General features: G+C 67.6%; 53 protein-coding genes and 1 other RNA gene (2 of these 54 running past the window's edge). 27 read left to right on the top strand and 27 right to left on the bottom strand.

Annotated elements, in window-relative coordinates; translation table 11 throughout:
* Both Cte04_RS16230 and folC read right to left on the bottom strand, forming a co-directional pair.
* Positions 1–859 carry the 5' portion of an SPOR domain-containing protein gene (locus Cte04_RS16230; protein WP_066480533.1) on the bottom strand. It extends 113 nt beyond the left edge of the window, so the window shows 859 of its 972 coding nt (coding positions 1–859); it begins with the start codon at positions 857–859; its stop codon lies beyond the left edge, outside the window.
* Positions 860–918: 59 nt separating this feature from the next.
* The gene (folC, locus tag Cte04_RS16225) at positions 919–2,244 is read right to left on the bottom strand and encodes a bifunctional tetrahydrofolate synthase/dihydrofolate synthase (protein WP_066480528.1); all 1,326 of its coding nucleotides are present in this window, start codon (positions 2,242–2,244) and stop codon (positions 919–921) included.
* 113 nt (positions 2,245–2,357) lie between these two features.
* On the opposite strand from folC, the gene Cte04_RS16220 reads away from it, so the two are divergent.
* The 9 genes from Cte04_RS16220 (at position 2,358) to Cte04_RS16180 (ending at position 9,475) form a co-directional block, all read left to right on the top strand.
* Positions 2,358–2,720, top strand: coding sequence for an ArsC family reductase (locus tag Cte04_RS16220; protein WP_066480523.1), 363 nt, complete (start codon positions 2,358–2,360; stop codon positions 2,718–2,720).
* Between the two features lie 136 nt (positions 2,721–2,856).
* Positions 2,857–3,579: a glycine zipper 2TM domain-containing protein gene (locus Cte04_RS16215; protein WP_066480573.1), complete on the top strand. Its 723-nt coding sequence runs from the start codon at positions 2,857–2,859 to the stop codon at positions 3,577–3,579.
* Between the two features lie 148 nt (positions 3,580–3,727).
* Positions 3,728–4,045, top strand: a complete 318-nt coding sequence (gene ppnP / locus Cte04_RS16210; protein WP_066480519.1) for a pyrimidine/purine nucleoside phosphorylase — start codon at positions 3,728–3,730, stop codon at positions 4,043–4,045.
* Between the two features lie 113 nt (positions 4,046–4,158).
* Entirely contained in the window at positions 4,159–5,496 is a 1,338-nt protein-coding gene (gene argG / locus Cte04_RS16205) for an argininosuccinate synthase (protein ID WP_066480514.1), read from the top strand.
* Between the two features lie 224 nt (positions 5,497–5,720).
* On the top strand, positions 5,721–6,191 hold the full coding sequence (locus tag Cte04_RS16200; RefSeq protein ID WP_066480510.1) for a hypothetical protein: 471 nt from the start codon (positions 5,721–5,723) through the stop codon (positions 6,189–6,191).
* 247 nt (positions 6,192–6,438) lie between these two features.
* Positions 6,439–7,200, top strand: a complete 762-nt coding sequence (locus Cte04_RS16195) for a lysine/arginine/ornithine ABC transporter substrate-binding protein (RefSeq protein WP_066480504.1) — start codon at positions 6,439–6,441, stop codon at positions 7,198–7,200.
* Between the two features lie 82 nt (positions 7,201–7,282).
* Positions 7,283–7,969: an ABC transporter permease gene (locus tag Cte04_RS16190; RefSeq protein ID WP_066480571.1), complete on the top strand. Its 687-nt coding sequence runs from the start codon at positions 7,283–7,285 to the stop codon at positions 7,967–7,969.
* Positions 7,966–8,679: an ABC transporter permease gene (locus tag Cte04_RS16185; protein ID WP_066480500.1), complete on the top strand. Its 714-nt coding sequence runs from the start codon at positions 7,966–7,968 to the stop codon at positions 8,677–8,679. Before Cte04_RS16190 ends, Cte04_RS16185 begins: the two co-directional genes overlap by 4 nt.
* Before the next feature lie 16 nt (positions 8,680–8,695).
* Positions 8,696–9,475, top strand: coding sequence for an ABC transporter ATP-binding protein (locus Cte04_RS16180; protein WP_066480495.1), 780 nt, complete (start codon positions 8,696–8,698; stop codon positions 9,473–9,475).
* 109 nt (positions 9,476–9,584) lie between these two features.
* On the opposite strand, the gene Cte04_RS16175 is transcribed toward Cte04_RS16180, so the two are convergent.
* A complete protein-coding gene (locus tag Cte04_RS16175) occupies positions 9,585–10,478 on the bottom strand; it encodes a LysR family transcriptional regulator (RefSeq protein ID WP_066480494.1) in 894 nt (297 codons plus the stop codon).
* 111 nt (positions 10,479–10,589) lie between these two features.
* Between Cte04_RS16175 and Cte04_RS16170 the strand changes: the two genes are divergently transcribed.
* Both Cte04_RS16170 and Cte04_RS16165 read left to right on the top strand, forming a co-directional pair.
* On the top strand, positions 10,590–11,456 hold the full coding sequence (locus Cte04_RS16170) for an MBL fold metallo-hydrolase (RefSeq protein ID WP_066480492.1): 867 nt from the start codon (positions 10,590–10,592) through the stop codon (positions 11,454–11,456).
* 97 nt (positions 11,457–11,553) lie between these two features.
* Positions 11,554–11,919 carry an SPW repeat protein gene (locus tag Cte04_RS16165; RefSeq protein ID WP_066480491.1) on the top strand — a complete coding sequence of 122 codons (366 nt, stop codon included), beginning with the start codon at positions 11,554–11,556 and terminating at the stop codon, positions 11,917–11,919.
* A 100-nt stretch (positions 11,920–12,019) separates the two neighbouring features.
* Here Cte04_RS16165 and murB read toward each other — a convergent pair whose 3' ends face one another.
* A complete protein-coding gene (gene murB, locus Cte04_RS16160; protein ID WP_066480488.1) occupies positions 12,020–13,111 on the bottom strand; it encodes a UDP-N-acetylmuramate dehydrogenase in 1,092 nt (363 codons plus the stop codon).
* A 102-nt stretch (positions 13,112–13,213) separates the two neighbouring features.
* On the opposite strand from murB, the gene Cte04_RS16155 reads away from it, so the two are divergent.
* Genes Cte04_RS16155 through Cte04_RS16145 form a run of 3 tightly spaced genes read left to right on the top strand, consistent with a single transcriptional unit; the run spans position 13,214 to position 15,397 of the window.
* A complete protein-coding gene (locus Cte04_RS16155; RefSeq protein ID WP_066480481.1) occupies positions 13,214–13,699 on the top strand; it encodes a YajQ family cyclic di-GMP-binding protein in 486 nt (161 codons plus the stop codon).
* Positions 13,700–13,748: 49 nt separating this feature from the next.
* Positions 13,749–14,375, top strand: a complete 627-nt coding sequence (locus tag Cte04_RS16150; protein ID WP_066480570.1) for a retropepsin-like aspartic protease family protein — start codon at positions 13,749–13,751, stop codon at positions 14,373–14,375.
* Positions 14,376–14,389: 14 nt separating this feature from the next.
* Positions 14,390–15,397 (top strand): HD-GYP domain-containing protein, encoded by a 1,008-nt coding sequence (locus Cte04_RS16145; protein ID WP_066480478.1) that lies wholly within the window; start codon positions 14,390–14,392, stop codon positions 15,395–15,397.
* Positions 15,398–15,520: 123 nt separating this feature from the next.
* Here Cte04_RS16145 and Cte04_RS16140 read toward each other — a convergent pair whose 3' ends face one another.
* From Cte04_RS16140 to Cte04_RS16110, 7 genes are all read right to left on the bottom strand, one after another.
* Positions 15,521–17,287: an NAD(P)-binding protein gene (locus tag Cte04_RS16140; protein ID WP_066480471.1), complete on the bottom strand. Its 1,767-nt coding sequence runs from the start codon at positions 17,285–17,287 to the stop codon at positions 15,521–15,523.
* On the bottom strand, positions 17,266–18,798 hold the full coding sequence (locus tag Cte04_RS16135; RefSeq protein WP_157082065.1) for a polyamine aminopropyltransferase: 1,533 nt from the start codon (positions 18,796–18,798) through the stop codon (positions 17,266–17,268). The genes Cte04_RS16140 and Cte04_RS16135 overlap by 22 nt, the downstream gene beginning before the upstream one ends.
* A 133-nt stretch (positions 18,799–18,931) precedes the next feature.
* Entirely contained in the window at positions 18,932–19,150 is a 219-nt protein-coding gene (locus Cte04_RS16130; protein ID WP_066480469.1) for a DUF350 domain-containing protein, read from the bottom strand.
* A 32-nt stretch (positions 19,151–19,182) separates the two neighbouring features.
* Positions 19,183–20,724 carry a DUF4178 domain-containing protein gene (locus Cte04_RS16125; protein ID WP_066480468.1) on the bottom strand — a complete coding sequence of 514 codons (1,542 nt, stop codon included), beginning with the start codon at positions 20,722–20,724 and terminating at the stop codon, positions 19,183–19,185.
* 127 nt (positions 20,725–20,851) lie between these two features.
* Positions 20,852–21,523: a glycerol-3-phosphate 1-O-acyltransferase PlsY gene (gene plsY, locus Cte04_RS16120; protein WP_066480467.1), complete on the bottom strand. Its 672-nt coding sequence runs from the start codon at positions 21,521–21,523 to the stop codon at positions 20,852–20,854.
* Positions 21,524–21,586: 63 nt separating this feature from the next.
* Complete coding sequence (ybaK, locus tag Cte04_RS16115; protein WP_066480465.1) at positions 21,587–22,087, bottom strand: Cys-tRNA(Pro) deacylase; 501 nt, start codon at positions 22,085–22,087, stop codon at positions 21,587–21,589.
* A 77-nt stretch (positions 22,088–22,164) separates the two neighbouring features.
* Complete coding sequence (locus tag Cte04_RS16110; protein WP_066480463.1) at positions 22,165–23,226, bottom strand: aldo/keto reductase; 1,062 nt, start codon at positions 23,224–23,226, stop codon at positions 22,165–22,167.
* A 152-nt stretch (positions 23,227–23,378) separates the two neighbouring features.
* On the opposite strand from Cte04_RS16110, the gene Cte04_RS16105 reads away from it, so the two are divergent.
* Entirely contained in the window at positions 23,379–24,329 is a 951-nt protein-coding gene (locus Cte04_RS16105) for an alpha/beta fold hydrolase (protein ID WP_066480460.1), read from the top strand.
* A gap of 22 nt (positions 24,330–24,351) precedes the next feature.
* On the opposite strand, the gene Cte04_RS16100 is transcribed toward Cte04_RS16105, so the two are convergent.
* Positions 24,352–26,895, bottom strand: a complete 2,544-nt coding sequence (locus Cte04_RS16100) for a penicillin acylase family protein (RefSeq protein ID WP_066480456.1) — start codon at positions 26,893–26,895, stop codon at positions 24,352–24,354.
* Positions 26,896–27,097: 202 nt separating this feature from the next.
* Here Cte04_RS16100 and Cte04_RS16095 point away from each other — a divergent pair, with 202 nt between their 5' ends.
* Entirely contained in the window at positions 27,098–27,490 is a 393-nt protein-coding gene (locus Cte04_RS16095) for a hypothetical protein (RefSeq protein WP_066480448.1), read from the top strand.
* A gap of 47 nt (positions 27,491–27,537) precedes the next feature.
* On the opposite strand, the gene Cte04_RS16090 is transcribed toward Cte04_RS16095, so the two are convergent.
* The 6 genes from Cte04_RS16090 to Cte04_RS16065 all read right to left on the bottom strand — a co-directional run bounded on the left by Cte04_RS16090 (position 27,538) and on the right by Cte04_RS16065 (position 34,208).
* Complete coding sequence (locus tag Cte04_RS16090; protein WP_245633407.1) at positions 27,538–27,783, bottom strand: hypothetical protein; 246 nt, start codon at positions 27,781–27,783, stop codon at positions 27,538–27,540.
* Positions 27,784–27,871: 88 nt separating this feature from the next.
* Positions 27,872–29,659 carry a hypothetical protein gene (locus Cte04_RS16085; protein WP_066480445.1) on the bottom strand — a complete coding sequence of 596 codons (1,788 nt, stop codon included), beginning with the start codon at positions 29,657–29,659 and terminating at the stop codon, positions 27,872–27,874.
* Positions 29,656–30,120 (bottom strand): hypothetical protein, encoded by a 465-nt coding sequence (locus tag Cte04_RS16080; RefSeq protein ID WP_066480440.1) that lies wholly within the window; start codon positions 30,118–30,120, stop codon positions 29,656–29,658. Before Cte04_RS16080 ends, Cte04_RS16085 begins: the two co-directional genes overlap by 4 nt.
* Before the next feature lie 132 nt (positions 30,121–30,252).
* Entirely contained in the window at positions 30,253–31,248 is a 996-nt protein-coding gene (locus tag Cte04_RS16075) for an LD-carboxypeptidase (RefSeq protein WP_066480568.1), read from the bottom strand.
* 260 nt (positions 31,249–31,508) lie between these two features.
* On the bottom strand, positions 31,509–32,900 hold the full coding sequence (gene tadA, locus Cte04_RS16070; protein ID WP_066480435.1) for a tRNA adenosine(34) deaminase TadA: 1,392 nt from the start codon (positions 32,898–32,900) through the stop codon (positions 31,509–31,511).
* 93 nt (positions 32,901–32,993) lie between these two features.
* Positions 32,994–34,208, bottom strand: coding sequence for a branched-chain amino acid ABC transporter substrate-binding protein (locus tag Cte04_RS16065; RefSeq protein WP_066480434.1), 1,215 nt, complete (start codon positions 34,206–34,208; stop codon positions 32,994–32,996).
* A 374-nt stretch (positions 34,209–34,582) separates the two neighbouring features.
* Here Cte04_RS16065 and Cte04_RS16060 point away from each other — a divergent pair, with 374 nt between their 5' ends.
* On the top strand, positions 34,583–36,589 hold the full coding sequence (locus Cte04_RS16060; protein ID WP_066480433.1) for a peptidase U32 family protein: 2,007 nt from the start codon (positions 34,583–34,585) through the stop codon (positions 36,587–36,589).
* A 77-nt stretch (positions 36,590–36,666) separates the two neighbouring features.
* On the opposite strand, the gene Cte04_RS16055 is transcribed toward Cte04_RS16060, so the two are convergent.
* The 4 genes from Cte04_RS16055 to Cte04_RS16040 all read right to left on the bottom strand — a co-directional run bounded on the left by Cte04_RS16055 (position 36,667) and on the right by Cte04_RS16040 (position 41,981).
* A complete protein-coding gene (locus tag Cte04_RS16055) occupies positions 36,667–38,442 on the bottom strand; it encodes a methyl-accepting chemotaxis protein (protein WP_083526705.1) in 1,776 nt (591 codons plus the stop codon).
* A gap of 310 nt (positions 38,443–38,752) precedes the next feature.
* Complete coding sequence (locus tag Cte04_RS16050; protein ID WP_083526704.1) at positions 38,753–40,531, bottom strand: methyl-accepting chemotaxis protein; 1,779 nt, start codon at positions 40,529–40,531, stop codon at positions 38,753–38,755.
* 208 nt (positions 40,532–40,739) lie between these two features.
* Positions 40,740–41,267, bottom strand: coding sequence for an inorganic diphosphatase (gene ppa, locus Cte04_RS16045; protein ID WP_066480429.1), 528 nt, complete (start codon positions 41,265–41,267; stop codon positions 40,740–40,742).
* Between the two features lie 189 nt (positions 41,268–41,456).
* Positions 41,457–41,981 (bottom strand): Mpo1 family 2-hydroxy fatty acid dioxygenase, encoded by a 525-nt coding sequence (locus Cte04_RS16040; RefSeq protein ID WP_066480427.1) that lies wholly within the window; start codon positions 41,979–41,981, stop codon positions 41,457–41,459.
* Between the two features lie 89 nt (positions 41,982–42,070).
* On the opposite strand from Cte04_RS16040, the gene Cte04_RS16035 reads away from it, so the two are divergent.
* From Cte04_RS16035 to Cte04_RS16010, 6 genes are all read left to right on the top strand, one after another.
* Complete coding sequence (locus tag Cte04_RS16035) at positions 42,071–42,874, top strand: Crp/Fnr family transcriptional regulator (RefSeq protein ID WP_174522940.1); 804 nt, start codon at positions 42,071–42,073, stop codon at positions 42,872–42,874.
* Between the two features lie 273 nt (positions 42,875–43,147).
* Positions 43,148–43,744 (top strand): DUF2889 domain-containing protein, encoded by a 597-nt coding sequence (locus Cte04_RS16030; protein WP_066480561.1) that lies wholly within the window; start codon positions 43,148–43,150, stop codon positions 43,742–43,744.
* Between the two features lie 81 nt (positions 43,745–43,825).
* Positions 43,826–44,962: a GTP 3',8-cyclase MoaA gene (moaA, locus tag Cte04_RS16025; RefSeq protein WP_066480425.1), complete on the top strand. Its 1,137-nt coding sequence runs from the start codon at positions 43,826–43,828 to the stop codon at positions 44,960–44,962.
* Between the two features lie 27 nt (positions 44,963–44,989).
* The gene (gene mobA / locus Cte04_RS16020; protein ID WP_066480421.1) at positions 44,990–45,691 is read left to right on the top strand and encodes a molybdenum cofactor guanylyltransferase MobA; all 702 of its coding nucleotides are present in this window, start codon (positions 44,990–44,992) and stop codon (positions 45,689–45,691) included.
* Between the two features lie 166 nt (positions 45,692–45,857).
* Positions 45,858–47,237: a molybdopterin molybdotransferase MoeA gene (moeA, locus tag Cte04_RS16015; protein WP_066480419.1), complete on the top strand. Its 1,380-nt coding sequence runs from the start codon at positions 45,858–45,860 to the stop codon at positions 47,235–47,237.
* Positions 47,238–47,287: 50 nt separating this feature from the next.
* Entirely contained in the window at positions 47,288–47,617 is a 330-nt protein-coding gene (locus Cte04_RS16010) for a thioredoxin family protein (protein ID WP_066480417.1), read from the top strand.
* Positions 47,618–47,764: 147 nt separating this feature from the next.
* Here the strand turns inward: Cte04_RS16010 and rnhA are convergent, their stop codons facing one another.
* Both rnhA and Cte04_RS16000 read right to left on the bottom strand, forming a co-directional pair.
* Entirely contained in the window at positions 47,765–48,214 is a 450-nt protein-coding gene (rnhA, locus tag Cte04_RS16005; protein WP_066480413.1) for a ribonuclease HI, read from the bottom strand.
* A gap of 66 nt (positions 48,215–48,280) precedes the next feature.
* On the bottom strand, positions 48,281–49,075 hold the full coding sequence (locus Cte04_RS16000) for a class I SAM-dependent methyltransferase (RefSeq protein WP_066480410.1): 795 nt from the start codon (positions 49,073–49,075) through the stop codon (positions 48,281–48,283).
* Positions 49,076–49,094: 19 nt separating this feature from the next.
* Here Cte04_RS16000 and gloB point away from each other — a divergent pair, with 19 nt between their 5' ends.
* Together gloB and Cte04_RS15990 are read left to right on the top strand one after the other, a co-directional pair.
* Entirely contained in the window at positions 49,095–49,868 is a 774-nt protein-coding gene (gene gloB / locus Cte04_RS15995) for a hydroxyacylglutathione hydrolase (protein ID WP_066480409.1), read from the top strand.
* On the top strand, positions 49,868–51,391 hold the full coding sequence (locus Cte04_RS15990; protein WP_066480408.1) for a transglycosylase SLT domain-containing protein: 1,524 nt from the start codon (positions 49,868–49,870) through the stop codon (positions 51,389–51,391). Before gloB ends, Cte04_RS15990 begins: the two co-directional genes overlap by 1 nt.
* Before the next feature lie 182 nt (positions 51,392–51,573).
* On the opposite strand, the gene recR is transcribed toward Cte04_RS15990, so the two are convergent.
* From recR to dnaX, 3 genes are all read right to left on the bottom strand, one after another.
* A complete protein-coding gene (recR, locus tag Cte04_RS15985) occupies positions 51,574–52,164 on the bottom strand; it encodes a recombination mediator RecR (protein ID WP_066480557.1) in 591 nt (196 codons plus the stop codon).
* A gap of 221 nt (positions 52,165–52,385) precedes the next feature.
* Positions 52,386–52,718 (bottom strand): YbaB/EbfC family nucleoid-associated protein, encoded by a 333-nt coding sequence (locus tag Cte04_RS15980; protein ID WP_066480407.1) that lies wholly within the window; start codon positions 52,716–52,718, stop codon positions 52,386–52,388.
* Between the two features lie 39 nt (positions 52,719–52,757).
* The gene (gene dnaX, locus Cte04_RS15975) at positions 52,758–54,887 is read right to left on the bottom strand and encodes a DNA polymerase III subunit gamma/tau (RefSeq protein WP_066480405.1); all 2,130 of its coding nucleotides are present in this window, start codon (positions 54,885–54,887) and stop codon (positions 52,758–52,760) included.
* Positions 54,888–55,002: 115 nt separating this feature from the next.
* Between dnaX and ffs the strand changes: the two genes are divergently transcribed.
* Together ffs and Cte04_RS15965 are read left to right on the top strand one after the other, a co-directional pair.
* Positions 55,003–55,099, top strand: an RNA gene (ffs, locus tag Cte04_RS15970) — signal recognition particle sRNA small type.
* Positions 55,100–55,295: 196 nt separating this feature from the next.
* A protein-coding gene (locus tag Cte04_RS15965; RefSeq protein WP_066480403.1) for a GNAT family N-acetyltransferase crosses the window boundary here: on the top strand, positions 55,296–55,350 show its beginning. It continues 416 nt past the right edge of the window; only the first 55 of its 471 coding nucleotides appear in the window; its start codon is at positions 55,296–55,298; the stop codon falls past the right edge of the window.

Genomic DNA, 55,350 nt, shown 5'->3' with positions numbered 1-55,350 from the left:
CCTTGGTATCCACGGTCTGCGTGAAAGCGTTCAGGCCGGCACCGCCGAGCTTGGACTTGATCTCGTTGGCCTTGCTGGCCTCGGCAAAGGCGCCGATCTGAATGATGAAGCGCTCGTTGCCCGCACTGGCCGAATCGCCCGCCGATGCAGCGGGAGCGCTGCGGCCCTCGAGCAGGGCGCGAGCGCGTGCGGCCTCGTCGCTCTTGCCGGGCTCGGGCTTATGCTTGGGCTCCGGCTTGGGTTCGGGTTTAGGCTCCGGCTTGGGTTCGGGTTTAGGCTCCGGCTTGGCCTCGGGCTTGTGCTTGGGCTCCGGTTTGGGTTCCGGCTTGGCCTCGGGTTTGGGTTCGGGCTTGCGCTCCGGCCTGGCCTCGGGCTTGGGCTCGGGTTTGGGAGCCGGCGGCACCACGGCAGGCGCCGGCGCAGCGATGGCAGGAGCCGGTGCAGCAGGTTCAGGAGCGGCAGGCTTGGGAGCCGGCGCGGGAGCTGGCGCGACACCGCGCGACGGAATCTCTTCCTCGCCGTCGCCCAGCGAGGCACGGGCCGTGACCTGGCCGTTGGACGCGGCCACGCCGCCGACGGCATTGGCGCCGGGCACCACCACGGGAGCGGCGTTGTCGCGGTCCGGAATCTCGATCGGGATGTCCACGGGAATGGGCCGCGGCTGGGTATCGAACAGCAGCGGGAACCCGATCACCCCTGCCAGCACCAGCACTGCAGCGCCGATCAGGCGATGGCGGGCACGGCGGCGCATGGCCTCCACGCTCTCGCCCTGGGCCAGCCGGCCGGGCCGCTTGGCGCCAGGCACGGCTTGCGCGCCATCATCTTTCTTGCCGGGCCAACGAATATTGAAAAGTGCCATGGAGTACGGACTCGTTCAGGCCTGTGACCGCAGCCATGCCGCAGCGGCAGGCCGTAGTTTCAGTTGCCCAGGTGTTTGGCGTTCAAGCGGGGCGTGCCGTTCTGCAGCACGCCGCCCACGGTGTAGAACGAACCAAAGACCACGATTCTATCAGCCGCCTGGGCAGCCTCCACCGCGGCGTCCAGAGCCTGCTGGGGGTTGGCGAAGGTCTGCATGCTCACATCGGTGCGCAGACCGGCCCGGGACTGCAGCTCGGCCAGCTTGGCCTTGAGCCCTTCGGCCGTGTCCGCGCGCGGCGTCGGCAGGTCGGTGAAGTACCAGCGGTCGATCAGCGGCGCGACCTTGGTGAGCATGGGGGCCCAGTCCTTGTCGGCCATGGCGCCGAACACGGCATGCGTGGTCGGGAAATAGCCCATGGCATCGAGGTTGGCCGTCAGCGCCGCCACCGAATGCGGGTTGTGCGCCACGTCCAGCACCAGCGTGGGCTGGCCCGGGATGATCTGGAAGCGCCCGGGCAGCTCCACCATGGCCAGGCCCGTGCGCACGGCCTGCGCGGTCACAGGCAGCTGGCCGCGCAGGGCCTCCAGCGCCGCCAGCACGCCCGAGGCGTTGACCAGCTGGTTGGCGCCGCGCAGTGCCGGATAGGCCAGGCCGGCATAGCGGCGGCCGCGGCCGGCCCAGCCCCACTGCTGCTTGTCGCCGTCGTAGTTGAAGTCCTTGCCGAAGCGCCACAGGTCGGCGCCGATTTCCATGGCATGGTCGATCACGCTTTGCGGCGGCATGGGGTCGCTGACGATCACGGGGCGGCCGGTACGCATGATGCCGGCCTTCTCGCGGCCAATGCTTTCGCGGTCGGGGCCGAGCAGTTCCATGTGGTCGAGGTCGATGCTGGTGATGACCGCGCAGTCGGCGTCAATGATGTTGGTCGCGTCCAGGCGCCCGCCCAGGCCGACTTCCAGGATCGCCACGTCCAGCCTGGACTGGCTCATCAGATGCAGGATGGCCAGCGTCGTGAATTCGAAGTAGGTAAGCGCCACCTCCGCGCCATCCTTCACGCGGGCCTGCTCCACCCGCTCGAAGTGGGGAATCAGGTCGCCGGCACTGACGATCTCGCCGCCCACGCGGCAGCGTTCCTCGAAATGCACGAGGTGGGGCGAGGTGTAGACGCCGGGCCGGTAGCCGGACTGCAGGGCCACGGCTTCCAGCATGGCGCAGGTCGACCCCTTGCCGTTGGTGCCCGCCACCGTGATCACGGGGCAGTCGAAATGCAGCTCCATGCGCTGCGCGACGGTGCGCACGCGATCCAGGCCAAGGGCGATGTTCTGGGGATGCAGACGCTCGCAATATGTGAGCCATTCATCCAATGTGGGAAATGTGGTGTGCATACTGGGTGCTATTGTCACCCAGCACCAGAGGCCCTATGGCCGGGCGCGTTAGCGGCAGGCGAAAAGCTTTGCCAAATGCTTTGCCAGGTGCAACCATCTTCAGGAACCGACCCATGACCTCCACCATCACGCTCTACGGCATCCCCAACTGCGACACCGTCAAGAAAGCGCGCAGCTGGCTGACCGAGCAAGGGCTCGCTTACGACTTCCACGACTTCAAGAAACAGGGCGTGCCGGCCGAGCGCCTGCCGGCCTGGATGGAGGCCGTGGGCTGGGAAAAGCTGCTCAACCGCCAGGGCACGACCTGGCGCAAGCTGGACGATGCCGTCAAGGCGCAGGCCCGGGATTCCGCCAGCGCGGCCGCCGTCATGGTGGAGCACCCCAGCGTCATCAAGCGCCCCGTGGTGCAATGGCCTGGCGGCCGGATCACCGTGGGCTTCAAGGCCGAGGACTGGCAGGCACTGCTGCAGGCCTGAAGCGACGGAGAGAGGCAAACACTCACATTGCCACATTGATTTACGTAGATTTACGCAGCGCCATCATGGTCTTCACCTGGGAGGACTAAACTTTTCTCCAGTCTGGCGCACAGAGCGCCATGACAGGAGAAAAATGATGAAACCCCTGGCAGTAATGACGCTGGTTGCAGCAACCGCCTCCATGAGCACCGTGGCCTTTGCCCAGGAACGGGGCCGCGTGCTGTCCACCACCCCCATCACGCAGCAAGTGGTCGTGCCGCAGCAGGTCTGCAATGACCAGGCCGTGGCCGTGGCTCCGCGCAGTACCGGTGCCGGGGCCGTGATCGGCGCGATTGCCGGCGGCGTGCTGGGCAATGCCATCGGCGGCGGCGCCGGCCGGGCAGCCGCAACGGCTGCAGGCGCCGTGGGTGGCGCCATGCTGGGCAACCAGGCCGAAGCCTACGGCCCGCCCCAGTACCAGACCGTGCGCCAGTGCAGCACGCAGAACTACTACCAGAACCAGACCGTGGGCTACAACGTGGTCTACGAATACCGTGGGCGCAACTACACCACGCAGACCTCCACGCCGCCCGGCGACTGGATTGCGCTGAACGTGACGCCCGCGGACAACGGCAACCTCTACAACAGCAACGGCTACTACGACAACCCCGCACCCGCCCAGGTTTATGGCACCGTACCCGTGGCGCCTGCGGCGAGCTACCAGAGCGGCTACTATGCGCCCCAGCCTGCCTATACGGCTGGCGACTATGTCGCGCCGCTGCTGATCGGCGCGGCCATCGGTGCGGGCGCCTACTACGCCACTCGCCCGCACTACCACGGCTACTACCGGCCGGGCTGGCGCGGCGGCTGGCGCCGTTGATGCCGGCAAGCTGTGCGCGCGCAGCACCTAAAGGAACAAGAGCCCCAGCCACGGGGCTCTTGTTCTTTGGGGCAGGCCGCGCATGCAGCGGATCCGTAGCCTAAAATGGCTGGTTTGTCCCTAGACCACGCCTTTTGCGTTCCTTTCCATGACCACCGAAACCATTGAGGGCGTGGCCCTCACCACCAAGGCCAATGTGTACTTTGACGGCAAGTGCGTCAGCCACAGCTTCACCCTGCCCGACGGCACCAGGAAGTCCGTGGGCGTGGTGCTGCCGGCCACGCTGACCTTCGGCACGGCCGCCGCCGAGATCATGGAATGCGTGGGCGGCTCCTGCGAGTACAGGCTGGACGGCAGCGACGAGTGGAAGAAGTCCTCGGCAGGCGAGAGCTTCCAGATTCCCGCGAACTCCAAGTTCGACATCCGCGTGAGCGAGGCCTACCACTACATCTGCCACTACGCCTGAGGCACCCGATTGCGCCCGGGCCCGGACGGCTGCAGCCCAGCCATTCAAGGCCTTTTTAGCCTCTGGCGCAGACCAGGCAAGCGCCAGCAGCTATCACTTTGAAGAGAAATCCCATGGAAACCATCCTGCAACACGTTCCCGTCGGCCAGAAGGTCGGCATTGCCTTCTCCGGCGGCCTGGACACCAGCGCGGCCCTGCGCTGGATGAAGAACAAGGGCGCCCTGCCCTATGCCTACACCGCCAACCTCGGCCAGCCCGACGAGGAGGACTACGATGCCATCCCGCGCAAGGCCATGGAATACGGTGCAGAGAAGGCCCGCCTGATCGACTGCCGCCCCCAGCTGGCCAACGAAGGCATTGCCGCCATCCAGGCCGGCGCCTTCCACATCTCCACCGGCGGCATCACCTACTTCAACACCACGCCGCTGGGCCGCGCCGTGACCGGCACCATGCTGGTGGCCGCGATGAAGGAAGACGACGTCCACATCTGGGGCGACGGCTCGACCTTCAAGGGCAACGACATCGAGCGCTTCTACCGCTACGGCCTGCTGACCAACCCGGCGCTGAAGATCTACAAGCCCTGGCTGGACCAGACCTTCATCGATGAGCTGGGCGGCCGCGCCGAGATGTCGGCCTTCATGACCAAGGAAGGCTTCGGCTACAAGATGAGTGCCGAGAAGGCCTACTCCACCGACTCCAACATGCTGGGCGCCACGCACGAGGCCAAGGACCTGGAGCAGCTCAACAGCGGCATCCGCATCGTCAACCCCATCATGGGCGTGGCGTTCTGGAAGCCGGAAGTCGAGGTCAAGGCCGAGGAAGTGTCGATCACCTTCGACGAAGGCCGCCCCGTGGCCGTCAACGGCAAGGAAATTGCCGACCCGGTGGAGATGTTCCTGGAACTGAACCGCATCGGCGGCCGCCACGGCCTGGGCATGAGCGACCAGATCGAGAACCGCATCATCGAGGCCAAGAGCCGCGGCATCTACGAGGCCCCGGGCATGGCGCTGCTGCACATCGCCTACGAGCGCCTGGTGACCGGCATCCACAACGAGGACACCATCGAGCAGTACCGCATCAACGGCCTGCGCCTGGGCCGCCTGCTGTACCAGGGCCGCTGGTTCGACCCGCAGGCCATCATGCTGCGCGAAACCGCCCAGCGCTGGGTGGCCCGCGCCGTGACCGGCACCGTGACACTGGAACTGCGCCGCGGCAACGACTACTCCATCCTGAACACCGAGTCGCCCAACCTGACCTACGCGCCCGAGCGCCTGTCGATGGAAAAGGTCGAGGACGCGCCGTTCAGCCCCGCCGATCGCATCGGCCAGCTGACCATGCGCAACCTGGACCTGATGGACACCCGCGACAAGCTGGCCATCTACTCCAAGGCCGGCCTGCTGTCGCTGGGCACCAGCAGCGCGCTGCCCCAGCTCGGCGGCAACAGCAAGTAAACGGCCCGCCAGCCGTTTCCTCATCCAAGCCGCCTGCGGGCGGCTTTTTCGCGCCCGCTCCAGCGCCTGCGGGCCAGCGCCCGCGCCCGGTCACTTGCAGGAATCGGGCTCCAGGCCCACGCCGCGCCGCATACACCCGCTGACACAAAACAAGCCCCGGTCTTTCAATACGGAACGGCCAACACGGGTAGAGTCGCGGCATTGTTAGACGAAAGGCTCAATACATGACACTTCAAAAAGCACGCAGCGGCCTTGTTCTGGCGGGACTGGTTCTGTCGGCAGGTTTTTCCGTCAATGCCCTGGCCCAGGACGCAGCCGCCAAGCCCGCCGAGGCGCCTGCCGATCAGGCAGCGGCGCAGCCGAAGGTCGATGCGGCGGCCGTCGATGCGGCCCTCAAGCAGCGCCTGCAGGCCGTGGTAGCCGCCATCAACGGCAAGAGCAAAATCGCCGCCAGCAACTTCAGCGAGCCATTCATCAAGGAATCGCCCGTGGACGCCGTCCAGAAGGCGTTCGACTCCCTGCGCTCGGGTACCGGCAGCTGCCAGCCCGTCGGCCGCATGCAGGTCTCCAACCCCATCACCGCCAGCGTGCTGCTGTCGTGCCAGAAGGGCTTCGTGCCGCTGGAAATGGCCGTGGAGCCGCAGGCGCCCTACCGCATCACCGGCATGCTGCTGCGCCCCGCCTACTGGAAATAATCCCTCCATGCTCCGCATGGCAAAGCCGCCCCGCCCACCGGCCGGGCGGCTTTTTTGACTGCGGCAGGCCATTTCCGCGCCTCGCGCATTCCCGTCAGCAAGGCAAAAACGCAATTTCTGCACGCCATCCACCACGGCATGGCCAGAACAAAGGACAATAGAGGTTTTTTTCTGTCCCGGGTATCTTCTGAGCGCTGCGGCGCGAAAGCGGGCAAAAATCACCAACTTTCCGATACGAGGTATCACCATGCGCGCACCATTGATGGCCGTCGCCCTTGCCACCCTGGCCGGCTCCGCCCTGGCCGCCGACCTGCGGGTGGGCACCAATCCGGCCTACGAGCCCTTCGAATACAAGACCCCTTCCGGCGAGATCGTGGGCTTCGACATCGACATCGCCAACGCGCTGTGCGAGCAGATCAAGCGCAAGTGCGTGTTCGTCGAATCCGAATTCGACAGCGTGATCCCGGGCCTGCAGGCCAAGAAGTTCGACATCATCGTCAGCTCGATCTCGATCACCCCCGAGCGCCAGCGCGTGGTGGACTTCACCAAGCGCTACTACAAGACGCCCAGCGCCATCGTGGTCAAGAAGACCGTCAAGTACACCGACCCGGCCTCGCTCAAGGGCATGAAGATCGGCGTGCTCAAGGGCAGCACGCAGGAGAAATGGGCCCTGGGCGAGCTCAAGCCTGCCGGCGTGAACGTGGTGGCCTACCAGTCGCAGGACCAGGTCTACCTCGACCTGCAGGCCGGCCGCCTGGACGGCACCGTGGCCGACAAGGTGGAAGTCAATGGCGGCTTCCTGCGCAAGCCCGAGGGCAAGGACTACGGCTACGTGGGCCCCGACCAGTACGACGTGAAGTACTACGGCGAAGGCATCGGCATCGCCATGCGCAAGGGCCAGAAGGAGCTCAAGCAGCAGCTGGACGAGGCGATCGACACCATCCGCAAGAACGGCACCTACGCCAAGATCGCCAAGAAGTACTTCGACTTCGATCCTTACGGCCAATAAATCCATGTTGTGCGTTTTGCGTTGAGCGTCTGGCGGCGGATGTCCGCCTGACGTGGGGCGCGGGGCGCTCAACCAGCACGACATGAGTGGATACTATTACTCGATCCTGCACGGGGCGCTGCTCACGGTCGCGGTGTCGCTGGCATCGCTGCTGGTGGCCACGCTGATCGGCCTGCTGGGCGCGGCAGCCAAGCTCTCGGGCCGGCGCCCGCTGGTCTGGCTGGCCACGGCCTATACCACGGTGGTGCGCGGCATTCCCGAGCTTTTGATGATGCTGCTGATCTTCTACGGCGGCGCCATCGGCCTCAACAGCCTGCTCGAGCTGCTGGGCAGCGACCAGGGCGTGGACCTGAACCCCTTTGCCGCCGGCGTGATGACCATAGGCTTCATCTACGGCGCCTACATGACCGAAACCTTCCGCGGCGCCATCCTCGCCATCCCCAAGGGCCAGATGGAGGCCGCCTGGGCCTTCGGCATGAGCCCGCTGCGCACTTTCATCCGCATCACGCTGCCGCAGATGGTGCGCTATGCGCTGCCCAGCTTCACCAACAACTGGCTGGTGCTCATCAAGGCCACCGCCCTGGTCAGCCTGATCGGCCTGCACGACATGACCTACCTGGCCAAGCAGGCCAGCGCGGCCGTGCGCGAGCCGTTTGCCTTTTTCCTGTTCACTGCGGCGCTGTACCTGCTCTTCACCGCCGTGTCGCTGCAGCTGCTCAAGCGCCTGTCGGCGCGCTACAGCCTCGGAACGGACAAGGTGCAGCTATGAACTGGAGCGTGATCTTCGAACCCGACACGCTGGCCCTGTACATGCAGGGCCTGGCGGTCACGCTGCAGCTGACGCTGATCAGCCTGGCCATCGGCGCCGTGCTGGCGCTGCTGATGGCGCTGGCCCTGGTCAGCCGCTCGGCGCCCATCCGCCTGCCGGTGGCGGCCTTCACCTACTTCATGCGCGGCACGCCGCTGCTGATCCAGGTGTACCTGATCTACTACGGCTTCGCCCAGCTCGAGTGGGTGCAGGCGCGCTGGGACACGGTCTGGCCCTGGACGCAATTCAAGGAGCCCTTCTTCTGCGCGCTGCTGTCCTTCAGCCTGAACACAGCCGCCTATACGGCCGAGATGCTGGCCGGCGCGATCCGCGAGACCCACAAGGGCGAGGTCGAGGCCGCGCGCGCCATGGGCATGGGCCGCTGGCAGCTGATGCGCCGCATCGTGCTGCCCAGCGCCATCCGCCGCATGCTGCCGGCTTACGGCAACGAGGTGGTGATGATGCTGCACAGCTCCAGCCTGGCCAGCACCGTGCCGGCGCTGCTGGACCTGACCGGCGCCGCCAGCCGCGTGTATTCCGATTTCTACCTGCCGTTCGAGGCCTACCTCTTCGCGGCCGCCATCTACCTGTGCATCACCTTCAGCCTGATCGGCGGCTGCCGCCTGCTGGAGCGCCGCTACCTGGGCTACCTGGCACCGCGCAAAGCCTGAGCGGGCGAGAACGACCATGACAAGCAACACCCCCTACAAACTCCAGGCGCTGGACATCCACAAGCGCTATGGGCAAAACGAAGTGCTCAAGGGCGTTTCGCTGAACGCCTGCGCCGGCGACGTGATCAGCATCATCGGTAGCTCGGGCTCGGGCAAGAGCACCTTTTTGCGCTGCATCAACCTGCTGGAGCAGCCGCAGCAGGGCCGCGTCATCGTGGCCGGCGAGGAGCTGCAGCTGCGCCCCGGGCGCGACGGCGCACTGCAGGCAGCCGACCAGCGCCAGCTGCAGCGCCTGCGCTCGCGCCTGGCGATGGTGTTCCAGCACTTCAACCTGTGGGCCCACATGACGGTGCTGCAGAACATCATCGAGGTGCCGGTGCATGTGCTGGGCCTGCCGCGCGACGAGGCCGTGGCGCGGGCGCGCAAGTACCTGCAGCTGGTGGGCCTGGAGGGCCGCGAGGACACCTACCCCGGCCATATGAGCGGCGGCCAGCAGCAGCGCGTGGCCATCGCCCGCGCGCTGGCGGTGGAGCCCGAGGTGATGCTGTTCGACGAGCCGACCAGCGCGCTGGACCCCGAGCTCGTCGGCGAGGTGCTGCGCGTGATGCAGGTGCTGGCGCAGCAGGGGCGCACCATGCTGGTGGTGACCCACGAGATGGGCTTTGCCCGCGAGGTGTCCAACCACGTGATCTTCCTGCACCAGGGCCTGATCGAGGAACAGGGCCATCCGCGCGAGGTGCTGTCCAACCCCAGGAGCGAGCGGCTGGCACGCTTTCTGTCGGGCAATCTCAAATAAAAAACATAGCAGCCAGCGCCTGCCAGGCAATATTTTCAGATCAATTGAGGATTTAAGTCCTTTCCTGGCAAGCGCAGCCCGCTACTTTTTTTGAAGCCCTCGGGCAGTGCTACCAGCGCACGCCATCGAAGCGCTGCACCAGGAAGTCCAGCAAAGCGCGCACGGCAGGCGCCAGATGCCGGCGCGAGGGATACAGCGCATACACGGTGAGCCGGGGCGGCTCCCAGTCGGGCAGCAGCACCTCCAGCACCCCCTCCTGCACCAGCGGCCGCACCAGATAGGTGGGCTGCAGCGCAATGCCGGCGCCGGCCCGGGCTGCGGCCATGAGCACCACCGCATCGTTGGCCGTGAAGCGCGTGGGCACGCTCACCCGCTGCTCTCCGGCCTGCGCGTGGGTGAAGCGCCATTCGCTGCGCCCGAAATTCGCATGCCCCAAGCAGCAGTGGCCGGCCAGCTGCGCAGGCTGAGCGGGCCGGCCCGCGGCATCCAGATAGGACGGCGCCGCCACCAGCACCGAGTCGCAGACCGCCAGTGGCCGCGCGATCAGCGCCGGATCGGGGTCTGCGCTGATGCGTATGGCCAGGTCGATGCGCTCGGCCACCAGGTTCACCGCCCCCTCGCTCACATGCAGGTCCACCTTGAGCTGCGGATGCAGCGCCAGGAAGTCGCCCAGCGCCGCGGCCAGCTGCGCATAGCCGAAGGACATGCTGCAGGTCAGCCGCAGCTGGCCACGCAGCGCGGTGCCCGACGGCGCCGTTTCCTCCTCCACCTCCTGCGCAAGCGCCAGCATCTGCAGGCAGCGGCGCAGGCACTGCTCGCCTGCGTCGGTCAGCGTCACGCTGCGCGTGGTGCGCTGCAGCAACCGCGCCCCCAGCCACTGCTCCATCTCGGCCACATAGCGCGTGACCATGGCGCGCGACATCTCCAGCCTGTCGCTGGTCGCGGTAAAGCTGCCGGTCTGGGCCACATCGGCAAAGACACGCATGGCGGTGAGTCGATCCATTCAATTTGCTCGATATAAGAAACAATAAAGCGCATTTTTACCGGTTTATCTGGACCGTTTTAAGAAATAAAGTCCTGCCTGTCGATTCACCAACCCATCAGGATTCTTCTCATGACGCTACGCCCCGCCCTGCTTGCCGCCACCCTGGCCCTGGCCTTCGGCTTTGCCCACGCCGCCGAGCCGCTGCAGCTTAAGGTCTACAGCGCCGATGCCAACAGCTTCAATGTCAGCTCCGTGCTCATCAGCGGCGACAAGGAAGCCGTGGTCGTCGATGCCGGCTTCACGCGCGCCGACGCCTACCGCATCGCGGCCAATGTGCTCGACAGCGGCAAGACGCTGACGACCATCCTCGTGAGCAACGCCGACCCCGACTACTACTTCGGCACCGAGACGCTCCAGGCCCTGTTCCCGCAGGCCAAGGTGCAGGCCACGCCGGCCGTGCGCGAGAAAATCCAGTCCACCATGGCCGGCAAGCTGGCCTTCTGGGGGCCCAAGATGGGCGTGAATGCGCCCGCCAAGCCCGTGCTGCCCGAAGCGCTGGCCGGCAACACCCTCACCGTGGACGGCCAGGCCATCGAGGTGCGCGGCACCACCGGCCCCCTGGCCCGCCGCCCCTATGTCTGGGTGCCTTCGCTGCATGCCATCGTGGGCAATGTGGCCGTGGCCGGCAACATGCATGTGTGGACGGCCGACACGCAGACGCCCGCCGAGCGCCAGGCCTGGATTGCCCAGCTCGACGAGATGAAGGCCCTCAAGCCGCAGGTGGTGGTGCCCGGCCACATGAAGCCCGGCACGGCACTGGACGCGCAGGCCATAGACTTCACGCGCGGCTACCTGGTCCAGTTCGAATCCGCGCTGCAGCAGTCCAAAGACAGCGCAGGCGTCATCCAGGCCATGCGCGCCGCCTACCCCGAGCTCGGCGAGAGCGCTTCGCTGGAGCTGGGCGCCAAGGTCAACAAGGGCGAGATGCGCTGGTAAGCGCGTTTTCACTCACCGGACGCCGGAACCTTTGCGCCGGCCGGCGATCCAACCTTATGCCGCTGGAGATGGTTTGCGGCGGCAGGAGGTAGCAGCCATGAAACATATGAAACATTGGCAGGATCCGCTCAATGCCTTGCTTGGCGCCTGGTTGGCCCTGTCACCCTGGGTCCTGGGTTTTCAGGATCAGATGGCGCCCACGGTCAGCGGTGTGGTCGTGGGCCTGGCCCTGATTGCGGCAGCGCTTGGTGCGATCTTCATGCCCCGGGCATGGGAGGAGTGGACCGAGGGCGTGCTGGGGCTGTGGATGGTGGTGTCGCCCTGGGTGCTGGGCTTTAGCATGCACATGGATGCCATGCGCAACGCCGTGGTTTCGGGCATCGTGGTCATGGTGCTGGCCTTGTGGGTGCTGTTCACCGACAAGGACTACAGCCTCATGCGGCACGACCGCACGGCGCATTGATGCAGCGCATCGCTCATGAAAAAAACCGCCTTCGGGCGGTTTTTTTCATTGTGGGGCCCATGGCCGCCCTTCGGGACGCGCGCAGGGCCTGCGCCGGGGATCAGACCACCACGGGCTCGGGCTCCAGCCGGATGCCGAAGCGTTCGTAGACGCTGGTCTGTATGGCCTTGGCCAGCGTCATCACCTCTCCGCCCGTCACGCTGCCGTCGACGCTGTGGCGGTTGCCGCGGTTGACCAGCACCAGGGCCTGGCGGTCGTAGACGCCGGCACGGCCCATGCTCTTGCCCTTCCAGCCGCAGGCATCGATCATCCAGCCCGCGGCCAGCTTGATGGAGCCGTCGTCCATCGGGTAGTGGACGATCTTGGGATCGCGCGCGATGATGTCCGCGCACTGCTCGGGCGTCACCGTCGGGTTCTTGAAGAAGCTGCCCGCGTTGCCGATCACCTCGGGATCGGGCAGCTTGGCGCGGCGGATCTCGCAGACCCAGTCGAAGATCTGCCGGGCCGTGGGGTGCTCCACGCCTTTTTCGGCCTGCTTGCGCTGCAGGTCCAGATAGCCGAGGTCGGGCTTCCAGGCCTTGGGCAGGGCCAGGCGCACGCGCGTGATGACGGCGCGTCCCTTGAGGCCCAGGCCGCGCGGCGCGGAGCCCTGCACCGGCCAGTACTTGGGCTGGGCCGGCGCATGCTTGAAGACCGAGTCGCGGTAGCCGAAAGCGCATTGCGCCGCGTCCAGCGTGAACTGCTCGCCGGTGGCAAGGTCCACGGCGTCCAGCGACTCGAAGCGGTCCTGCAGCTCCAGGCCGTAGGCGCCGATGTTCTGCACGGGCGCCGCGCCCACGGTGCCGGGGATCAGCGCCATGTTCTCCAGGCCCGCATAGCCCCGGGACAGGGTCCAGGCCACCATGTCGTGCCAGCGCTCGCCGGCGCCGGCCTCCACGATCCAGTGCCTGTCGGTCTCCTGCGCGAGGCGCATGCCCATGATTTCCATCTTGAGCACCACGGGCGCCACGTCCCCGGTCAGCACCACATTGCTGCCGCCGCCCAGCACGAACACCGGCTGGCGGCCCCAGAGCGGATCGGCCAGGAAATGGCGGATATCGTCCTCACCGCGCACGCGCACCAGGGTTTCGGCGCGCGCGGCAATGCCAAAGGTGTTGCAATGCTGCAGGGGAACATTTTTCTCGACTAACATCGACCCGATTGTCGCATTGCCCCTGCCGCACCGCTGGCAGCGCGCGCATCTCCGCAGCCTGCACTGCGATACCTTCAGAACCCATAGCCAGGAAAAACACACATGCCTTCTTTTGACACCGTTTGCGAAGCCGATTTCGTCGAAGTGAAGAACGCCGTGGAAAACACGGCCAAGGAAATCGGTACCCGTTTCGACTTCAAGGGCACCTCGGCCGCCATCGAGCTCAAGGACAAGGAAATCACGCTGTTCGGCGATGCCGAATTCCAGCTGCAGCAGGTCGAGGACATCCTGCGCAACAAGCTGACCAAGCGCAATGTGGACGTGCGCTTCCTGGACATCCAGAAGGCGCAGAAGATCGGCGGCGACAAGCTCAAGCAGACCGTCAAGGTCAGGAACGGCATCGAGTCCGAGCTGGCCAAGAAGATCCAGAAGCTCATCAAGGACAGCAAGCTCAAGGTGCAGGCCGCCATCCAGGGCGAAAGCGTGCGCGTGACCGGCGCCAAGCGCGACGATCTGCAGGCCGCCATGGCCCTGATCCGCAAGGACCTGGCCGACCACCCCCTGTCCTTCAACAACTTTCGCGATTGACGTGCAGCGCTCCCTGCGCAGCTGCGCCGGCCTGCTGCTGGCGGCGGCGATGGCAAGCCTCCAGCCCCTGGCGGCGCATGCCCAGTCCGTCGCGCTCAGCGGCGTGCTGGGCAGCAAGGCCTTGCTGGTCATCGACGGCCAGTCGCCCAGGGCCCTGGGCGCCGGCGACAGCGCCCAGGGCGTGCGCGTGCTGCAGGTGGCCGGCGATTCGGCCGTCGTCGACATCAGGGGCCAGCGCCAGACGCTGCGCCTGGGCGAGGCGCCGGTCAGCATCGGCAGCCGCGGCGCCAGTTCGGGCAACGAGGCGCGCGGCCGCCGCGTGGTGCTCAAGGCCGACAGCCGCGGCCACTTCATCGAGAGCGGGCTGATCAACGGCAAGACCATGCAGTACATGGTGGACACGGGCGCCAGCGCGGTCGCCATAGGACGCGCGGATGCCGAGCGCATGGGCCTGCCCTACCGGCAGGGCACGCCCGTGATGATGCGCACCGCCAACGGCGATGCCCAGGGCTGGCGGCTGCGCCTGGACAGCGTGCGCATAGGCGACGTGGAGGTCTACGGCGTGGACGCCGTGGTGGCCCCCCTGCCCATGCCCTATGTGCTGCTGGGCAACAGCCTGCTGACGCAGTTCCACATGACGCGCCAGGGCACCGAGATGGTGCTCGAAAAGCGCTGATCCGCGCCTCTGCCATGAACCCTCTTCTGCACGAGGACGAGCCCTATGAGGACCTGCTGGGCCTGTGGTCGGACCTGGAGGCCGCGCTGTCGCTGCTGCTGTCTCAGCCGCAGCGCATCGCAGGCTTTGCAGGCAAGCTCCAGCAGCTGGACCGCTGGCTGCAGGACCTGATCGCGCACGATACCGATGCGGCCCTGTACCTGATGTTCCAGCGGGCCGCGTCCTCCACCGTGGGCTACAGCGCCTCGCACGCGCTGGTGTGTGCCAGCCTGTGCCATGTGCTGGCCCAGGCGCTGCGGCTGGACCGTGGCGAGCGCCAGATCCTGGTGCTGGCCGCGCTGACCATGAACATCGGCATGAACGCGCTGCAGGATCTGCTGGCCGAGCAGCGCGAGCCTCTGTCCAGCACGCAGGCACAGGCCGTGCAGCAGCATCCCCGGGACAGCCGCGCGCTGCTGCAGCAGCTGCATGTCACCGACGCGCTGTGGCTGGCGGTGGTCGAGCACCACCACGCGCCCCAACCCTCAGCACCCCTTGCATCGCTGGCGCCGCAGCAGCGGCTGGTGCGCATCCTGGGCACGGTGGACCGCTACGCGGCGCTGATCAGCCCGCGCAAGACCCGCGCCGGCCGCAGCGCCGCCGAATCGCTGCAGATCCTGCGCCAGCACGGCCAGCCCACGGACGAGGTGCAGCAGGCCCTGACCGAGGTGACCGGCCTGTACCCGCCCGGCACCTATGTGCAGCTCGACAGCGGCGACATCGCCGTGGTGCTGCGCCGCGGCCCCCGGCCCGACGAGCCGCAGATGGCCAGCGTCATAGACCGCGACGGGCGCAGCCTCTATCCGCCCGTCATGCACCTGGACACGCACCTCCATGGCCGCCGTCCCAAGGTGCAGTCGGCGCTGGCACGCTCGGCCATCACGCTGGAACTCGATCCGCGCGCCATGGCCCAGCTGGGCGTGCATTGCGCCCGCAGCAGCCAGTCGCTGTACCGCATGGTGAAAGTTCCAGGCTCCCCCTGAGCCGCTGCGCGGCTTCCCCCGGGGCGACGTGCAACGGGACCACGGGCTTTGCCGGGGCCGCCCAGGCCCGTGCCGCCGTCCCTCGCTGGGGCTGCGCCGGTTTTCAGCGCAGTGCGCTCCCTCTCAAGCTGCCGCCCACAGCCCGGCATGGTGGCCGCGCGTGAAAGCTTCCTCCAGCACCGAGTAGCCCGCCCAGTCCGAATGCGCAAAACTCAGGCGCGCCGTGGCCGGCAGCGGCAGGGGGCTGATGCGCTCTCCATTCAATAGCTGCTTGCGCCCGCCGGTATGGGCGCTCAGGGCAATTTGACTCAGAACCTGTTGATCGCCAGGCCGCGGAATCGCCATCGCATGGCCATAGCGCGTGATTTCCATGCGCGTGGCCTGCAGCAGCAGATCGGGATGCGGCAGGCTCAGGCTGCGCACGATGCGTTCGCGCCAGAACCCGAAAGGCTGCTGCAGCAGCTGCCGGCGCCCGTCGGCCCAGTCGCCCAGCGCCTGGTAGTAGCTCAGCACCGTGGGCGCACGGGTGATGCGGTCCAGGCGCTGGTTGCCCGCATCCACATAGCCCAGTCCGCCCTCGTTGCCGTCCTGGTAGATCACATTGTCCCAGGCGGGCTCGGCGCCGGGGCGGTCGGCCAGCGGGCCGCGCACATGGATGTTGGCCACCAGCCAGGGCGCCCAGTCCAGGCTCCGCGCCACGGTCTGCAGGAACTGCGGCGCATCGCGCACCACGCGCGCGGCGACAAAGGTCGGCAGGGCCACCACGCATTTGCCGGCCAGCCAGCGCTCGTGCCGGCCGCGCCCGTGGTGCCAGGTATCGATCTGCACGCCGTGGCGGTCCTCGGCAATCGCCAGCACGCTGCAATCGGCGACCTGCTGCGTGCTCGCCAGGCGCGCCGCCAGTTGCTGCGACAGCCAGCCATTGCCCTGGGGCCAGGTCAGCACCTGGTCGCCGCCATCAGCCGGCGCATCGCGCTCGCCCGCGGGGCGCGGCGCCACAAAGCCATGGCGGCTCGCGAAATAGTGCACGCCGGCCCAGGCCGAGACGCGCGCCAGCCCGGCGCCGAAGTCGTCGCGGCAGCAGTAATCGAGATACCAGAGCAGGCGCTCGTCATCCAGGCCCTGCCGCGCCAGCCATTGGTCGAAGCGCTGCGCATCCAGCTGCGCATGGGATGGTGGCAGGCGGCCCATGCGCGCCCAGACACGGATGGACGGCATGGCAAAGCGTGCCTGCCGCGCCGCATCGGCCACCAGGCGCTCGAAGCGTTCATACTGCGCCAGCGTCTGCGGGCCCACGCCCTGCACGGGCAGCAGTCCCTCGTGCCAGCCGCCCTGCCAGTACAGCCGCTCCTGCGGGCTGTGGCACAGGTGGCGTTCGTCGTACTGCCAGCGGCCCGCCACGCGCCGGCGCAGGCCCAGCTCCTCCAGCCAGTCCTGCACCTCGCCGGCATCGTCGCCGGGCACGGGCAGGTAATGCGCGCCCAGCGGGCAATCCACGCCCCCCACCCGGCCGCCCTGGCTGTTGCCGCCCATGGCGTTCTGCGTGTCGATCAGGGCCGCGCCCTGCACGCCGGCCAGCTCCAGCGCGCGGGCCGCCGCCAGGCCCGCCATGCCGCCGCCGGCAATGACCACGGGCGCGCGGTGCACGGCGGCCGGCGGCGGCAGCGCAATGCCCTGCTCCAGCCGCTGCCACAACGGCCGCAGGCTGTGGCCGCGCTCCAGCGCCACGCCGGTAAAGCCACCGGGCAAATCATGCCCATCGGCCAGCGCGGCGTCATCGGGGGTGCAGCCCGCCAGCGCGCCCGCAGCGCCCGCAACACCGCAAGCCGCAGCCCGCAGCCAGCCGCGGCGGGTGATGCTCGGCGCGCTCAATGCTCCACCTTGCCCCATTCGCGCTCGTAGGTCGTTACCAGCACCTGGTTGGACAGGCGGTTGACCTCGGCCGGCAGCCGCGCCATGTCGAGCGGAAAATCGAACATCAGCCGCATGCCGGGCAGGCTCAGAAAGCGCAGGCCCGGCGGCAGCGTGGCGGGCTCGCGCCAGGGCCGGTGGCTGGCGATCACAAAGCCCCATTCGCCAAAGCTGGGCACATGCACGTGGTAGGGCGTGGCCAGCAGCCCTGCCGATTCAATGGTCTGCACCACGATCCAGAAGCTCTGGCGCGCGATCAGCGGTGACGTGGTCTGGACCACGGCATAACCGCTGGCGGCCAGGCGCTTGTCCAGCAGCGCATAGAAGCTGTTGGTGAACAGCTTGCCGATGGCGAAGTTCGTCGGATCGGGAAAGTCCACGATGATGGCGTCAAACGTGCCGCTCTCTTGCTGCAGCCACTGGAAGGCATCGGTGTTGACGATGTGCACGCGCGGATCGCGCAGCGCATCCTGGTTGAGCGCGCGCATCATGGCGTTGTCCCTGAACAGCCCCGTCATGGCCGGGTCCAGCTCCACCAGCGTGACCGATTCCACCGTGGCGTATTTGAGCACCTCGCGCACCGCCATGCCGTCGCCGCCGCCCAGCACGGCAACTCTCCTGGGCGCGCCGTGCGCGGCCATCACCGGATGCACCAGCGCCTCGTGGTAGCGGTACTCGTCGCTTTGCGCGAATTGCAGATTGCCGTTGAGGTACAGGCGCGCGCCCTGGCGCCCCTGGGTGACCACGATGCGCTGGTACGGCGTGGCACTGCTCATCACGATGCGGTCCTGGTAGAAATGGTCGTCGGCCAGCCGCGTCAGGTGGTCGGCCCCTGCAATGCCGCCGCCCAGCACAGCCAGCACGGCGGCGCAGCCCAGCGCATGGGCGTGCAGGCGGCGCAGCTCGTGGCGGAACAGCACCAGCGCCCACACGGCCACGGCAGCGTTCATGAAGCCGAAAAGCAGGCCCGTGCGCACCAGCCCCAGCTTGGGCACCAGCACGATGGGAAAGGCCAGCGACACGGCCAGCGCGCCCAGATAGTCGAAGGTCAGCACCTGCGAGACCAGGTCCTTGAGCGAGGCGTTGCGCTTCAGGATGCGCATGACCAGCGGGATCTCCAGCCCCACCAGCGTGCCCACCAGCAGCACCATGCCGTACAGCAGCGGGCGAAAGGCCCCCGGCACATAGGCATTGGCCAGGAACAGCACGGCCGGCAGCGCGCCGCCGATCAGCGCCACCATCAGCTCCACGCGCAGGAAGTGCGCGGGTAGCTGGTATTCGAAATAGCGCGACAGCCACGAGCCTATGCCCATGGCAAACAGATAGGTGCCGATGATGGTGGAAAACTGCAGCACCGAGTCGCCCAGCAGATAGGACGCCAGCGCTCCCGCAGCCAGCTCGTAGAGCAGGCCGCAGGCCGCGATCACGAACACGCTGGCCAGCAGCGCCACATCGATGGGCCGCGGCCCCGCCGCCTTCACATTCGTCAAACCACCCTCAACTTTCAGATAACTGCCGCAAAAAAGCGGCAGGGCACACGCCAGAGACACCGAGCAAGAGCCGCCTCGCAGCGAAGGTGTCGTCCCCCTTTCAGGGGGAAGCGGCAAAGCCGCTCAGGGGGTATCAATGTATTGCCGCCGCCACAATGATGCTGATGCCCAGGCACATGGCCGCCACCACCATGGCCAGCGCCTTGTTGTGCTTCTCGACGATCTCGGCCCACATGTCCACGGGCGTGATCTTGTCGATGATGATGAAGCACAGCCAGAACACCGCGACGCCGACCAGCGCGTAGAGGATGGAGCCGAAAAATGCCTGAGGGTTGAACCAGTCGAAGCGCATGTGCTTTCTCCTTGTTGGAAACGTTCTTTGCTTTACTTGTGGCTGCCGCCCGAGGTGTAGCCACCATAGGAGCCGCTGCTGGAGCGGCTGTAGCTGCAGTTGGGATCGATGCGCGGATCGCAGCTGGCGCGCACGATGCAGCCGCGGATGGCGAACAGCACGAGCAGCAGTATCACCAGGCATAGCACAATGCCGCCGATGCTGAAGCGGCTGCCCGAGAGCAGGCCGGCATCGGAGCGGTCCCTGAGCCGGTCCACGCCGAAGGCCGCGGCCAGGGTCTGCGCCGAGATGCGCTGGCCGTGCGTCCAGGTGGTCTCGCGCTGCGCCGTTTCCTGCGCCAGCGTGGCCTGCTTGCCTTCGTTTACATAGTCCACATTGCTGCTTTTCTGGCCCTTGAACACTGGCCAGTAGAACTCGCCTTCGGCATACACGGTCTCGGCCATGTAGGCGGACTCGCGGCGGTACTTGCGCTGCATGTAGGTCGCCGTGGCGCCGCTCTTGGCCACCTTGGGCACGCCGCCGATCACGCGCGCCGTGCTCCAGCCGTCCTCGGAATCGACGATGAAGGTAAAGCCCGCCTTGCGGTTGTAGAGCAGGTATTCGTCCCACTCGAAGGTTTCGTCATCGTCCTCTTCGCCGAGTTCGCGGCCCGAGCGGCGCTGAAAGCCCACCACCTGCCACTCCAGCCCCTCGAGCCTGCCGGTCTTGCCCAGCGCGATGGCAGGCTTGATCCTTCTGCGCTGCTCGGAAAAGCCCAGCTCCCCGCCCAGGCCGCGCGACATGTCGATCAGGCTGCCGCAGCTCGGGCAGCTGATGGCCTTGGTACCGTCGAAGCGCACCGGCACCACGGCAGCGCAGTGGGGACAGTTGAAATGCCGGCCCTCTTCCTTCTTGAGCGCTGCCGTATCGCGCAGGCCCTGCATCTTCAGCGCCTCGAGCTGCACCGCAGCGCCCAGCGTGAAGGCCGGTGCCTTGCCGCTGAAGTCGGCCGACAGCACCTGGCCCTGGTCGCTGCGCAGCTCCACCAGCCAGAAGTCCCGGCCCGGCTGCGGCAGCTGCGCCAGCTGACCCTGCGCGGCCACCAGCTGCACGTTCTGCACGCTGGTGACGGTAAAGCGCAGCTCGCCCGCCTGGCCGGCCCGCAGCTCGCGCCCCATGCGCCATTCGCGCGGGACAAAGGCCGTGACGTTCCAGCCCGGCGGCGTCCAGTCGAAGGTGAAGACGAAATGGCCGTTGTCCTCGCTCAGATAGCCGAGCTCGCCCGTGCCCAGTTCGGCCGTCCATTCGGACCAGGAACCTGCCTTGCTCCTGTACTGGGCGCGGCCCACCAGCGTGAACGGCTCGGGCTTGCCATTGCGCTGCACCATGCCCGAGGCGCCCAGCGCCAGCGGGCTGTAGTCCTCGAACACCTCGGCCATGCTGCCCACACGCTGCAGCACATCGCCGCTGCGCGCCACCGTGCTGCGGCAGAAATCGCAGACTGCAAAGCCGGCCTGCGCGCTGGTAAAGCGCACCGGTGCGCCGCAGCCAGGACAGGGAGCGACGTATTCGCGCTGCGAAGGGCTGGAAGTCATGGGCAAGTGCTATGCAATCATGAGCGCCTGGCGCCCGCTATTCATCAACCCCGAGGGTATTTCGCTTGAAATGGAGGCAAGGTGCGCGGCTGGCGCTTCGATTCCGATAGCGCCTGCCGCAGCCGCGTCAGTGGCGCTTGCCTGCGCCGCTTTCCGCCGCCTTGGCGGCATCGGCCTTTTTCTGGCCGAGCTTGGACTCCTTGCCGGCCATCAGGCGCTGGATGTTCTCGCGGTGGCGCCAGATCAGCAGCATGGCCATGATCACGATGGCGGCGGTGATCGGCGTCTCGGCATCCCAGACCATGCCGCTGCACAGCACGTAGTACAGCGGCGCGAACACCGAGGCCACCAGCGCGGCCAGCGAGGAGTAGCGGAAGAACACAGCGATGATCAGCCAGGTCAGCGCCGTGGCCAGCCCCAGCCAGCCGCTGATGCCCAGCAGCACGCCCAGCGCCGTGGCCACGCCCTTGCCGCCCTTGAAGTTGAAGAAAACCGGATACAGGTGGCCCAGGAATGCGGCCAGCGCCACCAGGGCCACCGTGCCCTCGGCAAGGCCGAAGGCCGGGCCGAACCACTGGACCAGCACCACGGGCAGCCAGCCCTTGGCGGCGTCCAGCAGCAGCGTCACGGCCGCGGCCGCCTTGCTGCCCGAGCGCAGCACATTGGTGGCGCCGGGATTGCCGCTGCCGTAGGTGCGCGGGTCGTTCAACCCCATGACGCGGCTCACGATGACGGCAAACGACAGCGATCCGATCAGATAGGCCGCCGCCACGGCGATCAGGGAATACAGGGCGTTCAATTGGAATCCTTGGGGAAAATGGGCCGGTTGATGGAGCGAGGGATGGCTCGGCTTGCAGGCCAGCTATTCTGCCAGCGCGCAGTGCACCGGCCGGGCTCCCAGCAGCTGCGTACAAACCTGGGGATCCAGCTGCACCAGAAAGCCGCGCCGCCCGCCGTTGATGGCGATGCGCGGCAGCGCCAGGATGCTTTCCTCGATATAGACCGGCATCTCGCGCCGCGTGCCGAACGGCGAGGTGCCGCCCACCAGGTAGCCGCTGTGGCGGTTGGCCACCTCGGGCTTGCAGGGCTCGACGCTCTTGGCGCCGATCTGGCGCGCCAGGTTCTTAGTCGAGACCTTGCGGTCGCCGTGCATGAGCACGATCAGCGGCCTGGCATCCTGGTCCTGCATGACCAGGGTCTTGACCACCATGTGCTCGGCCAGCCCCAGCTGGCGCGCAGACTCCGCGGTGCCGCCGTGCTCCACATAGTCGTAGGGATGCTCGGTGAACTCCACCTTGTGGGCCTTGAGCATCTGCGTGGCCGGTGTCTCGCTCACATGGGCGTTCTTGTCTTTTTTTGCCATGATTCAGTATGGATAGCTGCCACCGCCCGACAGGCAGGCGGCGGCAGCCGATTTGACCACAGGTGGCCCATCGCGCCTCACACCGCGGGGTCGCGCACTTCCCAGCGGATGGCATCGATCGCGGCCCGCAGTTCGGGCGCCAGCTGCATGCCCCAGGCGTCGAGGTCCTCGTCCAGCTGCGCCACCGAGGTCACGCCGATGATGGTGCTGGCCACCTGCCACTGGGTATAGCAAAAGGCCAGGGCCATCTGCACGGGCGTGAGGCCGTGCTCGCGCGCCAGCCGGTTGTAGCGGCGCGCGGCGGCCAGCGCCTCGGGCCGGCCCCAGCGCTGGCGGCGCACGGATTCGTAGCGCGCGATGCGCGCCTGCTGCGGCGCACCGGGCTCGGCGGGCGCATGCTGGTCGAACTTGCCGGTCAGCAGGCCGAAGGCCAGCGGCGAATAGGCCAGCAGCGACACGCCCAGGCGGTGGCAGGTCTCGTCCAGCGCGTTTTCATAGCTGCGGTTGACCAGGCAGTAAGGGTTCTGCGTGCTTACCACGCGCGGCAGGCCGTGCTGCTCGGCCAAGCGCACGAACTCATGCACGCCGTAAGGCGTTTCGTTGGACAGGCCGATGTGGCGCACCTTGCCCTGCTCCACCAGCCTGGCCAGTGCCTGCAGCTGTTCGTGGATGGGCGTCTGGCTACGCTCCTGCCGCGGGTCGTAGTACAGCGCCCCGAAGGCGGGCACATGGCGCTCGGGCCAGTGGATCTGGTAGAGGTCGATCACCTCGGTCTGCAGGCGCTTCAGGCTTCCCTCGCAGGAAGCGACGATGTCGGCCGCCGTCATGCCCTGCCCGGCGCGCACCCAGGGCATGCCGCGCGAAGGGCCGGCCACCTTGCTGGCCAGCGTCACTTTCTGGCGTGCGCCGGGGCGGCTGGCGAACCAGCGGCCGATGATGGTTTCCGTAGCGCCGCAGGTGGCTTCGCGCGCGGGCACCGAATACATCTCGGCCGTGTCGAAGAAGTCCACGCCGCGCTCGAGCGCGCGGTCCATGATGCGGAAGGCCTCGGCCTCGTCGACCTGCTCGCCGAAGGTCATGGTGCCCAGGCAGATGGGGCTCACGCGCAGGTCGCTGTGCCCCAGGGCAACGGGGGTCATGGGAATTGCGGAGGTATTGGCAGTCATGGGATGCGAGTTTATGCGCTGGCCGGCGTGCCAGGCAGCGGGGGCCGCCGCTGTCTCCGGCAGGACGGCCGCGCGGCAGGGCCCCGCAATAATCGGGGCCAGACGGAATTTCCTGCAGCCAGACCATGACCTCCGACACCCAGCCCTACCAGCCCCGCCGCGCCTGCCGCTCCGAGATGCTGCCCGTGCGCGGCATGCAATACCACCTGCGCCGCTGGCAGCCTGCGCAGCCCGACCCCGAGCTGCCCCTGCTGGTGCTGGCCCATGGCTGGATGGACGTGGCGGCCTCCTGGCAGTTCGTGGTGGACGCCTTCAGCCAGGCCTTTGCCCAGGGGCGCACCATCGTGGCCCACGACTGGCGGGGCTTTGGCCTCAGCCGCCCGGCCGCCCCCTGCGACAGCTATTACTTCACCGACTACCTGGCCGACCTGGACATGCTGCTGGAGCAGCTCTCGCCCGGGCGCGCCGTCGATCTGGTGGGCCACAGCATGGGCGGCAATGTCTCGAGCTGGTATGCAGGCGCCCGGCCCGGACGCATCCGCCGCTTCGTGAATCTCGAGGGCTTCGGCATGCCCGACGTGCCGGCCGAACGCACGCCCAGGCGGCTGGCGCAATGGATGGACGAGCTGCGCACCCAGCGCGAGGGCGGCATGGGCCTGGCGCCCTATGCCGGCGTGGAGGCCGTGGCCGACCGCCTGCAAAAGACCAACCGCCGCCTGCCGCGCGACAAGGCGCTGTGGCTGGCCCACCACTGGGCAGCACCAGACCGGGCCGACGGCCTCTGGCGCATCCTGGGCGACGCCTCGCACAAGATCGTCAACCCCTATATCTACCGCGCGGACGAGGCCACGGCCTGCCTGCGTGCCATCACCGCGCCCATGCTGGCCGTGGAGGCCAGCGACGACAGCCTGGGCCAGTGGTACAAGGGCCGCTATACGCTGGAGCAGTACCACGAGCGCATGCAGCTGGTACCGCAATGCCGCATCGCCGTGGTGCAGGATGCCGGCCACATGCTGCACCACGACCAGCCCCGGGCCGTGGCGCAGCTGATCGAGGAATTTCTCGGCGCGCCTTGAGGCACCCGCATGGCAGACTGCCTCACTGCGGCATCAGCTTCAGGCTGTGCACCCAGCGGCCGGGCTCCATACGCAGCGGGCGGTAGCGGCCTTCGGCCCATTCGTCGCGCATGTCGGCATAGCGCGGCGAAAAGGCCAGCCCGCTCTGCCCGGTCTGGTAGATGAAGCGCGAGGACTCCAGGTCCGCCAGATCGTAGATGGCGCGCAGCGAAGGCGCATGCCGGTTCACGAACGGGCCCTTGGCATCGCCAGGCAGGTACTGGCCCACGTTCACGGTGTAGCTGTCGCCGCTGGATGCCACGCGGACATCGAACACGGGCGCCAGCAGCGCCGCGCCGCCGAACGGCCGGTGGGCGCTGAGCGCCGGGTGCGCCCGCCCCCAGCGCCAGCGGCCCATGTCGGGGCCGTACAGGGCCTGCAACCGCTCCAGCGTGCGGGTGAGGGCGGCGGCCGCCTGCTGCGCGCAGCTCATGGGCGCGCACCACCAGGCATCGTTGCGCGCCAGAATGCCTTCGATGCCCGCGCGGTAGTCGCGCTTGCCGTAGGTCATGGCAAAGCGCTGTTCGCCGATGCGCGGAATGACGATGCCGCGCGTGAGCTCGTCGGCCCAGACCGCGAAGATCAGCGGCTCGGCGCGGTTCTTGTCCATGTGCCCGTCAAAGCCTTCCAGCAGGGCCAGCGCCTGCGGCGCCAGTGCATGGCGGCTCGGTACGTCGCGCACGGCAGACAGCAGCCCGGGCAGCAGAGCCCGCGTCGCCAGCGACTGCACATCGTTCTGTATGGCGGCCATGCTGTCCGCGTCATGCCGGTCGCCGGCCGACAGCAGCTGCTCTATGCGCTGGTGGCGGTACGGCAGGCTCCAGTCCTGGGTCAGGAAATGCGCATAGCCCGGCGCCGTCACGCGCTGGTTGGCCGTGGCCACGAAGCCCCGCGCCGAGCCGTCGTCCTGCGGCGTCTGCTCGTAGGCCAGCCAGCCCTGCCAGTCGTAGCGCGCATCCCAGCCCGGCGCGGGCGCCACGCCGCGCAGATCGTTGTCGGCGGCGCGCACCGGCACCTTGCCCGCGGCCTTGAAGCCGATATGGCCCTGCACGTCGGCCGCCACGATGCTCTGCATGGGCGAGTGGTAGATGGAGAAGGCCTCGAACAGCTCCTGCACCGTGCGTGCGCCGTTGGCCTTGAAGCCGGCCTCCACCGTGCGATTGTCGGTGTCCAGCGCCGCCCAGCGCAGGGCCAGCGCATACCTGCGCGTATCGATGACCTGGGCGTACTGGGCCTGCGCATCGCTGATCACCGGGCCGTGGCGCGTGCTGCGCAGCGTGAGCTTCACGTCCGGCTGGCCCTTGACCTTGAAGATCTCCTCGCGCTCCACGAATCTTTCCCAGCCGCCCGGCGTGCGGTAGCGGCCGGCGTCGCCGGGGTCGATCTGCTCCAGGTACAGGTCCTGCACATCGGGGTTGGTATTCGTAAAGCCCCAGGCCACTTCCCGGGTGCGGCCCAGCACCACGAACGGCATGCCGGGCAAGGTGGCGCCGGCCACGTCGAGCGCGGCCAGCTCCGTGCCGTCCGCGGCCTTGCCGCCGGGCGCCTGCAGGTGCGCGAAATACCAGATGGCCGGCGCGCTCAGGCCCAGGTGCGGGTCGTTGGCCAGCAAGGGCTTGCCGCTGCTGGTGCGGCTGCCGGCAACCACCCAGTTGTTGCTGCCCTTGCCGTCGTTCGTGCCCATGTCCTGCACTGCGGCGGCAGCCCATTGCGCCAGCGCCGTCCGGACGGCGGCGGCCGGCGGCGCCGGCCAGGCCTGCGCCGTTTTCCCAGGCACGGCCTCGCGGTAGACGCCCAGGCCCCGGTACAGCGCCGCCAGGTCGGTGGCGGTGGCCGGCGCCTCGCCCGGGTAGGCCGGCATCAGCTGCCACAGCTGCTCGGTGCTGAGCACCTGCAGCAGATTGAGGCGCGCGAACTCGTTGCCCCAGTTGCCACCCAGGTCCAGCGCCATCATCAGTGCCCAGCCCACGCAATCCTCGGGCTCCCAGGCCGAGCCGTGGCCGCCGCCCGGCCTGGTGCCCAGCAGCGCGAACTCCGGCGCCACGGCCTGGCTGCGCCCCGCGTAGAAAGCGGCGATGCCTTCGCTGTATGCGCCCAGCGCCTCCTGCACCGAAGCCGGCAGCGCATGGTATTGGCGCCGTGCCGCAGCGTGGATGTCGAGCGTGCGCATGAGCTTGTCCAGCTCCAGCGTGGCCGGCCCCAGGATCTCGGACAGGCGCCCCTGCATCAGCCGCCGGTTGAACTCCAGCTGCCAGCCGCGCTCCTGTGCATGGACAAAGCCCAGCGTGCGCCAGGCATCCTGCGGACTGGCCGCCCGGACATGCGTGACATCGGCCGCATCGCGCCGTACCCAGGCCTGATCGTGCAGTCCCATCAGGATCTGCTGCCCGTCGAGCTGGGGCTGCGCACTGATGCCATAGACCGCCGCCACACTGCCCGCCAGCAGGGCCAGGCCCACGGCCGCGGCCGATGCGTTGAGCCCCCGCCGCAGCCAGCGCCCCTGTTGTTTGCTCCTGCCGTCTCCCATGGCCCTGTCCTTTGCTTGTTGTCTGCCATCCCGCCTGCGGCGAATGCGCAGTTCTAGCACAGCGCCGCGGCCGCTGGCTCGCATGCCGTGGCCGGTGCGCGACAATGCCCACCCGGCGCGGCCATGCGGCTGCAACGATCAGGAACAGGGCTGGCGCCGGCAGTGCCGCGCCAGCCGCAAGGAATTGACGAGGTATTGATTCATGTGGCCGTTCAGTCTGCTCAAGAAACTCAGCCAGGATCCGCCTGTGGGCCGGACCCGCGGCGACTACATAGGCTGCTATCTGCTGGGCACGCGCACGCCGGGGCACAAGGGCGAGGACGATGCCGTCAGCTATATCTCGCTGGCCACCACGCGCGATGCCCTGGCGCATGACGCGCAGGAATACCTGCAGGATTTTCTGCACCGCCATCCGCAGCTGGATGCCGCCGAGCGCGAAGCCATCGAGTCGCTGCTGGCCGAATGGGACGAGCGCGTGGACGCCCATCTGGCCGCGGGCGCCCGGCAGCCGCTGGCCGTGCAGGGTGGTACCGAGCTGTTCCTGCGCACCGGCATGCGCGCGCGCAAGAAGGAAAAAGGCGTCTATCTGGAATAGCCGGCAATGGGCGCGGCAGCCGCGCTGCCTGGCGCTCCCTGGCCCCGCTATTGGGAGAAATCCATGTCGAAGCCTTCGTCCGTCAGCTGGATCTCGTCCAGAGGCCCTTTCTGCAGCCAGCCTTCGCGCAGCGCCAGATCCAGCGCCGCCTGCTGGTCCTGGCCCGAGATGCCGTGGCGGTCCAGGTCCATGGCCAGCAGTTTCGGCGACATGCCCTCGCCTGCGCGCAGGCCCTGTTCCACCACCATGATGTAGACGATCTTGCGGACCGCGGTCTGAATGGATGAATCCATCATGCTCCAACTCCCCGGATAAGCAGCACATTAGCCAGCACACAGCCGCAAGCCTACACGGTCGCCTTGGACCGTGAAAGCAGTGCGGCTAACGCCCATCCGCGCCCCGACCGGCATCGCAGCCCAGCGCATCTCCCAGGGCCTGCAGCTGCGCGCCCAGGGCCGCCTGCAGGTCGGCGCGCATGGCGTCGCGCGTCAGCCGTTCCTCGGCATAGAGCGCAGCCCAGTCCAGGCCCACGCCGATCAGGACACCGGCCACCGCGCCGGCCACGGCTCCGGCAGCCGTGCCCACGCCGGGCACCACCGAACCCAGCGCGGCACCGGCTGCGGCCGATCCGGCCTTGCCCAGGCCCTGCTTGGCGGCGGCCTTGGCCAGCACCTTGCTGGCAGCCTTCATCGACGCCTTGGCCATGGCCTTGCCGGCCACCACGGCGGCAAAGGCGCCGGCTCCCGTGCCCGCCACGGCGCTCGCGGCCAGGCGCTGCCGCGCATCGCCCAGCAGGCCGAGCGCGGGCAGCTGCGGCACATCGGCCCGCACAATGCACTGGCTTGCATCCAGCGCCAGGTGGTGGCGCGCCAGCGTCTCCTCGATGTGCTGGCGGCCCGCATCCAGGGCCTGGCCGCTGCGCGTAGCCTGCTGCTGCACGGCCTGCATCCAGGCGTCCAGCCCCGGCGTATCGCTCAATGTCCGGGCCAGCCTGTTCTGCAAGAAGGCATCGGTCCCGCCGGCCAGCAGGCTGAGGATGCGCCCCCATTCGGCGCCCAGGCTGAAATACCAGTCCAGGTAGCGCTCCACGGCGGCATCCAGCTGCCCGCGCATATCTTCCATGCCCGTGCACAGCGCCTGGCCGCCCTGCATGCGGCCCAGTGCCTGCAGGGCCTGGGCGCGCGTGGCCTCCAGCGTGCCCGGGCGATACAGCTGCAGGCCGATGCGCTCGCATTCGGGCAGGCGCTGCAGGGCCAGCGGGCTTTCATGCGCGCGCAGCAGCCCGTCCACGCTGGCAGTGAGCTGCATTGCAATGGCGATCGCCAGCACCGCAACCAGGCCCGCCAAGGCGGCCTTGCCACGCCTTTCATTCGCGCAGCGGGCTTGCTGCCACGCATGGCGACGGACGGCCCGAGAGCCTGCCGCGCCTTGCAGCACGCAGCCCAGGCACAGCAGCATGCCCACGGGCCCGAACAGCGCGAGCAGCAGCAGGCGCAGCGCCGGGGCCCGGGGCAGGTCGGCCAGGGCTCCGCCCGCCACCTGCAGGGTCAGCAGCGCATCCAGCCCCCAGCGCACCAGACCCGAGGGCGACTGGCGTATGGACACGATCGCCGCATCGAGCGCCGCCGGCTCCATGCCCGGCGCCAGGGCCCTGCCCCAGTCCGCATCGCCGGCCATGCACAGCAGCCACAGGGCGCCCGGCACGGCCACCAGCAGCACCCGGGCCGCGCGCTGGCTCCAGGCCCAGGCATAGGCGGGCTGTGAAAATTCGGGCGCCAGCCGCTGCTGCAGCCAGGTACCCAGCAGGGCATGGAGCCCAGGCGCGGCCGCCAGCAGCGCCCATTCCCAGGGCGCCAGAAACCATGACTGCCACAGCGCCGCACCGACCAGCAGCAGGGCCAGCACCGATGCCTTGCAGGCTGGCCACCAGCCGCCGGACAGCCACCGCCCCAGCCGGCCCTGCGGCGCGAACTGCATGTAAAGCAACTGCTTGCGCAGCATGAAGGCCAGCCACAGCCCCCAGGCCGGCAACAGGGCCAGCGCCACGACGGCCAGCAGCCAGGCCCAGGGCGGCAAACGGGTCAACCAGTGGCTGGCGCCCCACAGCGCCAGCAGCCACAGCCAGCCAGGCAGCACGGTGCGTACCCATGCGGCCCGCTCGGCATTCATGGCGTGTCGGCGCGGGAGCTGGAGACCTTGCCGGCCCCGCGCGATGCGGCCGCAATGCCGCGGGCCATGCGCGCGTTGTAGACCGTCAGTCGGCTCAGGCCCAGCTGTTCGGCCACCTTCGCATCCGATGCCGTGCCCAGCAAGGCCACGGCCTCGGCCGTCCAGGCGAATCCGGCACCGCGGCCCGAAGCCGGGGCAATGCCCAGCTCGCGGCGCTTGGCCACCACGCTGGCCTTGCTCAGGCCCAGCTGCGCGGCCACTTCGGCATCGGACGCCTGGCCCAGCAGGGCCAGCGCCTCAGCGGACCAACGGAAATGCCCGAAGGCGGGAATGCCCAGCGCATTGCGCTTGAGATTGACGGTCTTGGCCGTCGTGCCCCAGCGCTGGGCCAGCACGGCATCCTTTTCGCGGCCCAGCAGGGCCAGCATGTCCTCGGTCCATTGCAATGCGGCCTTACCCATGCTTGCGAATCCTTGTCTCGGTCATCGATGGCACAAAAAGCTGTAAATGGCGCCCCGCCTCCCGCACCTCGAGCGAAGGCCGCCTCGTCGCAACGATGTCGCCCTCTCCAGGGATAGCCGCCCCCAGGGGGCTCAATGCCCATGCCCCCAGTAGATCAAGGCGTCGCGCCCCTCCACCGACAGCGATACCTGCGCACCCACGGGCAGCAGCACCTTGGTCGGCACATGGCCGAAGGGCAGGCCCTGCAGCACGGGGCACCTGACCTGCATGCGCAGCCAGTCGATCACGGTCTGCAGCTTGAAGCCCTTGTCGTGGCTGCCGAGCTTGAACTCGGTGAACTGGCCGAAGACGATGGCTTTCTGCCTGGCCAGCACGCCCGAAAGCAGCAGCTGGGTGAGCATGCGCTCGATGCGGTAGGGATGCTCGCCCACGTCCTCCAGGAACAGGATGCCGCCCTCGATCTGCGGAAAGTACGGCGTGCCCAGCAGCGAGACCAGCACGGCCAGGTTGCCCCCCCACAGCGTGGCGCCGCCGGGCACGTAGAAGTCCTTGAGCTGCGGCTTGCCGTTGGGCAGCTCGCCGATCCTGGGCATCTGCCAGCCCGCGCCTTCGCCCTGGCCGCTGAGCAGGTCCTCGAAGCAGTCGAGCATGATGTCGTCCACTTCGCCGCCATCCTTCGCATCCACGCCGAAATCGGCATTCAGCGCCGGGCCGGCCCAGGTGGTGGCGCCTGTCTGGGCCAGCATGGCCAGCTGGAAGGCCGTGAAATCGCTCAGGCCCACGAACTGCGTGCCCTTGGCAATGGCCTTGGCCACGGCCTTGTACTTGATGCCGGGCAGGATGCGCGTGAGGCCGTAGCCGCCGCGGCTGATCAGCGCCACGTCGGCGCCGCTGGCGGCCGCGCGGTGGATGGCAGCCAGGCGCGTGGCATCGTCGCCCGCAAAGCGCTGCTGGCTGCTCAGTGCATCGGGGTCCACCTCCACGTCATGGCCCAGGGCCTGCAGGCGCTGCACGCCGCGCCGGAAGGCGGCCTTGTCGCGCACGGCCCCCGAAGGCGAATAGATGTAGATGTGCTTGGGGCCGTGGCTGTGGTCATGGCCGCAGCAGCTGCCGTCGGCCGCATGCACATGGCCGCGGGCTTCGGCATGGCCGTCGTCATGCGTGCAGCCTTGCGTGGCGCAGCCGTGTGCTGCAAAGTGCTGGTGATCGTGCTGGGCTGCGGCCGGCGCCTGTTTCTTGCCGGCGGATTTGCGCGTAGTTGCCAAAACCTGTCCATGCGGGCGGATGGCCCGCATGCTCCGTGGTGGGTTGGGAATCCGTGGACTCCGAAGAAGATGAAGGCCCTGCACCCGCTCCATGCATTCATGAACACGGCGCGGGGCCAGGGCTATGCCGCAAAGTATTCCACAGCGCGACGCGCCATGTCTTGCGCAGCCGCAGGAACCGCCGCCACGCTGCGGTTTAGCAGCCATACCCCCGCATGGCGGGCAAGCTCGGGTACGGCCTGCAGCCATGCGTCCTGCCACTGCGATTGCGCCACCAGCCTGCCGGCACCGGACTGCAGCCACAGCCGCTGCCGTCCGGCCCATTGGGCCAGCAGCGGCGCGGGCACGGCCGGCAATTCGGCCTGCACGCGTGGCCAGGCCCTGAGCGCGGCGCGATGGCCGGGTTCGGCGAACGGGGCATCCCAGGCCTGCCGCTCCGCGGCATTGCCGGCCCGCCCCTCCCAGGCCAGCAGCGCCTCGCCCACGCTCCAGCCAGGCTTGCGCGCGGCCTGCTCGTACCACTGGCGGCGCTTCTCCGGCTGGCCGGCCAGGGGCCATGCGTCCACCAGCCAGGCGCCGCGAAAGCGCTGCGGCATGCGTGCGGCCACGGCCAGGCCCAGGCGTGCGCCATCGCCGTGTCCGACCAGCACCAGCCCGTGCAAATCCAGGGCCTGCACCAGCTCGGCCAGCACCTCGACATGCCAGGCCGCACTGTGGGCCTTGTCCTTCTTGGGCCTGTCGCTGCGGCCGAAGCCCGGCAGGTCGGGCACCACCACGCGGTGGCCTGCGGCCGTCCAGGCGGCGATCTCGTGGCGGAACGCATATCCCCAGGCCGGGCTGCCATGCAGGCACAGCCAGGTCATCGCGGCATCCTGCGGGCCCTGGTCCACCACGGCCATGCGCAGGCCGGCCAATGCAGGCAGGTCGCTGCGCCATTGGGGCTGCCAGGGCCAGCCGGGCAGTTCCGCGAATGCCTGGGCACTGCTGCGCAAGGCCGTGTCCTTGAGCGGATGGGGCTCCAGCAGCCGCTCGCGCGCCTTGTTCTCCAGGCGCCGCCGGCGAAAGAAGTCCGCCATCAGCGCCGCGCATTCGGCTTCCAGCACGCCACGCACCACCTCGGTCTGGTGGTTGATCTGCGGGTAGCCGAACAGGTCGAGCACCGACCCGGCCGCGCCGGTCCTGGGCTCGGCCGCGCCGTAGACCACGCGCCTGACGCGCGCATGCAGCACGGCGCCGCTGCACATGGCGCAAGGCTCCAGCGTGACGTAGAGCGTGCAGTCCTCCAGCCGGTAATTGCCCAGATGCTGCGCGGCCTCGCGCAGCGCCAGCACCTCGGCATGGGCCGTGGGGTCGTGGCGGGCCACCGGACCGTTGCGCCCGCGCCCGATCACCGCGCCGTCCAGCACCACGACGGCGCCGACCGGCACCTCGCCCTGCTGCGCAGCGGCGCGCGCCTCCTGCAGGGCCTGCTGCATGAAATGTGCATGCCTTGCCCCGTCCGGTGTGGCATCCATCGCCGCCGATTCTTTCAAAACCATAGCTGCCTGCGCTTGCTGATCCTGCGTTAGCAGGATTTTTCGTTCATTTTTTCCAGCACCGTCCCCATGTCAGCGGCCGGACAGGTGCACCTGCTTGCGCTCGCCCGTTGCATAGCCATACACCGTGACTGCGGGCGTTTCCAGCTCGCCCTGGGAGTCGAAGGAGATGGTGGCCGTCACGCCTTCGTAATGGATGCCGCGCAGCCGGGGCAGATAAGCTTCGGGCTGAATGGAGTCGGCCTGCAGCATGGCCTGGGCCAGCACCATGGTGGCGTCGTACGCATAGGGGCTGAAGACCTGGTACTGGCCGGGAAAGCGCTTGTCGTAGCGCTGCTTCCAGGCCGGGCCGCCGGGCATGTTCTGCACCGAGCTGCCGCCGACCACGCAGGTGACGTTCCTGAGCGTGGGCGCCTTGTCTGCCAGCGAGGGCAGGCGCTCGGTGCACTGCGCATCGCCGCCGAGAAAACGGATGTTGTTCATGGACAGCTGCGCCATCTGGCGCAGTATCGGGCCGGCCTGGGCATCCAGCCCGCCGAAGAAGATCGCATCGGGGTTGTGGCTCTTGATGGCGGTGAGAAGCGAGGAGAACTGCGTGGCCTTATCGCTGGTGTACTGCTTGTCCACGATCTGCACGTCGCGCTCGCGCGCCGCATCCTCGAACAGCTTGACGATGCCCTGGCCGTAGGCAGTGCGGTCGTCGATGATGGCCACGCGCCGCACGCCCAGCGTCTTGACCGCATGGTCGAGCAGCGCATCGACCATGGCCCCGTCGCTGGCGACGAGACGGAAGGTGTCGTCATAGCCGGCCTGCGTGATGGCCGGATTGCTGGCCGCCGGCGTGATGTTGGGAATGCCGCACTCGTTGTAGATCCTGGCCGCAGGCAGCGTGGTGCCCGACTGCAGATGGCCGACCACGCCGGCCACCTTCTTGTCGCAGAACATGCGCGCCAGCGAGGCCGCACGGCCCGGATCGCCGGCGTCGTCCCCGGCCTCCAGCCGCCATTGCACGGGATAGCCGCCGATCTTCAGGTTGCGGGCATTGAGTTCCTCGATGGCCATGCGCACGCCGTTTTCCTCGTCCTTGCCCAGATGCGCGATCGGCCCCGACAGCGGCCCGCCATGGGCAATGCGCACCACCAGCGGAGCGTCCGGGCCGCTCCTGCCGCCCGGGCCTTCCTCTGGTGCGGCGGCCTGCGCCCCTGCCCCGGCTGCCAGCGCAAGCGCCAGGCAGGCGCCCGGCAGTGCAAGACGACGCAGGAAATGGGGGGAAAGCGCAAATGACATGCCTACTCCTTAGCAGTGGTTTCAATGGATGCAAGCCGCGCCCTCCTGCCCATGCGGGCTGGACCGCAACAACGGCGGCCGCGCGGCAAACGGCTCGCATGCGGGTGCAGGCGCGACGCCTAGCGGCGCCGGCACGATGGCGCCGCAGCGCAGGGGCAAAGGCCGGGCGCTACCCGCACCTGGGACGGCGCGGCCGGCCCTGCGCATTGTGACGGCAGTTGAAAGGCTGCGCCGTCAGCCATGGCGATGCGCCAGGTAGGCATTTTGCGACCCTTTGCATCCACTCCCCTGCGGCAGCCCTGCCGCCGCGCGATACACCATGCCATATCCCGGCGCAGGCAGCCAATTCACGGCCCGGCGATAATTGCACCCCTATGTCCCTCCTGCCCCACCAGCTCGAACTGCTCTCTCCGGCCCGCGACGCCGATATCGGCATTGAAGCCGTCAACCATGGCGCCGACGCCGTCTATATCGGCGGCCCGGCCTTTGGTGCGCGCGCCACGGCGGGCAACGACATCCGCGAGCTGGAGCGCCTGATCCAGCATGCCCACCGCTTCGGCAGCCGCATCTTCATCACGCTCAACACCATCCTGCGCGACGACGAGCTGGAGGATGCCCGCAAGATGGCCTGGCAGGTCTACGAGGCCGGGGCCGATGCGCTCATCATCCAGGACATGGGCCTGCTGGAGCTGGACCTTCCGCCGATCCAGCTGCATGCCAGCACGCAGACCGACATCCGCACGCCCGAGAAGGCGCGCTTCCTGCAGGACGCGGGCCTGTCGCAGATCGTGATCGCACGCGAGCTGGACCTGCGCCAGATCGCCGCCATCCGCGCAGCCACCGACCCGGCGCGCACCACCATCGAGTTCTTCGTGCATGGCGCGCTGTGCGTGGCCTATTCGGGCCAGTGCTTCATCAGCCACGCCCACACCGGCCGCAGCGCCAACCGCGGCGACTGCAACCAGGCCTGCCGCCTGCCCTACGAGGTGACGGACGCCAGCGGCCGCATCATCGCGCACGAAAAGCACGTGCTGTCGATGAAGGACAACAACCAGAGCGACAACCTGCGCGCGCTGATCGATGCCGGCGTGCGCAGCTTCAAGATCGAGGGCCGCTACAAGGACATGGGCTATGTGAAGAACATCACGGCCCACTACCGCAAGCTGCTGGACGAGATCATCGAGGAGCGCGAGTTCTCGGACGCGCCGCTGGCGCGCTCGTCGTCGGGCCGTACCAGCTTCACCTTCGAGCCCGATCCGGACCAGAACTTCAACCGCGAGTTCACCGACTACTTCGTCAACGGCCGCAAGGACGACATCGGCGCCTTCGACACGCCCAAGACACCGGGCCGCGCCATCGGCTGGGTGACGCAGGTCGGCGACAAGTGGTTCGAGCTCGAAGTGGGCGACAAGGCCGCCGTGCTGCACAACGGCGACGGCCTGTGCTACTACGATCTGCAAAAGGAACTGGTAGGCGTGCACATCAACCGCGCCGAAAGCGTGAATGCCAGAAAGGGTATCTGGCGCGTCTTCCCCAAGAACGAGGTCGCCGAGTTCAAGGACCTGCGCAAGGGCCTGGAGATCAACCGCAACCGCGACATGGACTGGGTGCGCACGCTGGAGAAGAAATCCAGCGACCGCCGCATCGGCCTGTGGGCCGAACTGAAGGAAACGGCAGACGGCTTTGCGCTGACGCTGACCGACGAGGACGGCTTCACCGGCAGCGCCGCTATCGCCCTGCCGCACCAAGCGGCCACCGACGCCACCAAGGCCGAGGCCTCGCTGCGCGAGCAGCTGGGCCGTTTCGGTGCCACGGTGTTTGCCGTCAACGACATCAGCCTGCAACTGTCGCAGCCCTGGTTCGTGCCCGCCTCGGCGCTGAACCAGCTGCGCCGCGATGCCGTGGCCGCGCTCGAAGAGGCGCGCGCCAAGGGGTTCGTGCGCCTGCCGCGCGCCCAACCCGTGGAGCCGCCGGTCCCCTTCCCGGAGGACACGCTGACCTACCTGGCCAATGTGTTCAACCACAAGGCGCACGACTTCTACGTGAAGCACGGCGTGAAGGTGATCGACGCCGCCTACGAGAGCAAGGAAGAGGAAGGCGAAGTCTCGCTGATGATCACCAAGCACTGCGTGCGCTTCTCGATGAGCCTGTGCCCCAAGCAGGCCAAGGGCGTGATCGGCGTCAAGGGCACGATCAAGGCCGAGCCGCTGCAGCTGATCAACGGCAAGGAAAAGCTCACGCTGCGCTTCGACTGCAAGCCCTGCGAGATGCACGTGGTGGGCAAGATGAAGAAGTCGGTGATGAACCAGCACCTCAAGGAGATGCAGGAATTCCCGATGCAGTTCTACCGCACGCGGCCCGTGCCGGGCGTCAAGGCCTGACCACGGCCGGCCCATGAGAAAAGCGCTGCAAGGCAGCGCTTTTTTATTAGCCCTACGTGGCCTGCGTTGGAAACCGTTCAGAAAGTCTCCCAGTCGTCTTCCTGAGCACGTGTGCTGCCGCCGGCCGCCTTGGTCGGGGCATTGCCCAGCGCAGGCGCCTTGGCCGGCGCCGCAGGCTTGTCCGCCTTGCGCGGTGCAGGCACCGCAGAGCCGCCGCCCATGGAGGCAGGCTTGGGCGTGCGCCCTCCCGCAGGCACTGGTGCCGGCATGGACCTGCGCACCGCAGCTGAGGGCCCCGTCTCCTGCACCGCACCGGCGGGCAGCTTGAAGACCACCACCGCACTGACCAGATCCTGAGCCTGCTTGCGCAGCGCGCCGGCCGCCGCGGCGCTTTCCTCCACCAGGGCCGCATTCTGCTGGGTGGTCTGGTCCATCTGGGTCACGGCTTCGCCCACCTGGGCCACGCCCTGGCTCTGCTCGCTGCTGGCGGCGCTGATCTCGCCCATGATGTCCGTCACCCGGCGGATGGCCGAAACAATCTCGCCCATGGTGGCGCCGGCCTTGTCCACCAGCTGCGTGCCCTGCTCCACGCGTTCCACGCTGGTGGTGATCAGCCGCTTGATCTCCTTGGCCGCCTCGGCGCTGCGCTGGGCCAGGGTGCGCACCTCGCCGGCCACCACGGCAAAGCCGCGCCCCTGCTCGCCGGCGCGGGCCGCTTCGACGGCGGCATTCAGGGCCAGGATGTTGGTCTGGAAGGCGATGGAGTCAATGACGTTGATGATGTCGGCAATCTGATGGCTGCTGTGGTTGATGCCCTTCATGGTGTCCACCACCTGGGCCACGACGGCACCACCCTGCTCGGCCACCTGGGAGGCATTCACCGCAAGCTGGTTGGCCGCGCGCGCGTTGTCGGCGTTCTGGCGCACGGTGGAGCCGAGTTCCTCCATGGAGGCCGCGGTCTCCTCCAAGGCGCTGGCCTGCTCTTCCGTGCGGCTGGACAGATCGGCATTGCCCGAGGCGATCTGGGCGCTGGCCGAAGCCACGCCTTCCGCATTCTGGCGCACGGTGCGTACCGTCTGCACCAGGCTGGAGCGCATGCGCTCCAGCGCCAGCAGCAGCTGGCCGGTCTCGTCACGGCGCTGCACATGGATCTCGCTGCTCAGATCGCCATCGGCCACATGGTCGGCTGCCCGAACCGCCTGGGCCAGGGGCCCGCGGATGCCGCGAACCAGCCAGACAGCGGCAATGACGGCCAGGGCAACCGCCAGCGCGGCGGCAACCGACTCGACCCACAGCGCACGGACATAGACCTGCTCGGAGCTGCGGGTTTCCTCCTTGGCCACATCGCTGTTGAGCTTGATGAGCTTGACCAGCGTGCTGGACGAGTCATTGAACAACTTGAGCGATTCCCCGTTGAGCAGGGCGAGCGCCTTTTCCTTTTCCCCGGCACGCGAAAGCTCGAACAGCTTCTTGTTGATTGCCACATAGTTTTCGCGCTCTTGCAGAAACTGGTTGTAGAGCTGGCGTTCGGCTTCCGAGGAGATCAATGGCTCATAGACGCGCTTTTCTTCAGCCAGACGCACCTGCAACTGGTCGTACTGCTTCTCCATATCCGCCAGATAGGCGGCATCGGTGTTGTACACATGCCGCAATTCCGCCAGGCGGACACGCAGCAGCTCCGCATTGATGATGTTGATGATTTCCACGCTGGGCAATGCGTTGTCCGTAATGGTTTCGGAACTTTCCCGCATGGTTTTGAGCTGGAACACGGCAAGCGCCACCACGGAAAGCAGCAGCAAGACCAGTACCCCGAACGTGCCCGCGATGCGGGTCGATATCTTCATGTCTTTCATTGAGTCACTCCCAAGTTTTATCCGGTGCTGGTTTGCTTGACAGGGTGCCGGCAATGGATGGCTTCAGTTCCGGCGCCGGCCCCGTCTTGCCAGGGATTTCGGCTGCGCCGCGTATTCCTGTAGAGAAATTGGAAGCGAACAAAAGACCATGTTAACCAGGCATTTCGAAGGAAAAGCCGTCTGGCAGCAGAGCCTCTGGAAAGCCCTGATACGCCCGGGACAAGCGGAAAAAAGAAAAGCAAGCCGCGAGGGCTTGCTTCGGAAGGGTCGCCTGTGCGTGCCAGGCTGGAGGCGGTTTGCCGTTTGCGGCTCAGAACTGCTCCCAGTCGCTGCTTTCCTGCGCGGCCACCTTCACCGGCTCGGGCGCCGAGCGGCTCTTGCCGCCGGCCAGGGCGGGCGGGGATACGGGCTTTGAAGCAGCCACATGGCCGGCCTTTGCGGGCACGGCCGCGGCCCGGGAGGTCTGCTCCAGCGGTGGCTGACGCGAGAAGGCCTGCGCCGGCGTGGACCCCTCCACCACGAAGACAGCCACCGAAGCCACCATGGCCTGTGCCTGGCGCTGCAGCGCATCGGCCGCTGCGGCGCTTTCCTCCACCAGGGCCGCATTCTGCTGGGTGGCCTGGTCCATCTGGGCCACGGCTTCGCCCACCTGGGCCACGCCCTGGCTCTGCTCGCTGCTGGCGGCGCTGATCTCGCCCATGATGTCCGTCACCCGGCCGATGGCGCTGACGATCTCGGCCATGGTCTCGCCCGCCTTGTCCACCAGCCCGGTGCCCTGGTCCACGCGTTCCACGCTGGTGGTGATCAGGCCCTTGATCTCCTTGGCCGCCTCGGCGCTGCGCTGGGCCAGGGTACGCACCTCGGCAGCCACCACGGCAAAGCCGCGCCCCTGCTCGCCGGCGCGGGCCGCTTCGACGGCCGCATTCAGCGCCAGGATGTTGGTCTGGAAGGCGATCGAGTCGATCACGCCGATGATGTCGGCAATCTGGCGGCTGCTGTGGTTGATGCCCTTCATGGTGTCCACGACCTGCGCCACCACATCGCCGCCGCGTGCGGCCACCTCGGAAGCGTTGCGGGCCATCTGGTTGGCCGTCTGGGCGTTGTCGGCGTTCAGGCGCACGGTGGAGCCCAGCTGCTCCATGGAGGCTGCCGTCTGCTCCAGCGCGCTGGCCTGGCTTTCGGTACGTGCCGAAAGGTCGGCATTGCCCTGGGCGATTTCCCGCGAAGCCAGGGCCACGCCCTGCGCATTGGTCCGCACTTCCTGCACCACGGACGAGAGCTGGCGCCGCATGTCCTCGAGCGCATTGAGCAGCAGGCCGGTCTCGTCCCGCCGCTGGTTGCGGATGGGCTTTTGCAGCTGGCCTGCCGCCACGTCCTGCGCGACCTGCACCGCCTGTGCAATGGGCACCGTGACGGCCCGGGTCATGGCGATTCCGACCACGGCGGCCATTGCAATCACCAGGATCAGCGTGCCGCCGATCCAGTAATGCGCTCCGGCATAGGCCGACTTGCCGTCCTGCTCCACGCGGTCCGCGGCCGCCAGCTGCGCGTTCACCAGCTTGCCCGTGCTTTCGGCCAGGCGGCTGAAGGCGCTTTCGGATTCGCCCGCAAAGAACAGGCCCAGCTCGTCGGCCATGGCCGCCTGGTCCTCCACGGTGTTGTAGTTGCCGTCGCGCGCACGCGCCAGCAGCTGGCTGTGCAGCTTGAAGAACTCGGCCTTGTAGCGCTGGTAGTCCGCATAGGCGGCCTGCAGGGCCTCGCCGGCAATCAGCCGCTCCACGGTCTTTTCCTGCTCGGCAATGGTCTTCAGGCGCTCCTGGATCTGCTTTTCGTAGCCTTCGATCTCCACCAGCGCCCGGGCCGAGGCAATGCCGGCCTCGTGCCGGCGCAGGCGGTTGTATTCCGAACGCATGGACGCGGTGTTGTAGATGCTGGGCAGCGTCACCTCCGCCAGCGTCTCAGCCGTGTGCTGGATGCGCGTCAGCTGCATCCAGGCCACAAAACCCAGCAGGGCCGAGAGCAGCACGATGACCAGAAAGCTGATGCCCAGCCTGCTGCCTATGCGCCAGTTCGAAATCTTCCATTCCATGCTGTCTCCTCCTCGCTTGCCGCGTTTAACGCATATGCCGCACTGTGGCTGTCAGCTCCATCATCGGCATGGACATGCCGGTCATTGAGGCTTTTTTCGAGCACAAAAAAACGCACCCTGCCGCGGCAAAGTGCGTTTCAAATTGTATCGCCTGCCTGTCGCATGCGTAGCCACGCGACAGCGGTGAAAGAGTTGTGACTGACGCCGATCAGCCTTTGTAGTTGGCGATGCCGTCGACCACTTCCTTCTTGGCCTCTTCCACGCCCTTCCAGCCCAGCACCGTGACCCACTTGCCCTTTTCCAGATCCTTGTAGTGCTCGAAGAAGTGGGCGATCTGCTTGAGCGTCAGCTCATGGATGTCGTCCAGCGTGTTGATCTTGTCGTAGGCCGGCAGCAGCTTCTGGGTGGGCACGGCCAGCACCTTGCCGTCCACGCCGGATTCGTCTTCCATCTCCAGGATGCCGATGGCACGGCAAGGCACGACCACGCCGCTGGGCAGGGGGAAGGGCGTCATGACCAGCACATCCACCGGGTCGCCGTCGCCCGACAGCGTCTGGGGCACATAGCCGTAGTTCACCGGGTAATGCATGGCTGTGCCCAGGAAACGGTCCACGAACACGCAGCCGGACTCCTTGTCCACTTCGTACTTCACGGGAGCTGCATTGGCCGAGATCTCGATCACGACGTTGAAGGTTTCGGGAGCGTTCTTGCCAGGGGTAACTTTGTCGAGAGCCATGATGGTAGGAATGAGATAAATGGAAAAACCAGTCCGCGATTTTAGGCGCAGGACCCTAACGCCGGCATTACAGCCGCCAAGAGGCGTCCGGTGGCGCCGGCTCTTTCATTCCCTCGCCTTCAGAAAAACCGCAGCAAAAACGCTTAAAACGCTTTCTGATCCTGCGTTCTCAGCTATCAAACCGATATCTCAGGCAAGCTGCCGGCGCCGCACGGGGCCGCTGCGCTGCTCGATCTGCTCCTGCACCGGCTTGCGCAGGCCCAGCGCAAAGCCCAGCTCGGCCAGCACGAAGAGCGGGCCTATCACCAGACCCAGCACATCGTCGAAGAAGGCCGGCTTGCGCCCTTCGTAGTAGTGGCCTATGAACTGGATCACCCAGCCCACGGCAAACAGGCCCAGCCCCCAACCCAGCCAGGCCGGGGCAGCCTGTGCCGCAATCGGAGCCGCCAATGCCAGCATGGCCAGCTGCACCAGCGCCATGGCCAGTCCATAGCGCCAGTCCAGCAGGCAGTAATAGGCCGTGGCGGCCAGCGCCGCGAGCAGGGCCAAAGAGCAGGGAATGCCGGCCACGGCCCGATCCGCCAGCTGCACGCGCGACAGCAGGATGACCACGGCCAGCATGATCATGGGCACGCCCACGTAATGCGTGAGGATGTTGCGCGGATCGCGGTGGTAGCTGGCGTACTGCGCCAATTGGTCGACTAGGGTTTTCATGCTTTTGTCTCCAGGAAGGCTTGTCTGACCATGGTGGTGCAGCCTGCAATGCTGCGTCTGTCATGCAACCGACACAACAGCTTCACAACATGCAGTCAACGGCCCTGGCCGGCGGCGCGGGATTGCCCTCGGCGCCGCGCCAGAGCCGTGCTTCCGTGAAAACCGACCCCTGGGCCATTGTGCAGACCGGTCGATGGTTCCAGGGCTTGCCGCCGGAGCTGGCCGGGCAGTTGCGCGCGCTGGCCCGCCCGCTCCATCTGGCGGCCGGCCAGTGGCTGTTTCGCCGCGGTGACCCGCCCTGCGGGCTCTATGCCGTGGCGCGCGGAGCGCTGACGATTTCCGGCACCGCAGCATTGGGCGAGCAGACCCGCACCGCCCTGCTGGCCCTGGTGGAAGCGCCCATGTGGCTGGGCGAGATCGCACTGTTCGACGAGGCGGCCCGCACCCATGACGCCTATGCCAGCACCGCCTGCCTGCTGCTGCATGTTCCCCACCAGCCGCTGCGCGATTGGCTGGCCGAGCACCCGCAGTACTGGCAGCATCTGGCCCTGCTGCTGACCGACAAGCTGCGCGCCAGCCTGATCGCACTGGAAGAGCAGACCGTGTTGCCCGCCCCCCAGCGCCTGGCCCACCGGCTCGTGCAGATGGCGCAAAGCTACGACCAGTGGACCGAAGGCCAGTGCTCGCGCCGGGAACTCGCGGTCTCGCAGGAGCAACTGGCCCGCATGCTGGGCCTGTCGCGCCAGACCACCAACCAGATCCTGCAGGAGCTGCAGCAGGCCGGCTGGCTTCAGCTGCGGCGCAGCAAGCTGGAAGTGCTGGACCTGGCCGGCCTGCGCACCGCCGCGCACCAGGGCCTGCCTGGCATTGCCACGCCGCGCAAGTCGTCTTGACGGCTGCGGCCTGCCCGGCTGCAAGCCTGCGCTGGCCCAAAGCCCAGGATCAAAAGCCCGGGATAATTGGCGGCTCCGACAGCAGGCCGCACCACCGCGCGCCATGGCTTCACCTGTCAAAAAAGTGCTGGACAGGCCGCTGCGGGCTTTGACAATTCCAATCTGCAGTGTTTCCTGGCGCGCGCCCGTACATGCTTTCGCCGCCCAGCGCCTTTGTACGCCCTGCGCTTTTCCGGGGCGCGCTGCAAGACATCAAACGACAACGGATACCCCATGCCCCTGACCCCCATCCCCAACCGCACGCCCCAGCACATGCGCGATGTGCGCTACCGCAGCTATGCACGAGAAGACGGGCTGTGGGACATAGAAGGCGAGCTCGTCGACCAGAAGACCCACGACATCGAGCTGCATGGCGGGCGCAAGGTGCCCGCGCACACGCCTATCCACCACATGTGGATACGCGCCACCGTGGATGCCAAGCTGGTGGTCCATGCCATCGAGGCGGTAATGGACAGCCATCCCCTGGAGCACTGCCCGCAGGCCACGCTGTCCATGCAGAAGATGGTGGGCTGCTGCATGGCGCGCGGCTGGCGCAAGGCCATCAACGAAAACCTCGGCAGCGTGGCCGGCTGCACGCACATGCGCGAGCTGCTGTTCAACATGGCCACGGCCGCCTTCCAGTCCGTGCATGGCGCCTTTCAGCCCTCCGACCGCAGCGAGCCGCCCCGCCACCTGGGCCAATGCCTGGGCTGGGACTTCAACGGCCCGGGCGTGGCACGCTACTACCCGCAGTTCGCCGGCTGGCAGCCGCTGCAGCGCCAGCCCCGTCCCGCCGAAGCCCGCTCCGCGCAGCCGGCCGGCACGGAATGAGGGCTTAGAGCGCCAGGATCCGGTGCCTCGGCTCCAACCTGCCGCCTGCCCGGACAAAGGCATTGGGGCACAATCGGAAACATGGCAGAACGTGTGATTCCTCTGGTCGACGAGCGCGCCGCCTCGCGTGCGGCGGTCGTCCCTTCCCTCCTGCAGGCACCCACGGGCCTGCTGCAGGACCGGTGGGGGCGTCCCTTGCACGACTTGCGCATCAGCGTCACCGACCGCTGCAACTTCCGCTGCAACTACTGCATGCCCAAGGAAGTCTTCGACAAGAACTACCAGTACCTGCCGCACAGCTCGCTGCTGAGCTTCGAAGAGATCACGCGCCTGGCGCGCCTGTTCGTCGCGCACGGCGTGCGCAAGATCCGCCTGACCGGCGGCGAGCCGCTGCTGCGCAAGCATGTGGAGCGCCTGGTGGAGCAGCTGGCCCAGCTGCGCACGCCCGACGGCCAGCCGCTGGACCTGACGCTGACCACCAATGCCTCGCTGCTGGCCCGCAAGGCACGCGCGCTCAAGGACGCGGGCCTGAACCGCGTGACGGTCAGCCTCGACGGCCTGGACGATGCGGTGTTCCGCCGCATGAACGACGTGGACTTTCCCGTCTCCCAGGTTCTGGCCGGCATCGAGGCGGCCCAGGCCGCAGGGCTGGACAACCTCAAGGTCAACATGGTGGTCAAGCGCGGCACCAACGACGACCAGATCCTGCCCATGGCCCGCTATTTCCAGGGCACGGGCATTGCGCTGCGCTTCATCGAATACATGGACGTGGGAGCGACCAACGGCTGGCGCATGGACGAGGTGCTGCCGTCCGACGAACTCATCGCACGCCTGCGCACGCAGCTGCCGCTGGTGCCGCTGGAGGCCACGGCGCGCGGCGAGACCGCGGTGCGCTGGGGCTATGCCGATGCGCTGGGCCGGCACGACCCTTCGCTGGGCGAGATCGGCGTCATCAGCAGCGTGACCCACGCATTCTGCGGCGACTGCAACCGTGCGCGCCTGTCCACGGAAGGCCAGCTCTATCTGTGCCTGTTCGCCACCCAGGGCTGGGACCTGCGCAGCCTACTGCGCAACGGCGCCAGCGACGAGGAGATTGCCGCAGCCATCGCCCCCATCTGGCAGCAGCGCGACGACCGCTATTCCCAGCTGCGCAGCGAGCTGCCGCCCAGCCATGCGCCTTCGGCGCGGCGCATCGAGATGAGCTATATCGGCGGCTGAGCCTCGCCTGGCGCCCTCTTTTTCTCCATGCCCGCCCTGCCATCGCCCCAGGACATCACCGGCTGCGTGCTGGCCGGCGGCCGCGGCGCGCGCATGGGCGGAGTGGACAAGGGCCTGCAGCTTTTCCAGGGCCGGCCGCTGGTGGTCCATGCACTGGAGCGCCTCGCACCCCAGGTGGGCGGCCTACTGATCAATGCCAACCGCCATGCCGACCGCTATGCCGAACTCGGCGCCCCTTGGAGCGCGGCCGTCTGGCCCGATGAAGAGCCGGGCTACCCCGGGCCCCTGGCGGGCTTTCTGAGCGGGCTGACGCACTGCCGCACCGACTGGCTGGCCTGCGTGCCCTGCGACACGCCGCTGTTCCCCCCGGATCTTGTGGCGCGCATGGCCCAGGCCGTGGAAGCAGCCCGGGGCGAGGCGGACATCGTGGTGGCCCATGGCCGGGAAATCTCGCCGTCCGCCCCGCCCGATGCCGTTGCCGAAATGCGTGCCCAGCCCGTGTTCTGCCTGCTGCGCGCTGCGCTCAGGAGCAGCCTGCAGGCCTTTGTGCGGGACGGTGGCCGCAAGATCGATGCCTGGACGGCAGGTCACCGCTGTGTGGCCGCACGCTTTGACCGGGCGGGCGAGCGCCATGTATTCGCCAACGCCAATACGCTGGACGAGCTGCATGATCTGGAGCGCCATGTGCGGCCTTGCGGCCAGGAACCGCTGCGTCCGTTGCTAGACTGAAGGGCTTTCCTGCCTCGGCCCCGCATCCGCATTCCTTCAGGAACGCGGATTGCCGCAACGAGGCGTCTGCCGAGCTTGCGCTGCAACATGCACGGCGGCCGCGCCACAAGCCGGCGGCCGGCCTGCATGCGGTTTGCGCAGCTGTCGACCTGATTCCTGTTTTGCCATGAATGCACCTTTTCAGCCCGCCGCCCAGCCCAATGCCCAGACCCTGACGACCGGGCAGGTGCTGCAACAGCTGTCTTCCATGCTCCAGACGCTGGGCCCGGTGACCGGAACCGAAACCCTGCCGCTGCTGGACGCGCTGGACCGCATTCTTGCCCAGGACGTGCTGTGCCCCGTCAACGTCCCGCCGCACGACAACAGCGCCATGGACGGCTATGCCTTCGATGGCGCGCTGCTGGCACGGCCACCCTGCGCGCAGGAGCTGCAGCTGCGCGTGGTCGGCACGGCCCTGGCGGGCAGGCCCTGGCAGGGCCGCCTGCAGGCCGGCGACTGCATCAAGATCATGACCGGCGCCGTCATGCCCGAGGGGCTGGACACCGTGGTGCCGCACGAACAGGTCCGGATCGTGGACGATGAACATATCCGCTTTGCGGCCGCCCGCCTGCAGGCCGGCGACAACCGCCGGCTGTGCGGCGAGGACCTGCGCCAGGGCGCCGTGGCCCTGGCGCGCGGCCAGCGCCTGACGCCGGCTGCGCTGGGTCTGCTGGCCAGCCTGGGGCTGGTGCAGGTGAATGTGCGCCGCCGCCTGCGCGTGGCCTATTTCTCCACGGGCGATGAAATCCTGGCCCCGGGTGCAAGCCCGCGCGAAGGCGCCATCTACGACAGCAACCGCTTCAGCCTGCAGGGCCTGCTGCGCCGCATGGGCGCCCATGTGCTGGACCTTGGCGTGGTGGCCGACGAGCCCGCAGCGCTCGAAGAACGGCTGCGCGAGGCCTCGGCGCTGGCCGATGTGATCCTGACCAGCGGCGGCATCAGCGCCGGCGAGGCCGACCATACGCGCGCCATGCTGCAGCGCCTGGGGCCCGTGCAGTTCTGGCGCATTGCCATGCGGCCGGGCCGGCCGCTGGCCGTGGGCCTGCTCCAGCCCCGCACGCCTGCATTGCTGACCGAGAAAAATGCCTCCAGCGCTTTGCCGGCGGGCGCTGGCAGCTCTGCAAAACAGAGCAAGTCCCTGGTCACCAGCCATCCGGCCGTGCTGCTGGGCCTGCCCGGCAACCCCGTGGCCGCCATGGTGAGCTTTCTGATGTTCGTGCGCCCGGCCCTGCTGCAGCTCATGGGCAGCAGCGAAGCGGCGCCCGTGCCCCTGCAGGTGGCCGCGGCCGAGCCGCTGGCCAAGCGCCCGGGCCGCACCGAGTACCAGCGCGGCATCGTGGAACGGGGCGCCGACGGCCGCACCACGGTGCGCACCACGGGCCCTCAGGGCTCGGGCGTGCTCAGCTCCATGGTTTCGGCCAACGCCATCATCGTGCTGGATGACGCGCAGGCCGATGTGCAGCCCGGCGAAATGGTGTCCGTGCTGCTGCTCGATGGATTGATCTGACCCGCCGGCCGCCACAGTTGCCGCCAGCGCCCATTCTTTAGGAGTCGAAAATGCCTTTTCAAGCCCGACATCTGGCCGCCGAACCCGAACGCACCGCCGTGGATGCGTTGCGCGGCGCCAGCCTGCTGGAGTTCGGCACGCCCTGGTGCGGCCATTGCCAGCGCGCCCAGCCGCTGATCGAGGCGGCCCTGGCTGCGCACCCCGGCGTGGAGCACATCAAGGTGGAGGACGGACCGGGCCGTCCGCTGGGCCGCAGCTACCGCGTCAAGCTCTGGCCCACGCTGGTCTTTCTGCGCGACGGCCAGGAAGTGGCCCGCCTGGTGCGCCCGCAGGCCGGGCAGGAGATTGCGCAGGCTCTGGAAAAAATCAACACCCCCTGAGGCGCTTCGAGCCATCCCCCAAGAGGGACGGCACCATCGCTGCGGGGCGGCGCGGCCGGCATAGGCCCTTGCTCGGCGCCCCCGCGCCAGGGTCTGCCAATTTCAGGGCTGACTGCCAAACCCATCATCTTCCGCAGTCGGCAAGGACTAAAGCCGGCCCAGGGCCATCTCCACGCCCTTGTTGGCCAGGGCGTCGGCGCGCTCGTTGCCGGGGTCGCCCGCATGGCCCTTGACCCAGCGCCAATCAATGCGGTGGCCGCTGCCCTGCACCAGGGCATCGAGCTTTTGCCACAACTCCACGTTCTTGACCGGCTCCTTCGAAGCCGTGACCCAGCCCTTGGCCTTCCAGCCGTGGATCCATTCGGTAATGCCCTTGCGCACGTACTGGCTGTCCAGGTACAGCACCACGTCGCAAGGACGCTTGAGGGCCGCGAGCGCCTGGATGACGGCCATCAGCTCCATGCGGTTGTTCGTGGTGCCCAGCTCCCCGCCGAACAATTCCTTCTCGGCCGTACCGGCCCGCAATACCGCGCCCCAGCCTCCCGGGCCGGGATTGCCCTTGCAGGCACCATCGGTATAGATCACGACTTGATTCAATTTGCTTCCTTGTAAGAACTTGCGCCATGGAGGCTGCCGCGCCTCCATGCGGGGCGGCTACGCCGTTCACGCCTGGTTTTTCGCCTGGGGCGCCACACGGCCGGCCACCGGCACGGCGCCAGGCACGGGCCGGCTGCGCCAGGCGCTGCTTTCGATCAGGCGCATGCCCTGCACGCGCTTGACGGCAACCACGCAGTATGCGCCGCCCAGCACCGGCCAGCAGCGGCGCCCCACCCGGTCCATGAACTCCCAGCGGCCCAGCCACTGCGCGCTTTGCGTGGCAGGACGATAACAGCCAAATTGCACGGCTTCGATCTCGAAGTCCAGCAGCCGCAGCCAGTCGCGCAGCCGCCAGTAGCCAATGCCCCAGCTCAGGTCGGGCAGATAGGCCGTGCCGCGCTCGGCGCGGCGCTGCAGGCCCAGCAGGCTGGCCGGATTGAGGCCGCAGACCACCAGCCGCCCTTCGGGCACCAGCACGCGCGCGGCTTCGCGCAGCGCGGCGTGGGGGTCGGGCGAAGTCTCCAGCGTATGCGGCATCAGCACCAGGTCGAGGCTGGCCTCGGAAAAAGGCAGGGCCCGGGCATCGGCCACCAGAGCGGCCGGCACGGGCGAGAACTCCTGGGCCGGCCCGGCCGGTGGCGCCGCGGAGCCCGCGGCCGCGGATGGCGCGGCTTCCAGATCGGCGCAGTTGTCCAGTGCCAGCCAGCGGTGCGGCATGCGGTTGGCACGCAGTCCCTGTAGCATGGGCAGGCCCAGCTGCACGCTGTGGTAGCCGAAAATATCGGCCACCGCCTCGTCGCAGCGTTGCTGCTCCCACTCCAGGAGATAGTGCCCCAGGGCAGAATCCGTCCAGTGATGCATCCCTATAATTTTGCAGCCCATGAACCTATTGCCCATTCCCGCATTTTCCGACAACTACATCTGGCTGCTCCATGACGGGCGCCAAGCCGTGGTTGTCGATCCTGGCGACGCAGAACCTGTGCTGCAGGTGCTGCGCCAGCGGGGTCTTGAACTGCAGGGCATTTTAGTCACCCACCACCATGCCGATCACACCGGCGGCGTGGCGGCTCTGCGCCAGGCCTGCCGGGCTCCGGTCTGGGGGCCGGCCCATGAGCAGCTGCCCGAACCCGTGCAGCGCGTGCAGGGCGGCGACGAGGTCCGGCTGCTGGGCGGCCCCTGGCAGGTGATTGACGTGCCGGGCCACACCAGCGGCCATATCGCCTATTACAGCACCCACGCGCTGGCGCAGCCCGTGCTGTTCTGCGGCGACACCCTGTTCTCGGGCGGCTGCGGGCGGCTGTTCGAGGGCACGCCCGCGCAGATGCAGGATTCGCTGGCCGCACTGGCCGCGCTGCCCGGCGACACGCAAGTGTGCTGTGCGCATGAATACACACTTTCTAACCTGCGATTTGCGCAGGCGGTTGAACCAAACAACGCCCAGCTTGCTCAGTACCTGGAGCACTGCCAGGCGCTGAGACAGGCCGGTCGGCCGACATTGCCCTCCACCATGCAGACCGAGCGCGAGATCAATCCCTTTCTGCGCACCCGGCAGGCGCAGGTGATTGCCGCGGCGGCCCGCTTCGACCCTCAGGTACAAACGCAAAGCCCGGCCAGCGTGCTGGCCGCCTTGCGCCAATGGAAAAACGTTTTTTGATGAAATTTCTACATTCCCTGTTGCTGGCATCCCTGCTCGTGCTTGCAGGTTGCGCCTCCACCAGCAACACCTCCGGCAATCTCGATGCCAAGTACCCCGACGGTCCCCTGACCCCCCTGAGCCGCGGCAAGATCAGCAGCTCCGAAGTCGCTTCGCTGGAAGCCACGGGCGACCTGTGGGTACGCATACGCCGCGGCTTTGCCATGCCCGACCTGGACCAGGACCTGGTGCGCGACCGCGAGCAGTGGTATGCGGCCCGGCCCGACTACATCCAGCGCATGACGGAACGCTCGAGCAAATACCTCTTCCACATCGTGGAGGAACTCGAACGCCGCGGCATGCCTACCGAACTGGCCCTGCTGCCCTTCATCGAAAGCGCGTTCAACCCGCAGGCCGTCTCCAGCGCCAAGGCCGCCGGCATGTGGCAGTTCATGCCGGCCACGGGCAACTACTTCGAGCTCAAGCAGAACGCCTTCCGCGACGACCGCCGCGATGTGCTGGCCTCCACGCGCGCGGCCCTGGACTATCTGCAAAAGCTCTACGACATGTTCGGCGACTGGCACCTGGCCCTGGCCGCCTACAACTGGGGCGAGGGCAGCGTGGGCCGGGCCATCAAGCGCAACGAGAAGCTGGGCCTGCCCACCGGCTATACCGACCTGCAGATGCCGGCCGAAACCCGCATGTACGTGCCCAAGCTGCAGGCCGTGAAGAACATCGTGGCCCACCCCGAGAACTTCAACACCGAGCTGCCGGTGATCGAGAACCACCCCTACTTCCAGGCGGTGAGCATCACCCATGACATCGACGTGGAGCTGGTGGCCAAGCTGGCCGACGTGAGCGTCAAGGACTTCAAGGCCCTCAATCCCGGTTTCCACAAGCCGGTGATCTTCGCGGCCGGCACGCCGCAGATCCTGCTGCCCTGGGACAACGCCAAGATCTTCCGCCGCAACCTGCAGGCCTACAACGACGGCCAGTTCGCCAGCTGGACCGTGTGGACCGTGCCTTCGACCATCAGCGTGGCCGAGGCTGCCCAGCGCGTGGGCCTGGGCGAGGCCGATCTGCGCGCCATCAACAACATCCCGCCGCGCATGCTGATCAAGGCCGGCTCGGCGCTGATGGTGCCGCGCGGCGCCAATGTGCGGGCCGATGTGGCCGGCCATGTGGCCGACAACGGCCAGATCTCCTTCGCTCCAGAGATCGTCACCCGCCGCACCACGGTCAAGGCCCGCCGCCACGACACGCTGGTGAGCGTGGCCAGCCGCTACGGCGTGAGTGTCTCCAACCTGGCCGACTGGAACGACCTGAAATCCACGGCCACGCTCAAGGCCGGGCAGTCCCTGGTCGCCTACCTGCCCGTGCGCACCGGCGTGGCTCGCGCCTCCGCACCGGCGGCGCATGCCGCCCGGGGCGGCCGAGCCGTGGCCCGTGCGCCCGCCAAGGCCGCCGCGCAGCCGCAACCGCGCGGCGGCAAGAACGCACCGGCGCCGCGCGGCGGCCAGCCCTCCAAGGTCAAGCGCCGCTAAGCCTTTGCCGGCGTGCCGGCGGAGAGAAAGCGAAGCAAAAAAAGGCCCGCGCCATGCCATGGCGCGGGCCTTTTTCATTCAAACTCCATAGCATCTACCGCTATAGCTGCCTGCGTTTTACAAACATATCCCTGCAAAAACCTGGCTACACCAGCGCTAGCAGCTATCAAAATGCAAAGGCTTCAGCGTCTGTCCACCAGCGCGTGGGCAATCGTGCCCAGGTCCACATATTCCAGCTCGCTGCCGATCGGCACGCCGCGCGCCAGCCGCGTGACCAGGATGCCGCGCGCCTTCAGCGCCTCTTGAATAGCATGGGCCGTGGCCTCACCCTCGGCCGTGAAGCTGGTCGCGAGAATCACCTCCTGCACACGTCCGTCGCAGGCGCGTTCGAGCAGCTGCTTCATGCCGATCTCCTTGGGCCCCACGCCGTCCAGCGGCGACAGGCGTCCCATCAGCACGTAGTAATAGCCCTGGTAGGCACCGGTGCGCTCCATCGCGGCCAGATCGGCCGGCGCCTCCACCACGCAAAGCCGCGCCGCGTCGCGGCCCGCATCCTCGCAGATGGAGCAGATACGGCCTTCGGTAAAGGTGTGGCAGCGCTCGCAGTGGTGCACCGACTGCACGGCCGACTCCAGCGCCCGGGCCAGCTGCAGCGCCCCGCCCTGGTCGCGCTGCAGCAGATGGAAAGCCATGCGCTGCGCCGACTTGATGCCCACGCCCGGCAGGCGGCGCAATGCTTCGATCAAGGCATCCAGAGATTGCACGTCCGACACGGGCTTGTCCTTTCTCACTCACCAGAAAAAAAGCGATCTGCCACTGCGCAGATCGCCTGTCTACTTTGCCGTGCGGCGCTGATGTCCACCCCGCACTCAAAGCGGTCGACACAAGCCAGCGAATCGCAGATTCGCGCTGGAGACGAGGCGCGTGACCGCAGACAGCACCAAAGGTGCGGCAAGGTCACGCAACGAAGTATCAAGGCTTGTGCTGGCCGCCGTTAAAAGGGGAACTTCATGCCGCCGGGCAGGCCAGGCATGCCGGCGGTGATCTTGCTCATCTTCTCATTGGAGGTTTCCTCGGCCTTGCGCACGGCGGCGTTGAAGGCGGCGGCCACCAGATCCTCCAGCATGTCCTTGTCCTCGGCCAGCAGGCTGGGGTCGATGGTGATGCGCTTGACATCGTGCTTGCAGGTCATCACGACCTTGACCAGGCCCGCGCCGGACTCGCCCTCGACCTCGATGTTGCCCAGCTCTTCCTGCGCCTTCTTGAGGTTGTCCTGCATGGCCTGGGCTTGCTTCATCAAACCGGCGAGTTGTCCTTTGTTGAACATGTGAATTCCTTCTTCTTTCAGGGGGAAAAACGAAACGCCTTATTCAGGCTGGATGGATACAGGCTTGATGCTGCCCGGCACGATCTTCGCGCCATGTTCGCGCACCAGCTTCTGCACCAGGGTATTGCTTGTCACGATCTCTTCGGCAATGCGCTGGCGCATGTGGGCGATGACCGCCTGGCGACGCGCCGGCGTATCGGTCACGGCACCTTGCTCCACCTGCAATTGTCGCGCATGGCCGGCTGCCTCCAGCGCGGCGCGCAGGCGCTCGCGGGCACCGGCCTGGTTGAGCGAATTGGTCTCCACGCGCAGCGTCCACAGATCGCCGTCGCGGGCCACGAGCTGGGACTGCAGCGCCAGCTGACGGCCCAGCGCCACGATGGCCTGCGCCTCGTCCAGCTGCTGCACCACGGCCTGCCAGACATCGCCGAGTTCCGTGCGCTCCACCTGGGGCACGGGCTGCGCGGAGGCCGGCGCGGCCGGCTCTTGCGCATCGGCATGCATTGGCAAAGGCTGGGCATCCGCGGGCAGGCCCACATCCACATCGGCGTCATCGCTCCAGCGCCCCTCGTCGGCCCAGGCCTCGTCGGGCATGCCCGCCCAGGCGCCATCGCCAGGGCCCGGCTCTTCGGACTCTTCGGGCGCCTCTGCAGCCGAGTCTTCGGCTTGTGCCTCTGGCTGCTCCACATCGCAAGCCGATGCCGGCGCTGCCTCGGGCTTATCCAGCTCCGCATGCTGCTCGGGCTCTGCCAGCGAAACCACGACCTCCGCCACAGGCTCCGGTTGGGCGGCAGGCACAGCAGCCTTTGCAGACACCGCTTCGGGTTGAACCGATGCAATGCGGATTTCAGCCACCGGCGGCTGGGGTGTGGCCGCCGCAGCGGACGCCGCCGACCTGATCGCGGACACGGGAGGCACAGCCACGGGCGCCATTGCAGGAGCAGCCGTGGACGCCGGCGCAGATACCGGCTCGGCCTCGGCAGGCCTACTCAGCTGCGGAGTTTTTTTTTCAGCCGTGCCGTCGGCGGCGGCTTGGTCGTCGGAAGGCTGCACGGAAGGCACGAAGTCCTGCGGCTTGAAGGCCAGCAGCCGCAGCAGCGCCATGGTCAGCGCTGCATATTCGTCGGGTGCGAGGCCCAGCTCGGTGCGGCCATGCAGGCAGATGCTGTAGAGCAGCTGCGTCTCGTCGCGCGGCATCCGCTGCGCCAGGCGCGCCACCTCGGCGGCTTCCGGATCGCTGGCATCCGGCGCCATGCCGGGCACGGCCTGCAGCACGGCCATGCGCTGCAGAACCGCACACATTTCCTCCAGGGTGGAGGCGGCCGACAGGCCGTTGTGGCGCAGCTGCTCCGCGGTCTCCACCACCGTGCGGCCGTCGCCGCCCGCCAGCGCATCGATCAGCCTGAACACATGGCTGCGGTCCACGCTGCCCAGCATCTGGCGCACCGCAGCTTCCTGCAGCTGGCCGCTGCCGAACGCAATCGCCTGGTCGGTCAGGCTCAGCGCATCGCGCATGGAGCCGCGCGCGGCGCGCGACAGCAGGCGCAGCGCCTGGGACTCGGCAGGCACGTTTTCCCTGGCCAGCACCTGGGTCAGGTGCTCGAGCACGGTCTCGGGCGCCATGGGCCGCAGGTTGAACTGCAGGCAACGCGAAAGCACGGTAACCGGTACCTTCTGCGGATCCGTCGTGGCCAGCACGAACTTCAGGTATTCGGGCGGCTCTTCCAGCGTCTTGAGCATGGCGTTGAATGCCGTGTTCGTGAGCATGTGCACTTCGTCGATCATGAAGACCTTGAAGCGCCCCTGCACCGGCTTGTACACCGCCTGCTCCAGCAGGCTCTGCACCTCGTCCACGCCACGGTTGGAGGCCGCGTCGAGTTCGGTGTAGTCCGGAAACCGTCCGCTATCGATTTCAGTGCAGGCTGCGCAGATCCCGCAAGGCGTGGCAGTGATTCCGCCATTGCCATCGGCGCCCTGGCAATTGAGCGACTTGGCCAGGATGCGCGACACCGTGGTCTTGCCCACGCCGCGCGTTCCCGTGAACAGGTAGGCATGGTGCAGGCGCTGCTGCGTGAGCGCATTGGTCAGGGCCTGCACGACGTGCTCCTGCCCCACCATTTCGGAGAAGGTTCGGGGCCGGTATTTGCGAGCGAGCACTAAATAAGACATAGACGCCGATTCTACGAGGCCGGGCCCATGTCCCTGCCGGTGGATGCGCCAGTTCCCCAACTTTCACGCCGCCGGTCGCCGGGGCGGCCCTCGGATTGCCTTTATAATCGGCACTGACGGGCCTCCTCGCATGGGGAAGCGGCCAACCGGGTCAGGTGGGGAACCAAGCAGCCCTAACTGTGAAACCAGTGCCGAGGGTAAGGCTCGTCAACCTCATTTCAAAGATTCTTGCAGCTCGGGAACCTGAGTCCTCGCAAGAACTTCCCAGCCTCTTGCGCACAGCTTCGCTGCACTTGCCGCTTCAACCAGGAGCCTCTGGAGGCGGCAGGCCAGAGCAAGCGGCATTCCCCACGGGTGACATCGGCACCTGCAGAGCAGGACCGGCCCGCTCCTTGCCAAGACCAGACAATGACCACGCCCTTCATCCGCCGGGCAACGCCTGGCGACACCGATGCCGTCCTGC

The organism is Comamonas terrae, from assembly GCF_001544075.1.
In the GTDB taxonomy this organism is placed as follows: Bacteria; Pseudomonadota; Gammaproteobacteria; order Burkholderiales; family Burkholderiaceae_C; genus Comamonas; species Comamonas terrae.
Note: the sequence above shows the minus strand (reverse complement) of the source record. Positions and strands in the feature narration are given on the sequence as shown.

Coding starts and splice junctions, on each gene's coding strand:
- ppnP (WP_066480519.1), top strand. CDS start 3,728: ATGACCACCGAAACCATTGAGGGCGTGGCCCTCACCACCAAGGCCAAT.
- Cte04_RS16200 (WP_066480510.1), top strand. CDS start 5,721: ATGACACTTCAAAAAGCACGCAGCGGCCTTGTTCTGGCGGGACTGGTT.
- Cte04_RS16145 (WP_066480478.1), top strand. CDS start 14,390: ATGAACCCTCTTCTGCACGAGGACGAGCCCTATGAGGACCTGCTGGGC.
- moeA (WP_066480419.1), top strand. CDS start 45,858: ATGAATGCACCTTTTCAGCCCGCCGCCCAGCCCAATGCCCAGACCCTG.
- Cte04_RS16035 (WP_174522940.1), top strand. CDS start 42,071: ATGCAGTCAACGGCCCTGGCCGGCGGCGCGGGATTGCCCTCGGCGCCG.
- Cte04_RS16055 (WP_083526705.1), bottom strand. CDS start 38,442: ATGAAAGACATGAAGATATCGACCCGCATCGCGGGCACGTTCGGGGTA.
- Cte04_RS15990 (WP_066480408.1), top strand. CDS start 49,868: ATGAAATTTCTACATTCCCTGTTGCTGGCATCCCTGCTCGTGCTTGCA.
- ybaK (WP_066480465.1), bottom strand. CDS start 22,087: ATGGCAAAAAAAGACAAGAACGCCCATGTGAGCGAGACACCGGCCACG.
- Cte04_RS16185 (WP_066480500.1), top strand. CDS start 7,966: ATGAACTGGAGCGTGATCTTCGAACCCGACACGCTGGCCCTGTACATG.
- tadA (WP_066480435.1), bottom strand. CDS start 32,900: ATGGATGCCACACCGGACGGGGCAAGGCATGCACATTTCATGCAGCAG.
- Cte04_RS16040 (WP_066480427.1), bottom strand. CDS start 41,981: ATGAAAACCCTAGTCGACCAATTGGCGCAGTACGCCAGCTACCACCGC.
- Cte04_RS16090 (WP_245633407.1), bottom strand. CDS start 27,783: ATGGATTCATCCATTCAGACCGCGGTCCGCAAGATCGTCTACATCATG.
- Cte04_RS16010 (WP_066480417.1), top strand. CDS start 47,288: ATGCCTTTTCAAGCCCGACATCTGGCCGCCGAACCCGAACGCACCGCC.
- argG (WP_066480514.1), top strand. CDS start 4,159: ATGGAAACCATCCTGCAACACGTTCCCGTCGGCCAGAAGGTCGGCATT.
- folC (WP_066480528.1), bottom strand. CDS start 2,244: ATGCACACCACATTTCCCACATTGGATGAATGGCTCACATATTGCGAG.
- Cte04_RS16170 (WP_066480492.1), top strand. CDS start 10,590: ATGACGCTACGCCCCGCCCTGCTTGCCGCCACCCTGGCCCTGGCCTTC.
- Cte04_RS16130 (WP_066480469.1), bottom strand. CDS start 19,150: ATGCGCTTCGACTGGTTCAACCCTCAGGCATTTTTCGGCTCCATCCTC.
- ppa (WP_066480429.1), bottom strand. CDS start 41,267: ATGGCTCTCGACAAAGTTACCCCTGGCAAGAACGCTCCCGAAACCTTC.
- mobA (WP_066480421.1), top strand. CDS start 44,990: ATGCCCGCCCTGCCATCGCCCCAGGACATCACCGGCTGCGTGCTGGCC.
- Cte04_RS16175 (WP_066480494.1), bottom strand. CDS start 10,478: ATGGATCGACTCACCGCCATGCGTGTCTTTGCCGATGTGGCCCAGACC.
- Cte04_RS16080 (WP_066480440.1), bottom strand. CDS start 30,120: ATGGGTAAGGCCGCATTGCAATGGACCGAGGACATGCTGGCCCTGCTG.
- Cte04_RS16180 (WP_066480495.1), top strand. CDS start 8,696: ATGACAAGCAACACCCCCTACAAACTCCAGGCGCTGGACATCCACAAG.
- Cte04_RS16085 (WP_066480445.1), bottom strand. CDS start 29,659: ATGAATGCCGAGCGGGCCGCATGGGTACGCACCGTGCTGCCTGGCTGG.
- Cte04_RS16165 (WP_066480491.1), top strand. CDS start 11,554: ATGAAACATATGAAACATTGGCAGGATCCGCTCAATGCCTTGCTTGGC.
- Cte04_RS16060 (WP_066480433.1), top strand. CDS start 34,583: ATGTCCCTCCTGCCCCACCAGCTCGAACTGCTCTCTCCGGCCCGCGAC.
- moaA (WP_066480425.1), top strand. CDS start 43,826: ATGGCAGAACGTGTGATTCCTCTGGTCGACGAGCGCGCCGCCTCGCGT.
- Cte04_RS16065 (WP_066480434.1), bottom strand. CDS start 34,208: ATGTCATTTGCGCTTTCCCCCCATTTCCTGCGTCGTCTTGCACTGCCG.
- Cte04_RS16105 (WP_066480460.1), top strand. CDS start 23,379: ATGACCTCCGACACCCAGCCCTACCAGCCCCGCCGCGCCTGCCGCTCC.
- Cte04_RS16125 (WP_066480468.1), bottom strand. CDS start 20,724: ATGACTTCCAGCCCTTCGCAGCGCGAATACGTCGCTCCCTGTCCTGGC.
- Cte04_RS16150 (WP_066480570.1), top strand. CDS start 13,749: ATGGCAAGCCTCCAGCCCCTGGCGGCGCATGCCCAGTCCGTCGCGCTC.
- Cte04_RS16220 (WP_066480523.1), top strand. CDS start 2,358: ATGACCTCCACCATCACGCTCTACGGCATCCCCAACTGCGACACCGTC.
- Cte04_RS16190 (WP_066480571.1), top strand. CDS start 7,283: ATGAGTGGATACTATTACTCGATCCTGCACGGGGCGCTGCTCACGGTC.
- murB (WP_066480488.1), bottom strand. CDS start 13,111: ATGTTAGTCGAGAAAAATGTTCCCCTGCAGCATTGCAACACCTTTGGC.
- gloB (WP_066480409.1), top strand. CDS start 49,095: ATGAACCTATTGCCCATTCCCGCATTTTCCGACAACTACATCTGGCTG.
- Cte04_RS16100 (WP_066480456.1), bottom strand. CDS start 26,895: ATGGGAGACGGCAGGAGCAAACAACAGGGGCGCTGGCTGCGGCGGGGG.
- Cte04_RS16155 (WP_066480481.1), top strand. CDS start 13,214: ATGCCTTCTTTTGACACCGTTTGCGAAGCCGATTTCGTCGAAGTGAAG.
- Cte04_RS16215 (WP_066480573.1), top strand. CDS start 2,857: ATGAAACCCCTGGCAGTAATGACGCTGGTTGCAGCAACCGCCTCCATG.
- Cte04_RS16110 (WP_066480463.1), bottom strand. CDS start 23,226: ATGACCCCCGTTGCCCTGGGGCACAGCGACCTGCGCGTGAGCCCCATC.
- dnaX (WP_066480405.1), bottom strand. CDS start 54,887: ATGTCTTATTTAGTGCTCGCTCGCAAATACCGGCCCCGAACCTTCTCC.
- Cte04_RS16050 (WP_083526704.1), bottom strand. CDS start 40,531: ATGGAATGGAAGATTTCGAACTGGCGCATAGGCAGCAGGCTGGGCATC.
- Cte04_RS16030 (WP_066480561.1), top strand. CDS start 43,148: ATGCCCCTGACCCCCATCCCCAACCGCACGCCCCAGCACATGCGCGAT.
- Cte04_RS16095 (WP_066480448.1), top strand. CDS start 27,098: ATGTGGCCGTTCAGTCTGCTCAAGAAACTCAGCCAGGATCCGCCTGTG.
- Cte04_RS16140 (WP_066480471.1), bottom strand. CDS start 17,287: ATGGGGCAAGGTGGAGCATTGAGCGCGCCGAGCATCACCCGCCGCGGC.
- Cte04_RS16195 (WP_066480504.1), top strand. CDS start 6,439: ATGCGCGCACCATTGATGGCCGTCGCCCTTGCCACCCTGGCCGGCTCC.
- Cte04_RS16000 (WP_066480410.1), bottom strand. CDS start 49,075: ATGCATCACTGGACGGATTCTGCCCTGGGGCACTATCTCCTGGAGTGG.
- Cte04_RS15980 (WP_066480407.1), bottom strand. CDS start 52,718: ATGTTCAACAAAGGACAACTCGCCGGTTTGATGAAGCAAGCCCAGGCC.